This is a genomic window from Bradyrhizobium cajani (genome assembly GCF_009759665.1).
GTDB lineage: Bacteria > Pseudomonadota > Alphaproteobacteria > Rhizobiales > Xanthobacteraceae > Bradyrhizobium > Bradyrhizobium cajani.
Genome location: NZ_WQNE01000047.1, coordinates 1 through 46,625 on the forward strand (window position 1 = coordinate 1; position 46,625 = coordinate 46,625).

General features: G+C 58.0%; 30 protein-coding genes and 7 pseudogenes. 10 read left to right on the plus strand and 27 right to left on the minus strand.

Going from position 1 to position 46,625, the window contains the following annotated elements; translation table 11 throughout:
* Positions 1–157, minus strand: a 157-nt coding sequence (locus GPL20_RS34765) for a transposase (protein ID WP_157336627.1), incomplete at its 3' end; no start/stop codon positions are given.
* 425 nt (positions 158–582) lie between these two features.
* Here GPL20_RS34765 and GPL20_RS34770 point away from each other — a divergent pair.
* On the plus strand, positions 583–1,068 hold the full coding sequence (locus GPL20_RS34770; protein WP_157336629.1) for a hypothetical protein: 486 nt from the start codon (positions 583–585) through the stop codon (positions 1,066–1,068).
* A gap of 99 nt (positions 1,069–1,167) precedes the next feature.
* Here GPL20_RS34770 and pimD read toward each other — a convergent pair whose 3' ends face one another.
* The 9 genes from pimD to GPL20_RS34815 form a co-directional block, all read right to left on the minus strand.
* Entirely contained in the window at positions 1,168–2,310 is a 1,143-nt protein-coding gene (gene pimD, locus GPL20_RS34775) for a pimeloyl-CoA dehydrogenase small subunit (protein WP_157336631.1), read from the minus strand.
* Positions 2,311–2,503: 193 nt separating this feature from the next.
* A complete protein-coding gene (gene pimC / locus GPL20_RS34780) occupies positions 2,504–3,691 on the minus strand; it encodes a pimeloyl-CoA dehydrogenase large subunit (RefSeq protein ID WP_157336633.1) in 1,188 nt (395 codons plus the stop codon).
* Positions 3,692–4,958: 1,267 nt separating this feature from the next.
* Positions 4,959–5,807: an acyl-CoA thioesterase gene (locus GPL20_RS34785; RefSeq protein ID WP_157336635.1), complete on the minus strand. Its 849-nt coding sequence runs from the start codon at positions 5,805–5,807 to the stop codon at positions 4,959–4,961.
* Positions 5,808–6,572: 765 nt separating this feature from the next.
* Complete coding sequence (locus GPL20_RS34790; RefSeq protein WP_157336637.1) at positions 6,573–7,706, minus strand: mandelate racemase/muconate lactonizing enzyme family protein; 1,134 nt, start codon at positions 7,704–7,706, stop codon at positions 6,573–6,575.
* A gap of 645 nt (positions 7,707–8,351) precedes the next feature.
* On the minus strand, positions 8,352–9,272 hold the full coding sequence (locus tag GPL20_RS34795) for a TauD/TfdA dioxygenase family protein (protein ID WP_157336639.1): 921 nt from the start codon (positions 9,270–9,272) through the stop codon (positions 8,352–8,354).
* 785 nt (positions 9,273–10,057) lie between these two features.
* Positions 10,058–11,557, minus strand: a complete 1,500-nt coding sequence (locus GPL20_RS34800) for an aldehyde dehydrogenase family protein (RefSeq protein WP_157336641.1) — start codon at positions 11,555–11,557, stop codon at positions 10,058–10,060.
* A 646-nt stretch (positions 11,558–12,203) separates the two neighbouring features.
* The gene (locus GPL20_RS34805; RefSeq protein WP_157336643.1) at positions 12,204–13,367 is read right to left on the minus strand and encodes a M20 aminoacylase family protein; all 1,164 of its coding nucleotides are present in this window, start codon (positions 13,365–13,367) and stop codon (positions 12,204–12,206) included.
* Positions 13,364–14,539 (minus strand): M24 family metallopeptidase, encoded by a 1,176-nt coding sequence (locus GPL20_RS34810; protein ID WP_157336645.1) that lies wholly within the window; start codon positions 14,537–14,539, stop codon positions 13,364–13,366. Before GPL20_RS34810 ends, GPL20_RS34805 begins: the two co-directional genes overlap by 4 nt.
* Positions 14,540–15,226: 687 nt before the next feature.
* Positions 15,227–16,087: an acyl-CoA thioesterase gene (locus GPL20_RS34815; protein ID WP_157336647.1), complete on the minus strand. Its 861-nt coding sequence runs from the start codon at positions 16,085–16,087 to the stop codon at positions 15,227–15,229.
* Between the two features lie 892 nt (positions 16,088–16,979).
* Between GPL20_RS34815 and GPL20_RS40025 the strand changes: the two genes are divergently transcribed.
* Positions 16,980–17,111, plus strand: coding sequence for a hypothetical protein (locus tag GPL20_RS40025; RefSeq protein ID WP_256557471.1), 132 nt, complete (start codon positions 16,980–16,982; stop codon positions 17,109–17,111).
* Between the two features lie 795 nt (positions 17,112–17,906).
* Here the strand turns inward: GPL20_RS40025 and GPL20_RS34820 are convergent.
* The 13 genes and pseudogenes from GPL20_RS34820 to GPL20_RS34870 all read right to left on the minus strand — a co-directional run bounded on the left by GPL20_RS34820 (position 17,907) and on the right by GPL20_RS34870 (position 38,325).
* Positions 17,907–18,767, minus strand: coding sequence for a MaoC/PaaZ C-terminal domain-containing protein (locus GPL20_RS34820; RefSeq protein ID WP_157336649.1), 861 nt, complete (start codon positions 18,765–18,767; stop codon positions 17,907–17,909).
* A 125-nt stretch (positions 18,768–18,892) separates the two neighbouring features.
* Positions 18,893–19,987 (minus strand): KamA family radical SAM protein, encoded by a 1,095-nt coding sequence (locus GPL20_RS34825; protein WP_157336651.1) that lies wholly within the window; start codon positions 19,985–19,987, stop codon positions 18,893–18,895.
* Positions 19,988–20,394: 407 nt separating this feature from the next.
* A pseudogene (locus tag GPL20_RS34830) lies at positions 20,395–20,855 on the minus strand (IS5/IS1182 family transposase); the annotation flags it as partial.
* A gap of 333 nt (positions 20,856–21,188) precedes the next feature.
* Positions 21,189–22,124: pseudogene (locus GPL20_RS34835) on the minus strand (IS110 family RNA-guided transposase); the annotation flags it as partial.
* Positions 22,125–22,192: 68 nt separating this feature from the next.
* A pseudogene (locus GPL20_RS34840) lies at positions 22,193–23,045 on the minus strand (IS5 family transposase); the annotation flags it as partial.
* A gap of 949 nt (positions 23,046–23,994) precedes the next feature.
* The gene (locus GPL20_RS34845) at positions 23,995–24,882 is read right to left on the minus strand and encodes a TauD/TfdA dioxygenase family protein (RefSeq protein WP_246251183.1); all 888 of its coding nucleotides are present in this window, start codon (positions 24,880–24,882) and stop codon (positions 23,995–23,997) included.
* Positions 24,883–26,686: 1,804 nt separating this feature from the next.
* Entirely contained in the window at positions 26,687–27,451 is a 765-nt protein-coding gene (istB, locus tag GPL20_RS34850; protein WP_205751226.1) for an IS21-like element helper ATPase IstB, read from the minus strand.
* Between the two features lie 2 nt (positions 27,452–27,453).
* Positions 27,454–29,214 carry an IS21 family transposase gene (gene istA / locus GPL20_RS34855; protein WP_246251185.1) on the minus strand — a complete coding sequence of 587 codons (1,761 nt, stop codon included), beginning with the start codon at positions 29,212–29,214 and terminating at the stop codon, positions 27,454–27,456.
* Between the two features lie 2,113 nt (positions 29,215–31,327).
* Positions 31,328–33,574: a di-heme-cytochrome C peroxidase gene (locus GPL20_RS34860; RefSeq protein WP_246251188.1), complete on the minus strand. Its 2,247-nt coding sequence runs from the start codon at positions 33,572–33,574 to the stop codon at positions 31,328–31,330.
* A 65-nt stretch (positions 33,575–33,639) separates the two neighbouring features.
* Entirely contained in the window at positions 33,640–34,002 is a 363-nt protein-coding gene (locus GPL20_RS39750) for a hypothetical protein (RefSeq protein WP_246251190.1), read from the minus strand.
* A gap of 46 nt (positions 34,003–34,048) precedes the next feature.
* Positions 34,049–34,450: a hypothetical protein gene (locus GPL20_RS39755; RefSeq protein ID WP_246251192.1), complete on the minus strand. Its 402-nt coding sequence runs from the start codon at positions 34,448–34,450 to the stop codon at positions 34,049–34,051.
* Positions 34,395–35,000, minus strand: a complete 606-nt coding sequence (locus GPL20_RS39760; RefSeq protein ID WP_246251194.1) for a hypothetical protein — start codon at positions 34,998–35,000, stop codon at positions 34,395–34,397. Before GPL20_RS39760 ends, GPL20_RS39755 begins: the two co-directional genes overlap by 56 nt.
* A gap of 103 nt (positions 35,001–35,103) precedes the next feature.
* Complete coding sequence (locus GPL20_RS34870) at positions 35,104–38,325, minus strand: hypothetical protein (protein ID WP_246251196.1); 3,222 nt, start codon at positions 38,323–38,325, stop codon at positions 35,104–35,106.
* 189 nt (positions 38,326–38,514) lie between these two features.
* On the opposite strand from GPL20_RS34870, the gene GPL20_RS34875 reads away from it, so the two are divergent.
* Positions 38,515–38,727, plus strand: coding sequence for a hypothetical protein (locus GPL20_RS34875; protein WP_157336655.1), 213 nt, complete (start codon positions 38,515–38,517; stop codon positions 38,725–38,727).
* A gap of 462 nt (positions 38,728–39,189) precedes the next feature.
* On the opposite strand, the pseudogene GPL20_RS34880 reads toward GPL20_RS34875, so the two are convergent.
* A pseudogene (locus tag GPL20_RS34880) lies at positions 39,190–39,711 on the minus strand (IS5 family transposase); the annotation flags it as partial.
* Between the two features lie 181 nt (positions 39,712–39,892).
* Here GPL20_RS34880 and GPL20_RS34885 point away from each other — a divergent pair.
* The 4 genes and pseudogenes from GPL20_RS34885 to GPL20_RS34900 form a co-directional block, all read left to right on the plus strand.
* Entirely contained in the window at positions 39,893–40,195 is a 303-nt protein-coding gene (locus tag GPL20_RS34885) for an MCP four helix bundle domain-containing protein (RefSeq protein WP_157336657.1), read from the plus strand.
* A gap of 67 nt (positions 40,196–40,262) precedes the next feature.
* Positions 40,263–40,493 carry a hypothetical protein gene (locus tag GPL20_RS34890; protein WP_157336659.1) on the plus strand — a complete coding sequence of 77 codons (231 nt, stop codon included), beginning with the start codon at positions 40,263–40,265 and terminating at the stop codon, positions 40,491–40,493.
* Between the two features lie 49 nt (positions 40,494–40,542).
* A pseudogene (locus GPL20_RS34895) lies at positions 40,543–40,964 on the plus strand (transposase family protein); the annotation flags it as partial.
* Between the two features lie 63 nt (positions 40,965–41,027).
* Positions 41,028–41,279: pseudogene (locus tag GPL20_RS34900) on the plus strand (transposase); the annotation flags it as partial.
* Positions 41,280–41,371: 92 nt separating this feature from the next.
* On the opposite strand, the gene istB (GPL20_RS34905) reads toward GPL20_RS34900, so the two are convergent.
* From istB (GPL20_RS34905) to GPL20_RS34915, 3 genes are all read right to left on the minus strand, one after another.
* A complete protein-coding gene (gene istB / locus GPL20_RS34905) occupies positions 41,372–42,133 on the minus strand; it encodes an IS21-like element helper ATPase IstB (protein WP_167533344.1) in 762 nt (253 codons plus the stop codon).
* Between the two features lie 15 nt (positions 42,134–42,148).
* The gene (gene istA, locus GPL20_RS34910; RefSeq protein ID WP_157336661.1) at positions 42,149–43,693 is read right to left on the minus strand and encodes an IS21 family transposase; all 1,545 of its coding nucleotides are present in this window, start codon (positions 43,691–43,693) and stop codon (positions 42,149–42,151) included.
* A 438-nt stretch (positions 43,694–44,131) separates the two neighbouring features.
* A complete protein-coding gene (locus GPL20_RS34915) occupies positions 44,132–45,184 on the minus strand; it encodes an IS110 family RNA-guided transposase (RefSeq protein WP_157336663.1) in 1,053 nt (350 codons plus the stop codon).
* A gap of 68 nt (positions 45,185–45,252) precedes the next feature.
* Between GPL20_RS34915 and GPL20_RS34920 the strand changes: the two are divergent.
* The 3 genes and pseudogenes from GPL20_RS34920 to GPL20_RS34930 form a co-directional block, all read left to right on the plus strand.
* Positions 45,253–45,492: pseudogene (locus tag GPL20_RS34920) on the plus strand (IS3 family transposase); the annotation flags it as partial.
* A 66-nt stretch (positions 45,493–45,558) separates the two neighbouring features.
* Positions 45,559–46,413 (plus strand): IS110 family RNA-guided transposase, encoded by an 855-nt coding sequence (locus GPL20_RS34925; protein ID WP_157336665.1) that lies wholly within the window; start codon positions 45,559–45,561, stop codon positions 46,411–46,413.
* 55 nt (positions 46,414–46,468) lie between these two features.
* On the plus strand, positions 46,469–46,625 hold a 157-nt coding region (locus GPL20_RS34930), incomplete at its 3' end, for a transposase (RefSeq protein ID WP_157336667.1).

A 46,625-nucleotide genomic window follows, 5' to 3' on the forward strand; every position in this document is an offset into this window, starting at 1 on the left:
TCTCAGAGGGCATCAGCCCCGCATACTTCTTCTTCCAATTGAAATACGTCGCCTGACTAATCCCGGCCTTGCGGCAGACCTCCGCCACTGCCGCGCCATCTTCCGCCTGCTTCAAAACGAACGCGATATGCGCTTCCGAAAACTTCGATGCCTTCATGGAACTCTCCTCGTCCCGGTGGGATCTTAATTGGAAAATTCCAGTTCAGACTGGCCTGATTTGGCGGGAGCAGGTCACGAGCCCTCCGGAATGTACGATCTCGATATCGAGAGGGACAGCATCTAGTTTCGTAGTTCGGCCGCATCTAAATCGCTCTTCTCGATGATGGCTACCCGGGAGTGGTCTTCTCCGCTTAACTTTGAGCTCGCGGTTTCCAACCTGGCCCCTCCCCCTTAGCTGCCTCGCACGGAACGGGCTACTGCAGTCGAGGTCCTAACTATTAGGGTGACAAACCTTATGGCGCCGCTGGCATTGCTGCCAACTTGCGCAGCTGAAGCTAAGATTGCTGGCCTGAGCACGCAATTCTCAAGGGCGGCGGGCTTCGACCGACCGGGGATAAATTTGACGTGTGGAGATGCATTGCAATGATTTTGAGTACACACGCGGTTGTCGGTGGTGCAATCGCCAGCTTAGTTCCTTCCAATCCAGTTCTTGCAGCCGTGACCGGCTTTGCGAGCCACTTTGCGATCGACGCCATACCACACTGGGACTATCCACTTCCGCCAATCTCCATTAGCAAGGGTGCCGACAATCGTTCCTTAAGGTCCAACGGAGCCTTGATAATCGATCTAACAAGTATCGGAGTTGATGCGTGCGCTGGTGTGGCGCTTGCGATCTGGTTGTTTGCAACACCGGCTTCGGCGTCAGTTATCGCGCTTGGCGCCACGGCTGCAATAGTGCCTGATCCGCTACAGTTCGTGCACAGCGTCTATCCGCAAGAACCGCTCGTCAGGCTCCAGCGGTTCCATGAGTGGATCCACGCCAAGCGAAAATTGGCTTGGAAGTTGGGCGTCAGCTCTCAGGTCGCATTTGAGGCGGCAGTGACCGTCTTTGCAAGCGCCATGCGTTGAGCTATCCCACCGAGCTTTGGCAATTTGGTCTCAGCCGCGGCGGAAGTGCTAGTCAGCCATCACTCTAGCTACGCGCCTCGGCTCCTATCCCTGTTACAATCACACGAGCGGGCCGCTCTCACTGACGCGGCGAAGGTGGTAACCAGGATCGCCAAACGCCCGCTCCACCATCGTCAATCGTTTGAAATAATGACCGATCCTGGCGTCCATGGTCATGCCGATGCCCCCATGGAGCTGAATCGCTTCTTCGCCGATCAATTTGCCGCTTCGCGCTATCTGCACCTTTGCCGCCGCTACCAATTGCAATCGGTCTGCGGCATCGTCGCAATTGGTGGCCATGGTAGCGAGCATCGACATCGAGCGCGCTTGCTCGAGTGCGACAAACATATCGGCGGCGCGGTGCCGCAGACTCTGGAAACTTCCGATCAGCACGCCAAACTGCTTTCGTGTTTTAAGATATTCTACCGTGATCTTTAGAGATTCATCCATCGCGCCAACGGCTTCGGCGCAGAGCGCGGCGCGGGCCTCATCGACTACGCGCTCAATTAACGACAATGCATTTTCTGGATCGCCCACCACGGCCTCGGCGCCAACCTCAACACTTGTGAATGTGACGTCGGCGGCATGCAGGCCGTCCTGCGTTGCATAGATCTTCTTCGTGAGGCCCTTGGCGTCGGCAGGAACGAGGAAGACGCCGATGCCGCCTTTGTCACGCTGCGCGCCCCTGCTACGCGCCGTGACGACCAGCGTCTCGGCGCTCTGGCCGTTGATGACGACCAGTTTCTCACCGTCGATCACCCAACCCTTGCCCCTCTTCTTCGCCGACGTGGTGATGTCATAAAGATCATAGCGGGAGCTCTTCTCGAGTTGAGCGAACGCAAGCGTCCTCGATCCATCAATTATTGAGGGAAGGTGCGCGACTTTCTGCGCGACGGAACCGCCATGGCGCAGGAACCCACCGCAGATCACGACCGTCGGTAAATAGGGCTCCAATACCAGCGCGCGTCCGATCGCCTCCATGATGATCATCGTCTCCACGGCGCCGGCGCCGAAGCCTCCATCGCTTTCCGCAAAAGGCACGCCAAGCAAGCCCTGCCCGGCGAGCTTTTGCCAGATGAGCTTACTCCATCCGCCGTTCTCCTTGATGTACCTCTTGCGCTGCTCAAAATCATAGGTATTCGCGAGCAGCCCATCGACACTTTCCTTGAGCAGCCGCTGCTCCTCGGACAATTCGAAATCCATGTTATCTGACCCATGTTGCAAGAAGCTATAGGATTCCCTTTGAACCTCGGCAGCCGTCAGGTAGGCCGATGTGGAGGCGGCCGCTGAGCGGACATTCGCGCAAGCACCGTGCCGAGGGGGAGCTTTTCGCGCGGGTATGTGCAGAGCCTGCTCGCCCGCCATCCCTTAAGCCCACGCAAGACGAAGGACGTGACTACAGTCCCAGCACCGCCTTGCTAATAATATTGCGCTGAATTTCATTGGAGCCGCCGTAGATCGAGACCTTCCGGTTGTTGAAGTAGCTTGGCGCGATCTGCGCAATCCAGTTCATCGCTTCATTCGAAGAGTCGATGTTCCCACCGTAGGCTGCGGCGAGCGGCCCTATTACCTGCAGCAAGAGTTCGGTGGTCGTCTGCTGAATTTCTGAGCCTTTGATCTTCAGCACCGAGGAAGCCGGATTCGGCATGCCGCTGCTGTGCTTGTTTTCGTCAGCGATTACACGGAGCTGCGTCAGCTCCAGCGCCTTCAGCTCAATTTCGCAAGAAGTCAACTTTTCACGAAATACTGGATCTTCGATGATCGGACGGCCACTGGATTCAAATTTCGACCCTACCTCCTTAATGCGGCGTATGCGCTCTTTGGACACGCCGACGCGTGCAATGCCGGTGCGTTCCTGACCGAGTAGAAATTTCGCATAATGCCAACCGTTATTTTCCTCGCCGACCAGATTTTGGACGGGCACCTCAACCTCGTCGAAGAACACCTCGTTGATCTCATAACCACCGTCAATCGTTTGAATTGGGCGCACGGTGATGCCCTTGCTCTTCATGTCGACCAGGATAAAGGAGATGCCGCTCTGCTTCTTAGCGGCCGGATCGGTTCGGCACAGGCAGAAGATCATGTCGGCATATTGGGCCAGGGTTGTCCACGTCTTCTGGCCGTTGATGACATATTTGTCGCCCTTGCGTTCGGCCTTGGTCTTTAACGAAGCTAGGTCGGAGCCTGCTTCTGGCTCAGAAAACCCCTGGCACCACCAATCGTCCATGTTCGCGATCCGCGGCAGGTAATGTTTCCTCTGAGCCTCGTTTCCGAAAGTGTAGATGACTGGCCCGACCATCGCGACTCCGAAGGCAAGTGGTACTGGCGCCGGATACATCTGCAGCTCTTCTTTGAATATGTACTGTTGCACCGAGGTCCAGCCCGTCCCGCCATACTCCTTGGGCCATTGGTTCACGCACCAACCTTTCTTGTTCAGGATGCGCCACCAAGCCACCATCTCGTCTTTGGACAGCTGCGTCCCTTCAACCAGCTTGCGTCGCATCTCCCCCGGCACAGTTTCGCGCAGGAACTGCCGAACCTCTTCTCGGAACGTACGCTCCTCCTTGGTGAATGCGAGATCCATTAGGCTCCTCCTGTTGGCCGTTCACTAATGAGCGAGATCAATTCTGAAGAGCGGGAGCTCCGAAACGGCTAGCGCCCTCGTCATGAAAGTTGAAGCCGCCTCTCCCAAGGCAGCGTTTGGCTCACCGAGATATGCTCCGAATCAGTCAGCTGCTGATCACTCGCGCGCTTCCGCTAGCGCGTCTTGATACATCGATCTTTTCCGGAAGAACTAGTTGCCGATAGGCGCAGCAAACATTGTGCCAGCGATACTGATGCGGGTTGCGCATCGATCCTTTGAGCCCCGCGCGGCAAACGATCGTAATAGCCACGGCTCTCGTGACATTGTGAAGAACGAGACAAAGGCATAACGCACAACAGCGCTCGAATCCGACTTCCGATAAGGGCGATAGGAACATACGTTCTTCGAGGATCCGGGCCGACCTACGCCAGTGGGCCAGGACGAAAATGGCAGCATTGTCGAATTGGCTGCTCATGGCACTCTTCCCAAAGGGCACTCTACCACGCTCTTAAGTGTCACTGGAAGCAGCAGTGCTCTCGCGTCCTTGGCTGCAGCGCCGTCTTAGAGCAGAACGCATCTCACCGAAGGCGGGTGGAGTTGCTCATGATCATGAAGGAACGAGGATCTGCGGTGACCGCCAAAGATGACTCGCGAGTTCGTCGGATACGGTTTTTATTTGCGCATGCGCTATGTGCCGCTCGCCTATCTGGCGTACCAAGCGCGATCGAACTGGTCTGCCGGTCAATAAGCATCCAATAAGAGGTCATTCGTCACCGTAGCGCAGTCGCAACCAACATGGTCACGATGTCGTTTGACGCCGATTGGGAATAGCCTCGCCAATTCCGGTTCTATGGTAGTCTGTCGGGCCTATCCAGGACTGGCGGTCAGACGTACACGCCATCGCCATCACCCGCAGCTATACAGGCAGGGCTGATAACCCTTCAACGGCATCGTGACAATCTCTCCTAAAACGCGCTAGCTCGGGCGCGGCACAGCCACGTTTTCGCGCACACTACGCGTGGCCGCGCTCCAAGGCTGCCTCCGCCCTGAGCTGGGAACGCCTCGCGACGCTGGGGTCACGTCGGATGTGGGCAACCGCGCCGCTCGCGACACGTTTTTGCCGTAAGATTGTCCGCAAGCACTCGGACCCGGCGATCACGATTCCCCGTCTCGTTAGCAAGACCACATCCCACGTGCGGAGGGCACCTACCATGGTGATCATGCATCCGTTCGAAGCCGCCGATCATAAATTGATGTTACGTGAGTCTCACCATCGCTCGCGCACCGAGCCCTCCTGGGCGACGGACGCAACCAGCGCACCATCGGATCTAAACATAAGGCCTCGCGTGAGACCGCGGCCAGCTTGTGCGCTTGGTGAATCATGAGCATAAAGCAGCCAATCGTCGACGCGGAACTGCCGATGAAACCACATTGCGTGGTCGCGGCTCACGGCCGTTATCCGCCTATCGAAAGGCGCGCGGCCGTGGCGCGCGGTTACCGCATCGAGCAGCGAGTAATCGGAGGCATAGGCCAGCGCGCACATATGCAGCGCCGGCTCGTCCGGTAGCTTCTCGGCAATTCTAATCCACATATGAACGCGGCCGTCATCGACCTTCTGGCCCAGATAGCGGTCGGTCTCGACCGGACTCAGGTCGATCGCATAGTGCCGTCGGATGAACTCAGGCGTTTCGACAAATGTTGGCGGCTCGAATACTTCCTTGACTGTGCATTTTTCTCGCGGCGGAACCACGGGCATTTTGTCTTGGTAGTCGAAAGCGCCCTTCTCCTCGGCATGGAAGGACATCATGGTCGAAAAAATTGCATTGCCACGCTGCGCCGCGGTCACGCGCCGGATCGAATAGCTGTTGTCCTCGCTTAAATGCTCCACTTGAAAAATGATCGGCAAATGCGGGTCGCCAGCTTGGATAAAACAGCAGTGGAGCGAATGTGGCAGCCGGCGCTCCGCTGTTCGGCATGCCGCGACCATTGCCTGGCCGATCACTTGGCCGCCGAATAATACTCGGGCGCCGCTGCCCGCGGCATTGCCACGAAATAGGTTTCTCTCGATCGGTTCTAGATCGAGAAGGGCACGCAGGTCGAGCAGGATCTTGGACATTGACGTGCCTTCGGCTGTTCAGCGACTATTTCGGGCTCGACGCAGCTCTAATCTACAGCATGTCCACTGCTCATCGAGCTGTCATGGAATGCACGGCGCTTTGTCTCTCGGGCTCCGTTCCGCCGTTGCCCGCGTGCAGTCAAAAAGCGTCGCCCGGAAGGCGCTTGTATAGCGACGAGTTCATTTGAACTCTGCGGTATACCTAGCGTGCGAGCGACACCATCCGTGACAATCCCGAGCAATTGGCGTGCCGCCAGGATTGAGTGCATTGCTTGACGAGACAGAAAGCCCATAAGTCTTGCTCTCTCTCGCAACGGACTGCTCATTGTTTTAGTTCGGACATGTACGTCTCCAGCTCGACACTGCCAGAACGACAATAGCGCGCGAAGTCAAGACGGTTGCATCTCATACCGGAGTTGGCCGCAGTCGCTTCGAAAGAATCCTGCAGACGCTCACATCGAGCAAATCGACGCCTGCATTGATCGTATAGGTTGCTCAACGATTAGGACTTTCAGCCGTTTAGAATTGAGCCGCTGTTTGTTCGGGATAGGACTGTAGGAGAAGACCTGTTGTATGTCCCAGCCACGACTTCCCGCGAACAAATGAACTGAGGGGTCCGAAGAAGCTTCGCCAATAAAACTCGATTTGATTTCCGACTGCGCAAGCAGCTTGGACGTTCTCGGCAGGAGCGGGGCAGCCGCCTAACTGTGCGCACAGCATAGGTGATTCGGATACGCTCGGGTCAGATCGCAGATCCCTGTGGCACTATTGCGCGACAAACCTAGTCAGTGCCTTGCGGTCAATTTCAATGCCGAGGCCCGGTCCGTCTGGCACTTGGACGACGCCACGGACGTGCTCAAGCGGCTCGACAAGAATTGCCTGCCGAATTGGGTGCTCTGTGCAGTCGAATTCCAATATAGGCTCGACGGGCATCAGCGAAGGCGGTGTATGCGGCGGCAGAACTGCAAGCAGCTGTAGGGATGCGGCGATCGCGATCCCGGTGCCCCAGACATGGGGGTTATAGCGGATGCCGAATGCCTCCGCCATATCGGCGATTTTCTTGCATTCGGATAAACCACCCGCGGCGCAGGTATCTGGCTGCGCAATGTCCAGCGCATGCGTGACGAAGAGCTCTCGAAAACCAAATCGCGTAAACTCACATTCGCCGCCGGCAATTGGGATCGCCAGAGCCGACTTTACCGCACGATAACCCGCGACATCTTCAGGCGGTACCGGTTCCTCGAACCAGCCGATATCGTGCTGCTCAATCAATCGCCCGAGCCTGATGGCAGCGATGCTGTCATAGGCGTGATTTGCATCTACCATCAATGCCGCGTCCGGTCCGATCGCTTCGCGCACGGCGCGCGTTACCGCGGCATCTTCCTCCACGCCGAAGCCGACCCGAAGCTTTAGTGCAGGAAACCCTTGGGCGACGTAACCAGCGGCCTCTTCGGCAAGATAATTGACGGGATCCGCAGCTTGGCGCCGATATAGGCCGGTGGCATACGCAGAGATCCGGGTACGTTCGGCACCACCCAGTAGCTGATGCACGGGGGCGTCAAAATACTTGCCCTTTATGTCCCACAACGCGATATCGATGCCGCCTAAAGCCTGAATCACAACACCTTTCTGGCCGTGATCACGCATTCGCGCGTAGATCAAACGCCAAAGATAATCCGAGCGCACCGGATTCTCTCCGATGAGCCATGGCGCGACGTACTCGACGGCTGCGGCCGATATCCGCGCCGGGCCATAACATTCTCCCCAGCCCACGAGGCCTTGATCTGTCTCAATTTCGACCAACATAGCTGTGCGCGTCTTATACCACCCCCGTGAACACGCCAGCGCCTGCGAGAGATCTGCTTGAAGGATGTGCGTACGAACCGCCGTTATTTTCATAGACGTTCTCTCTTAGGCCCGGCTCTAGTATCATGACGCTCGAATGTCTGTGGACTATGATTCCGCCGGCGGCAGCAAACGAATGTGCAAGCGTGAGCATGTGCGTGCTGACAAGAACATCTTTACTCCCCCCGTGTTTGGCGCGAGCGCGTTCCGCCCCCACGTTTTCCTCCGATGTTGCAGCTGGCCTCGAACCGAGCCCTGAAGCGACGACTTGCTGCCTTCAAGCCTTAGCACACCTGAAATAGCCCTCTTGCCGCGGAGCTAACTGCTTCATGTGGAGCTCGCTTCTGTTCAGAAGCCTTTTGCCTAGAGTGCGTGGCGGCGACGCCGTGTTGCTTGGCGAGGCGCCCCTTCCGGACACACTCTCCTCTTCAACAACGGATGTACTCGCCCAGGGCATGGTCCCCCGTTTGAGCGCTCAATGCCGGCGGTTCGGCCGTTGCGGCATGCATCAGCTGCAATTGCACGCGACGCTTGGCGGAGAACACCGCAGATGCTGAAATATCGGAGGGATGCAAGATCGCGACGATATCATACCCCGCTCGATCTGAATGACACCGCAAACCGAGAGCAGTTCACCACAGATGCTACCGCCTATAGGCAGGCTCCCAGCAGTCAGGCAACTGTCGATTTGGAAGCGGCCTAGGAGGCCTGCGCTTGCTTGGCGGCCTTGATGCGAGTTACGCTGCGTCGGCCTTCCACACTCACCGGCACCTCTCCATCAACCACAGCACGCCGCACCACGCGTTTCTGATCGCCGTAGTCGTTGACCGCATAATGCTGGGTCGCGCGATTGTCCCACATGACTACGTCGCCTTGCCTCCAGTTCCAGCGCACGGTATTCTCGGGCGCTGTGATGTGAGACTGGAATAGATCAAACAATTTCTGACCATCGTACTTGGAAATTCCGACAAAGCCTCGTACTAAATCGCCAAGCACGAGTGTACGTTCGCCGCTTTCAGGGTGGACGCGCACGACTGGATGCTCAGTCTCATAAATCGTTCTGGTGTAGATCTCGTCGAAATGTTGTCTGTCCGCCTGGCTCGCATTCCCCATTACGGTATAGTCATAAGCATTGGTATGAACTGCCCATAGCTCGTCTGCAAGGCGTTGAAGCGACTTTGGCAATCCGAGATAAGCTGCCGCGGTGTTCGACCAAACTGTATCACCGCCAAATGGGGGGATCACCACTCCTCTCAGGACAGCAATCTTGGGATAGGCATCCACGAACGTCACATCGGTATGCCAGAAGTCGGCTCGACTACCAACGCGGGCCGAATCCAGCTCAATCATTGACGTGGTCCCCTTGGTAACCGCCATCGTCGGATGAGCCACAAGCCTACCAAAACGAAGAGCAAACCGCTCGTGCTCGGCGTCATCCAGATGACTCTGATCCCGGAAAAACAGAACCTTGTGCTCAAGCAGGGCATCATTGACCGCCCCGATCGTCTCGTCCGACAAATCTCCCGAGACCTTTATATTGGTCACTTCAGCGCCTATCCGCGCAGCGCGCTTGATGACCTTAACACCCGTGACATTGTTGTCCAACTTTGCCTTGCTCATCCTGGATGCTCCCGGTGTTGTGGCTCTTCGATAGACGACGCTTGTCAGCAGCAACGCAGTCCTGAAATATCGATCACTCCGCCTCGCACTACTAATGCCCTGCCCATCGGCTACACACACTCTTCCGCTTTATGGTTCTGCGCGGGCCGCGCTCGGGTCTCTGCTTTCGTTTCGGTTCGCAGAACGCGTTTGAGAGTTCCTAGCAGGACGCGCCCGGGTGCGAGCGGAGTAGCTTCATACAGACGTCTCTCTGCGGCATGCCCAGCAAGTGCTGTGCCAGCTGCTGAAGAGGCCAAGGACACGCCGTCCATGCAAAAGCCGCAGCATGTAGTCCGAAGTCGGACAACCTGAGCGGAAGCGGCCTTGTAGGTTTGTGCCGAATGCGACAGCGAAGATTAGAACACGTGAGCGGCGAAGCCCGACACAACCAGAGCAGGATCGCAAGCTACAGCCTAATCGACCTGATCCCGCGTAGCACTGGATAAGCGTTGTTCTCGCACGCAAGCTTGTCGATGGATTCGCAATGTGAAAAGGGGCACGTGCTACAAAAAACAGCCTAAGCCGGTTAGGTCCAGAGGACGCGGTTAGAGAAAGCGATAAATCATTGCTACGAGAACGTCTGGCAGGAACCGATGATCATGACCGGATCTGCTAGGATCATGTTAGCAGGTGGCGCCTGATATTGTGCGTGGAGCCCGAGCTTTACAATATGACCTACAAACGAACTCACACGATTTGGCTCAGGATAGCATCTGAAACCATACACCCGGGCCAGCCGCTTCGACTTATGGTGACGCGGATCGGGTGCTAAAGGGGCTATGCCATCCACCTGACATGATCACACTCGTCTTCACCTTCATATATTGTTCGGCCGCCTCCACTCCGTGCTCGATGCCAAGACCGCTCGCCTTGTGGCCACCAATTGGAGTTCCATTGGAGAGAGTATGGGCACAATTGATCCAAACAATACCACTTACCAGCGAGCGGCGGGCGCGTTCGGCACGACGGAGCGACGAGGTCCAGACCGAGGCGGCCAAACCATATTCCGTATCGTTCGCAAGCTGCCAAGCTTCTTCATCGGTATCAAAAGGACGCAGCGCCATTACTGGACCGAAAATTTCCTGTCGCGCAAAGTCACTGTCGAGCGCGTGCTTCGTCACGATCATAGGCGGAAAGAAATGTCCACCCTCCACGGGCCGATAATGCTTTTGGCAAGCATGCCACGCATCCACATCCGCGGTAAGCCGCCGAACACGCGTAAGCTGCTCAGCGGAAATGAGAGGGCCGACCTGAGTTTCCGGGTCGAACGGGTCGCCTATGCGCAACTCTGCTGCTATAGAGCCGCAGAGTCTGGCAAACTGATCCATTAATGGTCGTGCAACGAGAACGCGTGCGCAGCTCGTGCAGGTTTGGCCAGCATTCTTGAAAGTGCTAAAGACCGCAGCGGATGCTGCGCGTGGCAGATCAGCGTCATCGAACACGATCAGCGGCGATTTTCCGCCAAGCTCAAGGATGACACCCTTGAGCGCTTCGCCGGCGGCGGCCGCAACGCGTCGGCCGGTCAGCATGGATCCAGTAAAGCTGATCTTCGACACCATCGGATGCGTGACGAGCGGCGCGCCTGCTTCCGCTCCAAATCCAGTAATAATGTTAACGACACCGTCTGGCAGCCCCGCTTGCTGCATTAGCGCGCCCAAGAGAAGCGTAACCAGCGGACTCTGTTCCGCCGGCTTAAGAACAATCGTATTTCCACAGGCGATGATTGGCGCGATCTTCGTAGCTGCGTTTAACAACGGATAATTCCACGCCGAAATCGCGCCTATGACCCCGAATGGCTCTCGCTCGACGAGCGCCGTTGCGTCATTTCCCATGGGCACAGTGCTGCCGTGCAGCTTATCGGCTAGGCCTGCATAATAACCAAAAAGCTCGGCCGCATGCTGTACGGAATCGGTCGTGGTTTCGCTGATAGGTCTTCCGCTGTCGAGCGTCTCGATCGTGCCAAGCTCTTGGGCGTGTTTCCGGATCTCCTGTGCGATGCGCAACAACAGCCCGGTACGCTTGCCGCTATCGCTGGCCCACGACGCTGCGACGGCGTCAGCGGCCCGCACGGCCCGATCCGCATCTACGGCTTGCGCCCTCGATGCGACCATCAGATGCTGGCCATCAATCGGACTCGTGACCGCGAACGCACCACCATCGGTCGCGCAGCACCATTGCCCACCGATCCAAAGCGTGCCTCGGCGAAAGCATTCCACTGGAAGCAGATCTCGAATGTTTTGGCGCATCTCCTGCCTCTCTTCTCGAAACATGTGTTACTTACGCGTTAGCGAGGGACTGACGAGCTCAGCTTGATGCATCTGGTTTGCCACCGCGGAGTTCTGGCGAAGCTGGACTCTCTAGCAATAGCGTTATTTAGAGGCAGGCGCGGGGAGCTCAGTGCATGACGTTTCTTCCGCTACATCGTCCGCAGTTCGCTGTTCCATGAGCACTGGCATCGCAGCTCGTCTGCGAGTATTCGCACGTCGGTTCGAGCTCTCTCTCGGGCTCGGCGGAAGCCAGCAAAGTCGGCGCGTAACACGCTTGACCTCGCCAGTGAAGCCAAGCACTGAATTGTCCATCGAGGTCTGATTGCCGACACAAGGTATCGCGTTTGCCAATGTCGCCTGCTCGAGTAGACGACTGGGCACTCGTAACACTGATTGGCTCAAGCACAGGATCGGCGCGCACAAGTAGCGAAGGCATTTATTTGCTCGTGGCTTGTACTTTTCGTAGTTGTCGGAGGGAGGAGCGAGCGGCGATCGCAGCGACCTACAGTTCAAGATTTGCAAGGAGCCGAGGGCTATTGCTGCCATGGGAGACACCGAGGAATTCTATCGTAACTCTATCCCTGGCCTAGACGTGGACGGGTGGTGGTGCCGTAACCGCTACACATCAGAGTGCCAGCATCGTCTCGACGACGTTCGCCCAATAGCCGATGCCATAAGGCAAGGCGTCATCATTGAAGTCGTACCCCGGGTGGTGCAAGCTAGATGTCGATCCGTTGCCAAGAAAGATGATTGCGCCCGGCCTTGCTTCAAGCATGTAGGCGAAATCTTCCGAGCCCATTCGCGGGCTTATCTTTTCATCAACACAAGCCGGTCCAACCAGATCGCGTGCTGCCTTGACCGCCAGATTAGTTTCTTCCGGATGATTGATCGTGACCGGTGCGGATCTGCTGTAGTCAAATTCGACATCTGCGCCAAATCCCCGCGCTATGCCTCGCGCAGCCGCAAATATCTGCTCTTGCGCGAAGTCGCGCAGGCCGGGCACAAGAGTTCGGACACTACCCGCGAGCTCTACCTGATCCGGAATGACGTTGTAGGCCTGCGCCGCATTGAGTTTGGTCACAGATATCACGAGCGCCTCCATCGGGTTTGTGCTGCGGGAAACCAGGGTTTGCAGGCCGACGATGATCTGTGCGGCGATGACTACCGGATCGATGGCCTCATGAGGCTTGGCGGCATGGCCGCCCCTCCCCTTCACGATGAGGTCGAACTCGTCGAGAGCCGCCATGATTGGACCTGGGCAGATGCCGAAATGGCCAACTTCTATTCCTGGCACATTGTGCAGACCGAACACCTTGGTTATTGCGAAGCGGTCCATGATTCCTGCCTGAACCATCCTTTGGCCGCCTTCTCCACTCTCTTCTGCCGGCTGGAAGATCAAGGCGACCGATCCCTTAAACTGCCGAGTCGTGGCCAGGTATTTCGCGGCGCCTAATAATATGGCCGTGTGACCATCATGTCCGCAGGCGTGCATCTTGCCCGGCACTTTCGAGGACCAGAGCTTCTTGGAACGTTCGGGTATCGGAAGCGCGTCCATATCCGCGCGCAGTGCGATGGTCGGCCCTTCTGGACACTTGCCCCGGATCAAGGCGACGATACCAGTTTCAGCTATCCCGGTTTCGATATGATCAACGCCGAAAGAAACGAGCTTCTCGGCTACAAATCTAGCCGTGTTGTAAAGCCGATATTCCAGCTCGGGATTCTCGTGAAGATGGTGGCGCCAAGCAGTTGCCTCAGCCAATAGAGGTTGAAACGCTTCAATGCCGTTCATTTGGGACCCACAGCATGAAATAGGTTGTGATCTGTACGGCTGAGCACTTCCGCGCCAGACTCTGTAACGACCACGTGCTCGCTGCAGCCAAACAGATGACCGCCTTCCCCAAACAGAATAATGGGAAGATGAAAGGTCATCCCCGGCTGCAGAATCTCCTCTGCGGCAGGCTCCAGGCTGAGGTTCCCGCGTTCTGTCCAGTGGATACCAGTTTGGTACCCGGTACGATGGCGAAACGCGCCCGGGCGCGCAGATTGCTCAATCACCTTGCGCGCGGCGGCGTCCACGGTCTTCGCGTTTACCCCTGGCCTTATCGCCGAGACGGCGGATTCGAGCGCTTCAACTGAAAGAGCGTGCAACGATTCGGCCTCACGGTGGCGACCAAGCACCGCGCTGCGGACCAGCCCTGCGGCATATCCGTGCTTCACGCCGCCGACCTCAATCATGGCAGGTTCATTGTTTCGAATTGCGTGTGGGGTCGGGACACCGTGGGGCATCTTCGTCCGATCACCGAACACGAGAGTAACGGATCGCCATATTTCGCCGCCAGCTTTGTTGGCTTCTCCAACTATGGCTGCGTACGTTTCCGCTTCCCTCACGCCTTCGCTTAGCGAGTTCCGAAACACGCGCACGGCGAGATCGGTTGTCGTCATTGCTTGACGCATCACATCGAGCTCAAGCGAGCTTTTCACTGCAGCGACTGACGCAACTAAATGGGAGGCGTCGGCGGCCCTCATGTCTGGACACAGTGCCCGCAGTGCACTCACATCGGCCGGCGCCAGATTCCAACATCCGAGTTCGAGACCTACTCTCCGATCGTGCAGACGATGCTGGCGAAGAACCTCGGCACAGGTCTTCGCAACATCGCCCTGCTGCCTATAACAAACAACCTCATCGACGCATCCTTCGGCGCGTACAGCCTCGGCATCGTACTCTCGTGCAACGAGAACCGGCGCATGCCCAGGTGCTAGAATCAATGGGAACGGCGCGAAATACCCACCAAATCCATGATAGCCGGTTAGATATCTGAGGTGGCCGATAGCAGTAACGACGATTGCATCAAGTTCGGCGCGCGCTACCGCTTCAAGCACCTTCTGCTGCCGGCGATCGTACTCCGACTTTGGGAACGGAAGCCCAGCCCACGGAATTTCCGAACCTGTCGTTGTGAGCATAGAAACCTCCGTCTTCGGCCATACCGTGCCTGGGCCCTTTCCTCTCTCGAGCGCCTTCTCGTCGACACCCTGCGATCGGATAGACCGCGGTCTACTTCGTAGCCGGCGGCCCAGCATTAAACACTGAAGCGCTCAGAGACCGACGTCACAACTGCCGGGTTTAGTAGTTTCAGAGCTGACGAGCTAAGCGTTGGGCGATAGCCCAGCCTAGCTAAGATCATGTTCCAACCAAGCAAGCACCTGAACCAGTCACGACAAGGTAACGATCGGCCAGTCTTGTTTACGGCGTATTCAAAGCGACAAGCATTGTGAGGCACCGCAAGCGAGCCAGTATGCGGCCTGAGTTGGCGCGATGTACACTGCGGTCTATACCGGGTCTCCGACCGATGGTTGCGCAGACGCATGGTCAAGCTTTGGCCTGCCGAACGCGGACCGGCCAAGGGCACGACGAATGTGTTTATGGATGGAGTAAGGTCCTGACACCGTAGACCTCATCGCCGAATGAAAGGTCCTTAGCGTCAGGAGGGCCCGTACCGACAGTCGCGTGCCAAGAGGCGACGTGATTTGCGTGGCGTCAAATGATCATTGATTCCCTCCTTTATCTCTCGGGAAGGCACGCTTGCAAGCGGCATGGACGGCCCCTTGTGCTCGCTCGTTCAAGCCAGACTTTCCCCGCCGTGCGCAAGCTCAGCGTCGCTCGCGCACCGAGCCTTCTTGGGCGACCGAAGCCACCAGCGTGCCGTCGCGCCTAAAAATCAGCCCACGAGCGAGCCCACGTCCGCTCTGCGCGCTTGGCGAATCCTTCGCATAGAGCAGCCAATCGTCGGCACGGAAAGGGCGATGAAACCACATTGCGTGATCAAGGCTTCCGGACAGAATGCGTCCATCGAACAACGTACGCCCATAGCGTGCCATCACGGCATCCAGCAGCGACAAATCCGAGGCATAGGCCAGTGCGCAAATGTGCAGCGCTGGATCCTCAGGCAGCTTTGCCGCGGCCTTCATCCACATGTGAACTCTTCCGTCCACGATCTTCTGGCCAACATACCGGCCGATCTCGACGGGACGAAGCTCGACCGGACGATCGGGTTCATAGTAGCGGCGAACAATTTCCGGTAGGTCCGGATATAGTGAATGCTTCGACAACTCTTCGGCTGCGAAATGCTCAGGCCCTGGCACCTCCGGCATTATTTCCTGGTGTTCGAAGGCGCCTTCCTCACCCCTATGAAAGGAGATGATCATCGAAACGATTGCGGTACCGCGCTGCAATGCCGTGACGCGCCGGGTCGAATAGCTTTTGCCGTCCCGCAGGCGCTCGACCTTGTAGACCAAGGGTACCTGAGGATCGCCGCTGTGGATGAAGTAGCAATGTAGTGAATGCGGCAGTCGGGCTTTGACTGTGCGACACGCTGCAAACATCGCCTGTCCAACGACTAGTCCACCGAATACCCGTTGCTCGCTGGCGTTCGGGCTGTTGCCCCGAAATTGGTCGATCCCGATCGGGTCAACATCGAGAATGGCTGCAAGGTCGATCCCACTTTTTTGCATTCAAGAGCTCTTAGCGTGTTCAGTGTCAGGGCTGGAGCGGTACGACGAAGAGCCCAGCGTCTTCAGAGATGAACCATCCTCGGCGAAACGCCGCATTTGGGCCCGGTATTCGAGCTGCCCATCCACTACCAGAACTCCACACGTGTGACAGTTCACGCCGCCGCATTTTTCGATAGGCCAGCGTCTGACAGTCGTTCAAGTCTAAAAGCAATCGGCATGCCGGTCCGCACATCAGCTGCCCCCAGCAAAGAACACAATCGCGAGCTTCTTGTACGTCGGCGCGGGTCGCACTGTCAGCGTTTTGTTCCGGACATGTCGCGAACCATACAACTGGCATGCGATTGTTGTATGTAAGGTATAGCGCGACAGCTTATTTGAGCCGCTTGCAAAACTCTGAGGCCGTACACGCTGCGACGGAACGCGACGCTTCACCGCAGGCACAGCCGGTACGCTGACGACGACCATTTCGCCGACCGAATGGCTCCAAACTGAAGGCGTTCAGCCTTATCAGCATGGATGGTAGATCTTCGAGCTTCCACCAGACGCCGTCGTCTACTGCTACGCACACGGATTGGAGGGCATGATGAGCAAGCCGCTTCGAGCATAGTTGTCGCGCAAGAGAGCAGAAGGCATTGTTCGCTCGATGCTGATAAAGGGGACCGCACTTCTTCACCATTGGTATGATGCGTAGATTCGTACCAGCCTTCAATGTGAGGTGGACGAATTGGTGCTGTCACCGAACTACAGGAACGCCGCGGCTCCAAGACAAGCGAAAAAGGCGATTATCAATTCAACCGACCTGGATTGCACAATGGTGCCTCGCGAGATGGCCGACGTCTATCCTGTCAAGACGAACTGTCCCTGCTGCAGTGTCCACAGCGATACGTCTGTCATGTCCGCCTATCTGAAAACGTGCGCCGTGGTCGTCGAAGGCGGCTGCTTACATGTCGCTAACGGCCCTAAAGGCATCTTCGCGCGCACGACATTCTTCATCCCCCCAGGTGGCGGCGATACGATTCCGTGATCAGCAGTGCAACTGCCGTCTTCATCGTTGATTCTTGGATAGGTCGGGACCCGACGCAGGCCACGCGCGCGTGCATCGCCTTTGCGCAGTGCCCACATTTCACTCCCTTTTTTCGGCACGTGCCGCGGCCTATCTAACGCGCTAGTCCCACACCCCAAAATCCACCCGAGGGCTCATCACAAGGACGCCATTCTAATGTTCGCAACACTCCTGCCGCAGTCAACCGGAAGTCTCGCCTCATGGCGAACTCGCCGCTCCAGCAGCCAAGGGCCGAATTTTTCGAATTGTTCAGTTTAACTGCTGTACCCTGGACAAGGCGGGTCTTCGGCCCGCGAATACTGCTCAAAAATTCAACTGCTCCAGGCGCACGATCCAGAAGCCCTGGGCTGACAAGTGGTACAACATTCGGCAGACTGCTCAAGGAGATCGTCTAGTTCTTCATCGCTCGTCGACTGTTTCTCGTTGAGGGGCGCATTCGAGATCGCATGCTCTTGCCGTTCGGCAAGCTTGCCCCACTTCTAAAGATTTCAAAGCGGCTTCGGTGTGGCCTCACGCGTTTACCGGGCTTGGAGGACGACGAAATGGCGGACCGCCCTCGGTTGAGGTCCACGGGCGCGATCAGCCGAAACGCTGGAGCCTTGAGGGTAGCAGTTGAGTGCTCCGAACGCCTCAGGTTCGTTGCCCAGCCATCTATGCAGGCGTTGCCGCGGACGTTTCATGCATATCGGCAAGAACCGCTAAAAGAGCGCGACAAACTCGCATCCGAATAGGTAAAAGGAGCTCTCCGAACGCTGCTCAGCGCAGCACCGTCTGCCCATTCCTGACCACTGTAACCCGACGCTCTCTTACGCAAGCTTCGAATGAGACCGAATTGCCGTCCTTCCAAAGATTGACGGTAACAACTTCTCCCGGAAACACGGGCGCCGAAAAGCGGGCGCGATGACGATGAAAAGCAGACGGGTCGTAGTCGGCATAGCTCTGCAGGACGGCTCTGCAGGTCAGCCCATACGTGCACATTCCGTGCAGAATGGGTCTTGGAAAACCGGCTCGAGAGGCGAACTCCGAATCGCTGTGCAAAGGGTTTCGGTCGCCAGAAAGACGATAGATTAGGGCTTGGTCAGGCCGGGTCGGGATATCGAGTGATCTATCTGGTGCTCGGCGGGGCACCTGGTGAGGCTCCGGCATCCCCTCCGATGGTCCACCAAAGCCGCCGTCGCCTCTGGCGAATGTCGACGAAAGGATTGTGACGATCTTGTCGCCCCCCCCCTCTCTGACCACCACCTCATTCTGAATGATCGCGCCTTTCTCCTTACCCTTGTCATATATTCCTCTCACACGGGCGTCTGCCGTCACGTTCGCTGCGGCGGGTAACGGCTTGTGAAACGTAATGTCACGTTCGCCGTCAACAACCATGACGCGATTGAGGTCAATGACTCCGGGACGTGCGCCCCAAACGCACACGGAAGCAAACGTCGGGATCACCTTTAATGGCTTCGACGTTGCAAACGCTTCGTTGACGAATTGTAGCTCCTCCTCCTTCAGAGGATCTGAGCCCATGCCCACCCCAAGTGCATAGAGCATTACCTCCCTGTCAGTCCAGGAATAGCGAGCTCCACAGGTCCTTAAGTTCAGTGCATCGGGATAGTCGAGCGGCATCCGAGCCTTTCTACGCTTGTGACCGGCGCACGCCGCCGGCGGCTGAACTTGAATTCGCTTCCTGGGGCGGCCGGCCTACCGCACTCACTCCGAGCCCGTAGGCTAGCGCGCGCGCGCGTTAGACTTCATTGTTCGGGCATATCATCAAGCCAGCAGGCTGTCGCGACGAGCGGTCGGGAAAAGATCCTCCCGATCTTCTCGGCAACTTTATTCTGATGGTAGCGCATATACAGCCGGCCATCCTGGCCCAAGTCCAGAATCTCTATTTTTCCAGTGTAATGGGACATGATGTATTTAAATGTCTTCTCGATCCCGCTCAGACGTTGATTGATGCCGCGTACAATCTCTACTCCCCGCCGCAGTGGGACTTGGAAGTGCGACGCGCCCTTCACCGGCCTCGCCTGGAATAAGTAGTAAGGTCGCACTCCGATTTCGTGACATTTGGCGAAGGTCGCGGCCAATATCTCCGGATCGTCATTGACTTTGGCGAGAAGCACGGACTGATTAAGGAGTTGCACGCCCTGTGCTCGCAAGGCGCGCACTTTGTCCTCCGCCTCGCATGAGATCTCGCCTATGTGATCGAAATGCGCGACGATGATTGGGGTTTTACCCGCCTTGTGGATACGCTTGAACAAGGCCGGTAGAGCGGAATCCGCAAACCGTCTTGGCTCATAGGCCAGCATTCTTGTGCCAAATCTGATCGAATTCAAATGGTTTATTGGCAGCAGGTGGTCAACGATCTTGTTCAGTTTGGCGGTGCTGAGCACGAACGGGTCACCTCCTGAAAGAAGTACGTTCGTCATCTCAGGATGGCGCGCAATATATTGCGCGGCCTGATCGAAATCCGGTGCGATTTCATCCGAAACCTTGCCCACAATGCGCTTGCGAAAACAGTAACGGCAATATGAGCCGCAGCGCTCCGTCACCAGCAATAAACCGGTCTGGGCGTACTTGTGCTGGAGTCCCGGTACGACTGTGTTGTCGTGCTCGCCGCTCGTATCCAAAGTGCCCGGACTCTCGAACTCCTCGACTGAGGGCTCGACAACATACTTCAGCTGATCGTAGTGCCCGCTTTTGACAATTTGTTCGCCGTAAAATTTTGTGACATGATAAGGTGTGATGTTGTTGGCTTGCAGTTCATTGTCGCTAAGCACGCGCGTTTCTTCAATGAACTTCAGCTCGTGTGCTCTGCAATCCAGCGGATTAGCTGTGGTTTCCATTGCCGCACCTCGTGTGCCCTTATCATCGCGGTTTGGTTCAATGCGATCTATACAGCATCAGCAATGGATCGATACCTACCTAGTGTGGTGAGGACTATCGGGGCTCGAGAGTTGAGGAAGGCGCACTGATACTCGCCTGGTGTCGGCGCGCTGAGGTTAGCGGCGCGATCGCGAACCTAAGTCGCAGCCGAGAGAGCGTGTGAGATCGACTTCCACTAGCCAACTCAGGCGAACCGTGATTCATCCTCGAGCCCGGAAGAGGCTGACGGGGGTGGCGCATCGGCGGCCCTTCCGATTTGGGTGAGCAAGGCCGTGGTTCAGGGCGATCTTTCAGGCGGCACGGACTTTCCGGGCAGCGAGTCGTTTGTGAAGAACTGATGCGGCTCAAAACATCGCTTGAGCCGAGGACGCCGGGAGGTCTCGATGAAGGCTCGGATGATGACACGCAAAAGCTCTGCGAGCCATCGCAGGAGCAGGCCGAAGTTGTAGCCGGCGCTGGCGAGGACGGCGTTGATGCGGTCGCCGACGCGGCCTTTGAGATAGTTGCGCTCCATGCGGTGCTCGGCCTTGACGTGGCCGATGACGGGCTCGACAGCCGCACGACGCTTCATCTCGCGTCGGATCGAAGCCGTGACGCGACGGACCTGGCCCGAGATCCAGGCCCTGAACCGATGCGGGTAGTTGTGACCACGATACCCCTTGTCGACGTGAATGCGACGAGCCTCCACGCCGGTGAGCTTCTCCAGGTCGGCGATCACAGGGCCGAGCGTATGCCCATCAAAGGGATTGCCATGTAGGGCCTTGGCATGCAGCACGAACTGGCCGCCCTTCGGAGACGTCACGGGGTGGCGATACTGACCTTGCAGCCAATCGCCTTGGCCGCAAAACTCGCGCGCATGGCCTGGAGCATGCGGTCTGGCCTAAGAAATTGGCGTCGTAGTCGCGGCCCTTTGCAAGTGTAGCGGTCTGCGCCAATCTATCCGGCTTCAATTTGAGGCTGTCGCGCCTCGAGCCAATATGGATATCCGCCCACTCCTGTCCTCAATAACTCGACGGCCTCGACAAGGGGCCCATGGCTGCGAACCAGGCTTCAGAAGTGTCGGTGGAACCGTTTCTCCATTTGTCTTTTCCGTCTCGCAGACCTCGGCGGGATATTGTCCCCTTCCGATTGAGATCGTGAATCCTTCTTCCCTTCCCGGTCGTGTGTCTCAGGCGTCGCTGCTTCCAACCAGGCTCCAAACCCGTGCCTGCACCAAGTCTGGCGCCTAAGAAGCACGGCTCGGGCCCCTTGAATGAAGAGCGTTCGCAGGTACCGATTGCCGCGCCTCGATATGCGGCCGAGAATGGTTCGATCGCCGGTCGAGAATTGTTTCGGTACCAGACCAAGCCATGCCGCAAAGTCGCGGCCCTTGCGAAAAGCATCGCCAGTCCCGATCGCGGCGAGCATCGCGCTTGAGATGATCGGTCCGACGCCCGGAGCAGTCATCAGCCGATGACAGTGTGCATCCTGCTCGGCGAGCTCGTTGATTTCTTTCGTAATTGATGTAACCCGTCGGTCGAGATAGCGCCAGTCCTCGACCAAGTCCTGAACGAGCTGAACTACTCGAGGCGACAGGTTATCTGAGAGCATCGAGAGAAGCTGAGGAAGCGCCAATCGGAGTGCTGCCGCTCCCTGCCGAACCGGCAGCCCTCGCTCGAGTAGAAAGCCCCGGATTTGATTGATGACCGCTGTTCGCTGCGTCACCAATCGACTACGAACTCTGTGGAGCGCCTGCAAATCGAGCTGCTCGGTCGATTTCAATGGGACGAATCGCATTGTCGGGCGCTGAACGGCTTCGGCAATTGCTTCAGCGTCACGGAAGTCATTCTTGTGACCCTTGAGGTACGGCTTCACATATTGTGCTGGCAAGAGCCGGACTTGATGACCTAATTTTTCGAGCCTCCGACCGATGTGGTGTGCTCCTGCACAAGCCTCCATTCCGATCAGGCAGGACGGAACATTGGCCAGCGACTGCTCCAGCTGATTTCTCGATCGCTTCTTGCGTAGGACGATTGCTCCCATAGCGTCGAGCCCCACCACATGGAATGTGTTTTTCCCTAGATCGATGCCGATCGTAACAATGTTTGTAGCGGACATGGCTTGTGCTCCTTCTCTTGCCGGGGCTTCATGTTGCCGCTGAGAGCGGGCGTGGTCCATGCCATTAACTCGTAGGGCGCGCGGGCTTTCACCTTGCCGATGCACTCGATCTCCGGCGCATATAACGCATAGACCTTGGGCCGCGCTGATGCTGATCCTGGCTGCGCACCTGTTGCGCTAAACCGAGCAGCGGGCCGAAGCGAGCCTCCAGCACCGTATCGCCATCAATCTTGCGGCGGATGTCGCGGATGATCCGGCCAAGCCGCGTCCGCAGGAACTTGAGCTGGCGCCGGGCGCGTTTGAACTGGTGGGCGTGGCTATAGCGGCCAACCATGATGGCGGCGCGCTTGGCAGGCGCAGATAGCTCTGGCGCAGCGGCACACGGTTGCGCTTGGCGAGCCCGACGAGCTTGACGATGGCCCCATGCATCAGCCGCGCATCGGTCGGATGGGCAACGGCCTTGGGCTGCACCGTGGTATCGACCACCACCCGCTCCAGGTCCTTGGGGCCGATCGCGCCAGTCTTGTGTGCCACCGAAAGACTTTCCTGGATCAGCGCGACGAGCTGTTCCTCGCCGAGCCGCTGGCGCCAACGGGTCATCGACGATCGATCGAACGGCAGACGGTGGCAGAAGCTCAATTCGCCGCAGAAGTATTGGTAGTAGGGATTCTCGATCCAGCGGGCGCACAGCACCTCATCCGACAGGTTGTGCATGTGCTTCAAAATGAACAGGCCTGCGACAAGCCGCGTCGGCAAGCCGGGCTGCCCCGACCCTGTTGGGCATACCGAACTAAAGCGCTCATCCAGAAGCGTCCAGTCGATCAGCGCCGCCAACCGTACCAGCGGGTGGCCCATGTCGATGATTTGATCAAGGGCCGGAAGCAACAGGTCTTTCTGGCGATCATCCCGCGGTTTGCTCATCGCATTCCCCAATGTCGACGACCACGTCAGGGAATCACGAATCGCCAAAAAGCAAAATCCCAAAACGCAAGAAAGCGAGGTCCGACACCTCGCTTTCCTGCAAAATCGAATATTATATCAAGACCAATTCTGCTTATTTCTCAGACCGATCCGTATTCTTCACGGACGACTAGCGAGCGCGATCCAATTGGGTGTGGGATTCGAGGGAAACGCGCCGTACAGCAGCTTTGCCGACCGGCGCGGATCGACGTTCCGCGCTGAAGCGACACCGGGACTGGCTCGATGGAACTGCGGCGTAGCTGATGGCGCGTCGTTACGCCTGGACCATGCCAGCCCACGCGCCATCGGCGATGGGCCGAACGGCCATTGAAGACGACCACATTCGTTTGCGGACATCACCTGCAAAGAGCCGATTGCATCTTTCGTGGGCGACGGCCCGATCAAGGCCGGGTACTTCCTGGCCTGTGTCGAGCAAATTCTCCTCGCCGTACTGCGCCAGACCGACGCGGTGATCTCACAATCTGTCGAGCCAGAAGAACGAAGAGGGTCTGCCTCATCGCAGACGCGGGTCTACTCTTGCTGCCGCCCTACAGCCCCGATCTCAAGCCGATCGAGATGGCATTGGCCAACCCAAAGAACTGTTGCAGCAGACCCGGGCAGAACCGCGGCGCCCTCTGGATATCATCGGGCACCCTGAACATGTCCACTCCTGAAGAATGTGCCAGCTACGTCCGTCATTGCGGATACATTCCCCTTTGATCGCGACAGGCTCCAGCGAACCGCGCAGCATGCCCAAGCTATGCGACCAGCGCGCCCAAAAGAGGCAGATTGCCCGCACCGGTTCGCCGGTCCTGCCGGGATAAGAAGGCTCGGCTCCGCTCGACATTGTAGGGCCGCAACTTAGCCTTGGACCGCCACCGTCTTACGAAAACCGGACGTGCGCACACCGCTAGGCAGCCTCAGCGGTCCGTGATTTCAGCCTCTTGAAGTGCGGTACGCCGGCGTCAATTGCAAGCCGGTCCATGGCCCAATGGGGACAGCCCATCTTGTTGACGGGATACGTCTCAATCGCGCGATCGTCCAAGATTGCGACGTCGCCTGATTTCCAGTTCCAGCACAAGGTATTCTGCGGGGCAGTGAGATAGGATTGCAGAAGTTCGAACAACCTTTGGCTCGGATAGCGCTGCAGGCCGACAAAGTTCTGCACGGAACGGCCGAGCGAGAGCATGCGTTCGCCAGTCTCGGGATGAACACGAACGATCGGATGTGCCGTTTCGTAGATCGTTCCGGTGGATACGTCCTCCAATGCCTGCCGGCCGGCTTCGGTGGTCCCCTCCATCGCTGTGTGATCGAATGCGGCGAAGCGCACAGCCCAGAGGTTATCGGCAAGCATCCGCAGCGGATCGGGAAGGTCAAGGTAAGCGGCCACCGAGCTTGACAAAGCGATCTCCCCGCCAAACGGCGGGATCGCTGCACCTCGCAGCACTGAAATTGCTGGTCGGGCGGCACTGAAGAGATCATCACCGTTCATCTGATCAACATGATCGCAGGCGCCATCGGGGAGCGTCTTCCGGATTGTTAAGCCTCCCCTTGTGTCCAGCATTGTGGGATTGCGTATCAGCGAGCCAAGCCGGAGCACAAAACGCTGTTGCTGGGCATCGGCCAGATGTCCCTGATCACGGAAGAAGATGACCTTATGCTCAAGCAGCAGCCGGTTAATGGCTATGATGGCCTCGTCAGACAAATCGTCTGAGAGCGTAATATTCTTGATTTCGATCCCAAGGCGGTCCGCGTGCTTGACGATGTCTGCTCGCGGAATGACGTTATCAACGGTCATTGTGCCACTCATGACGGCGCCTTTCTCTGTGATGTCTAAACAAACTCCGTGTTTGGTGGTCACGCTGGCGCGCGACAAAGCCGCACGCCGAACAACTAGTCGGCTGACTCTTGTTACAGACCACCATCATCTTAGGATCTGACTCCCTCTGCGTGCGGACACAGCCAGTAACGCTCCATGAAAGGGTACTCGCATATAACGCCACCAGATCGATTTGCAGCCACGTCAACGGTACAAATCATAGATGCGATCCATGTCCAGTCCATGAAACGAAACCAGCTTTCTTTTCGATCTTGAGTAACGTTCGCCTCGTCTCCGAACTCATCCTTGGAAAATCTTCGAATAACGAATGGGTCGTCACCTGACGCGACCGGCATGGCCTCATCCGCACGACAAGAATCGAACTCGTTCGCGGCCGGCGCCTGGCGAGCGGATATGACAGGACGCCCGCTTCAGCGAAGCCAACTCTATCTTAGAGAGTATATCTTATATATGGCTACTTGCGCGAGTTGCAATCACTTCCTCGCGACTTGGAGTTGTCGAATGCGCGTCGTCTTTCGTCGGCTGGTTTATGGGTTGCTCTTCTTGCCGAGCAGGAAAGCCGGTTAAAAATGTAAACGCTGCAACTCCCATTGCAGCTATACAACGGACTCAATCCCTCGATTTGCGAAATCTGCGCGCGTCCCGGAATGCAGGTCGTCCTGCCTGTGGCGCAGATTTGCACGAAACGCAGATTGCTTTGGTGTCCTGGCAGTTGACCGCAATAGAGACAGAGCGCGGGACCGCGCAGAAATACCGTGCGGCCCCGAGACAATGCAGCGACTTTGCGCTCTCATTGGCAGCACGACGCCTACGGCAGCATCAGCGGGGAATCCATCTTTCTAATGATCGCCGCTGTCTTCATGGCAACCATGAGGCACGCAAAGATGATCAGACACGCATCCAAACTGCGCGATTTCAGAGGGGACGATGAAAGAATGCACCAGCTGCGTAACAACGCGCCCACGCGGCCGAGCCGTTGCGTAAGATCCGCACCATCGCAACAAGCCGCCTTTAAAGAGCTGGGGTTCGTCACAGGCCGCAGGAGACTCTGTTCAGGCTTACTTGCATGTGCAGAAAAAGCTGCTTGTAAGCAGCTCCGCCGTGCGAAATTGTGCTTGGGGTCTTTGGTCCGGCAGGCAGATCGGTCTCACTGCCCGCTTAAGATAACGGGTTCTAGCAGGCGTTCCTGTTTGCACCTTGGCTCTGCGCGATGAAGAAAGGCGCGGGCCAAAGCAGCGTCCGATTGGGCGCTCTCATAAATTTGAACGACGCCCGTAATCTGCGATGGCTGGCTCCTGCTGAGCTCGGCGGAGTTGACGATGTCGCAGGAGGCTTGGAATGATCCGGTGGATGCTTCAGAGTAGGACTAGTGACTTCGGTAAAGCCGCAACCTATCTGGGATCTGGACCAACCAATATGGCTCAACACTGAGCAGCAACACCTTTGACCAGAATACAGGCGCGATCTGCAGCACATATATACGAACAAAATGCGAGCTGCTGCCGTGACGCGAGCGTGCCTCAACCGGCAAGCGGCCGGCTTACTCAGACCAATCAAGGTAGCCATCAGGTTGACCGTGAACTTTGTCGGATGCGGGACCGACAACCGTTTGGACGGACAGCTCAATAGCGCGACGGGCTTTCAGGGCCTATGGCTGCCCTCGCGCGCGGAGCCGGTTGTAGGGGCTCCCGGACGGTCACTTCAAATTCCCCCACCTGTGGTCGCGCAAACTCCCCCACCTGTGGAGCAGGACGAGAGGGTATTAGGTTGACTCGGTTTTGCGCGCAAGGGCTTCAGCGGCTTCCTTGAGGCGGTAGCTGCGGCCGTCGAACTCGAGCAGATGGCAATGGTGCATCAGGCGGTCAAGGATCGTCGTGCTCATGGTGTTGTCTCCGAGATAAGCGCCCCAGTCCTGCACGACGCGATTGGACGTGACGATGACGCTGCGGTGCAATTTGTAGCGTTGATGGATCAGGGTCTGCAGTAAAGCGCCAGCTTCGTCGGGGATGGTGCGAGCGAGGAACAGGTCGTCGAGCACGAGCAGATCGCAGTCAAAGATGCTCCGCAGTCGAGCTTCGCGCTGAGCGGCGGGGCTGAGGGCATATCGATTGAAGAACCCGTCGGCCTCGAGATATTGGACCTTGTGGCCTTGCATGATGGCCTGGTAGGCGACCGCCTTGGCCACGTGCGATTTTCCAGTACCGGGCTTGCCAATGAGCAGAGCGTTTTCGCCGGCGGCGACAAACTTCAGCGCGTGCAGCTGGAAGCAGGCCTGACGCGGCAGTTTGGGATTGAAGGACCAGTCGAACTCCGCGAGCGTGAGCTTCTCGTCAAGCCCGGATTGCTGGTAGCGGCGAGCGATGAGGCGGGACTGACGACGATCGAGTTCGTCCTGCAGGAGCAGGCAGAAGGTCTCGAGGAACGGTTGGCTGGCGCCCTGGGCCTGCAGGACACGGGTCTCGAGCGTGTCGCGCATGCCCGACAGCCGCAATTGTCGTAGGCAGCGATCGATGTCTGGCAAGGTCATGGTCATTCCGAATGATCTCCTGTGGAGGTTGAAAGGCTGAGCTGATCGGCAATCAAGGTCTGGGTGGGAGCGCTCGCGTCGTCGGAGCTGGCCGGGGTTGCGGAGATGACGCGAGCGCGGTTTGGTGCACGCTGACCGTCGCCGTTGTTGAAGGGCCGGCTCTCGTTGCTGGCACGGTTCTGGGAACAGAGGCGAAAGAGTTCGCCGTATTCGTCCGCGGGACGGATCAGGGGATGGTCCTGCGTCAGCGGCAGCGTCGATTGGGGAGCTTGATCGAGGCGCTCGAGAGCCTGCTCGAACAGCCGCTCGACGATTGCGCGCACCTGTTTGTAGCGGTGGATGTGGTTGCGCACTGCGTGATCGCAGGCCTGCTCGACGAGCCGGGCGGGATACTTCTTCGCAAGTCCGACAATGCCCCACATCGCGCGTTGTCCGACGCGGCCTTCGGTGTCGAACAGGTGCTGACAGAGCGCCTTCGCTTGCGGTCCGATGTCGCCGGCGCTTGCCAGCAGGAAGGCGGTCTGACGGGATGGATTGAACGGGCGCTCGTTGTGCGGCAGTTTGAGCGAACCCGGCCGTGCGGCGCGGGCATGAACGCGCAGCAGCGCCTGGGTGCTGCGGTCGCGGATCTCGATCGTGGTCTCGTAGAGGCGTACCACGACCTGGCTGCCGATCGACGCGGGCCGCGCGGCATAGTCGCTGTGATCCACCCGCACGGTGGTGTCGTCGTAGACCGTGCGCACGAGCTCGGTGAAGTAACGGAAGCCGGTCGCGGGCAATGGCCGCAGATGTGGCTTCTCTTCCTGGAACATGGCCTCGACCTGACGCTTTGTGCTGCCATGGATGCGTTTGGAAGCCCAGTTCGTCTCCCAGTGCTCCAGAAACCTGTTCTGAGCCTCGAGTGACTCGAAGCGTCGCCCGGCGAGCGCGGTGCCCTGGGTGTGCTGAATCGCATTCTCCACGGTCCCCTTGCGATTTGGGTCCCGCACCCGTGCCGGATCGGCGACGACGCCGTAATGCGCGAGCGCCGCGCCGTAGAGTCGGTTGAGTTCGGGCTCATACAGGTCGGGCGTGATGACGCCTTCCTTGAGATTGTCGAGCACGACATAACTGACGACACCGCCGAAATACCGAAAGGCCTCTTCGTGGAGCTGTGCCCAGACCTGCTGGCTCGACTTCCAGACCACCCGCCGGAAGCTGCGCCGCGAGTAGCGCAGGGTCATCACGAACAGGCGCGGCCGGCGGTAACGACCGCTCTTCGGATCACGGGTCAGCGCGCCTTCGCCATAATCAACCTGGGCTTCCTCGCCGGGGGCAAACTCGAGACGGTCAAACTGTTTGGGATCGATGTGGCGCAAGGCACGCACGAAACGCTTGACGCTCTCGTAGCTGGCAGTAAAGCCGAACTGGTCAACCAGATCCTGATAGATCGCCTGGGCGTTGCGTTTCAGACGGGCCTGCTGCTCGATCCATTCCCGATGCGGTTCACAGGCTGAGCGGGCGAAATCAAACGTCTTGGCGGCGACCTGCGCTCCGATAGCCGGCGGTCGCGGAGGTGGGGGAGTTTGGCCATCGGCAGCCTCGGAGCCGGTGGTCACCCCGGGGGAGTTTGCCTCCGACGCTCGCTCGGACGCGAAAATCGCCTGGTAGCGCCGGATCGTCTTGCGGTCGACCCCCGTCAGCCGCTGGATCTCTCGTTGGCTCGTCTGGCGCTCAAGTAACGTAAATACAGTGCTTTGCAGGTGCGGCTTCAAGACGTTCAACTCCCCGTCCCCTCTTCCCTAAAAGGGGACGAAAATAAACGTCCTGCTGCGCGCTTTGCGGCCGATCAGCCGCCCAGCCAGGCGGAATCAGGTGGAGGAGTTTGAGGTGACCTCACCCGGGGGATTTTGACCGACCGTCGGGGGGATGGTATCAGCGCCGGCGCCGATACCTTCACATTCAAGGCTGGCGACAAGGCAAATTACGTTCCAGTGGTGGCGTCGTGACCGAGAGTAGCGCAGTCGAGAAGCTCTCGAACACGAGGAAGAGCCCGATGTGACATCAAAGTCGAGTCGGTTAGCTTCGATACCGAAACCGACAGCCACCTATGATTCACAAGTAATCATGCCGGCGACGGGAACGATCCGCCCGGTGTATACGCGCGAACTGGCTTCTGATCGTTTGTCAGTTGCGCTCCTCCAGGCTTGGTGACGCCATGCACGCCCCGCCGACGCAACCGTCTTGCCACACTTGTTCGTGAGAGCTGCGGATGGCGAGGGTGTGCGCGAACAAACCGGATGAGAGCGAAATCTCACCCTGATCGGCGCCACCTAGCATGCTGTACGATGAACAGCCGAGGCCGGACTTGCCGTCCCTTCCGTACGCCCTGCTGCGGGTTGTCTCGCTGCTCAAGTCGGCCGCAGCGCATGTATCACGTCGCTCCTTCGCGCTCGATCACCACGAGCCTACGTGCACGGCCCGTTCCGGAAGATCTTCGGCGACCCTCCAGCACTCTCCGCGCGGCGCGATCCGAAGTCACTCCCCCGCGGCATGTAGCAGTCGGAGGATCTCGAGGAGCCGCAGTGACAGTTCGGTTAGGTTGCTCAATGGTTCAAATCCGTGGACGCGACATCGCAAGGCGTGATATTTTTCCCTTGAGCCTCCTCCGTGCCATCTTATTCAGCTGGACTAGCTTACTCGAACTTGCGGCGCTCGCCGTCTCTGCGCACCGATCGCCTAGCTTCCTTGCGGGTTGTTTGGTGAGTCACCGGAGACATATGATCACGCTTCGCGAGACCGCTGGCCAGTCCCTGAACTGATTCCATTTTCGGCAAATGCCGTCTCGCGCGCTTAGCCGCTCCGGATCAGCTTCCACGGGGGCACGCTCCCCGAATGGTTCCAGTTCGCGGGCGCTGTGCTGATGGATTCGGATCGGTCTGCTTTAATCCTGTTTGGTTGACCCGATAGGTTCGCCGGCGCCGCTATTTTCGGATGAAGATCGACGAGAACTTTGCTGAGGCCACATGGAGGGAGCGCTGCTCAAGGCGGTTTGCGCAACTTGCCTGAGAACTTCGACGGACGTCTCGCCGCGAGAGGCGGCTTCTAGAATTTTGGAAGCGACGTGGGCTCGGATGCCGGTCTCGTGCCGCGACAAGTCCTTGCACACGTCATCCAGAATTCGACGGAGGCAGGCGGCGGTTTCGGAGTTGAGCATAGAAAGTCTCCTCCAATGGAGCGGGGCACTGGCTGCACTGCACGGCGAATTTCACGAAATAACTATTAGCAACTGCGGATGTGAACGGCGATGGGAATGGTCTTAAGCCTCTTCACTTAAGGTTGCATGAACATATAACGAAGAACATCGCGCGTCATCAACTCTATTTCTTTAGCGAAGATTACCGACATAGTCTGGCTAGTCGTTCGAGGATGGTCTTGTCCGCGCCAAACTGGGTCTCAGGGTTGAACATGCCCGCTCGTGGCACATCATCAATGATTGATTTATTCGATGTCGTGAACCCGGCAAGCTCTGTTGATGACGCAGAGGGCCCGCGGGCACGATCCAGTTCACGTTCTGCGTAGATGTCTGCCCAATCCGCATACGCAGCTCGAGTGCGGGAGCACCTCCTGAGTTAGCGGCTCTACTCCTGATCAAGCCTCCAATCCTGGCCAGAGTTCAGCCTTCTGATCGAATTGATCAGCCAAGCGCGGGGCGCCAATCGAATCAATGAGCGCCGCCATCATCTTTTCCTCGGAACGAACTCCGGCGCTCCCTTTCAGACAATGAGTGATATGTCCAATACGCGGATGCGTTTTCGTGTGTGGTGTGGCTCCCAAAACGATCGGCTTGATCTGCCGTCGGGCGACGCGCGCCCAGCTTCGAGGGTAACGGCTTCCTTACAGCGTCTTCAAATACTCCAGAAGCGCCCGCCGTTCGGCGTCGGTTAATTCTGGCCCGATGACCCCAGGCGGCAGCTTCGTTATATCGGTTTCCTTGCCCTCAAAGGAATGCCCGCGATTGCTATTCCCAAGCAGCGATACGTCGAAGTCCGTCAGGCCGGCCGCGCAGGCGTCGTTCGCTCGCACTTTCGCAACGAGCCCAACGTCAACAGGATCGAATTTACGGCTGCCCACGCAGAAAGAGCTCGGCCGCCGGCCCTGCGGTAATAACATGTCCTTTAGCGTCGGCACGGACCCGTTGTGTAGATACGGAGCTATTGCCCAAACACCGTCCAGCGGACGCGCGCGGTACTGAGGTTCAAGAGCAAGGACATCTTGGTCCTTGCCGTTACGTCGCGCCCGCGCTCCAATGTATGCTCGCGGGTTTTGGCAATTCTTCCTCGGCCCCCACATCTGCTGCTTGGAATTTTCGGAAGAGTTGTTCGCGAGGTTCCATTGATCGATCGTCTTGCCCACGACGTCCATCAGCGCGAGCACAAATAAGGGATTTGGCGCCGGATCGGCCGGAAGGCCGCACCCCCAGGCTTTGTTCAGGTCATCGATCGGATCGAGGCCGAGTGACGCGGGTAAGTGAACGCGCCGGGTCATCAGGACATTGGATTGTTGACGATCGGTGCCGATCACGTTCACTGGCAGCTGAGCGACGTTGAAATAATGGCGTCCGCCGATCTCCACCCAATTCTTCTCGCCCTTGGCAGAGCGATCTGGGTTCTCCGGCTTCCAGAACGAATCGTCCGGCCACTTGGCGTCGAATGCGGGATCATTGACCGGCCCTCGGTGGCATTCAAAGCAGTGCGAGCGATAAAGATCGCGACCTTTCTCAACGAGTTTTTCGTCGATGGCCCAGGCCGGGTCGCCTCGGAACCGGTCCTGCGCATCCTTCCATCGTGGCGCGACAAGCCCGTTGAATTTCCTGCTGCTTGCCTCCGCCGACGAAAACGGATCGGTACCGCGCAAAAGCTCCTCGAAACGCGCAATGTCCGAAAGATGGATGGATGATTCAAAAAGCGGCCTTCCAGGCGCGGGTGCCCTCATGTTGATTTTCGCGCTGACGCCGAGCGCTTCGCCAGAATTGCGGACAAGCTCGTTGAGAACAGAGGCGTCATACTGCGCCCAGAGGAAGTACGGCGTGTCCCAGATCGGCGGAAAACTCACGGGAGCGTCGTTGCGCGCGAAGTTGCCCTTGAGGAGCGGATCTGGGAGTTCCCCGGTCGCCGGATCCAGGAAATTGGTATAGAAGACCTGGTTGCCGATCCGGTTCAAGGCATCAAGTCGGCCGAACCCTTCGTCGAGATTCGTCACGCCCTGCTTCGTCAACAGGCTATCATTTGCGGCCTTTTGCTTCTTGATCTTTTGAAGTGCGAGCTCCAGATCACGTCGAAGCTTCCCGCGGTCGACGCTTCGACCTTCAATGCTTTCCAGCCGGTCGGCGAAACGATCAAACCGCCACGGCAAGATCAGCGTATAGCCGATCGATAACCCAATGACCCGTTCAACCTCGCCAAGGTTGACCATCGCTGGCCCACCATCGTAGCGAATGCTGACATTCTTGTACTCGAGATGCCCGGTATGACAGGCGGCGCAAGTTAGTCCGATCTGATCTTCGTAGAAAGCTCCCGTTGTCGGGTCGACGCCCCCTTTCAGGATCGCGAAACCCACAGGCAAACCATTGGCATTCTCGGGCGTGGTCGCTGTCCAAGTGGAGCTAACGCCCTTGGCATCGTCCTGATAGCCGTACGCAGGTGAGCTAGCGTCAAAGTCCTTTGTGCTCGGACTTGGGATGAAACCAAGGCGTCGCAGATACTCGTTGTCCGTCAGGCTCGTGTAACCGACCGACAACTCAGGACGTTCCAGAGCCAGGAACCACTTATAGGGCACGGGAATAGTGGCCGTGCCTTGGGACGTGTGGTGGAACCAGTAACGCTGCCGCGCACTCCAGTTCTGGGGCAGCCAGTATGCGCTATCGATTTTTGAGGGCGCGGGCAGTGTCGCCGGCAGCAATTGCGCCACCAGGTTTGCGTCATTCTTGACCTTAAGCGCCGCATCGCGAAGCTTCTCGGGTGCGAAATACGCCATCCCTATTAACGCCGCCACGACGAACACAATCGCGAACAAGAGAGCGAGGACATGAGGCCACCGCCTCACCACGCCACCCACCCAAGAGCTGAACGAACGTGCCCCCATCCTAAACTCTCCTTCCATCTCAAATGCCCCGCTGCGCGCGAGCGCGCCAGCCAGCAATGCGCTTATTACTTGTTCAGCAATTGGCTATTGATGAAGGTGACGACGTCAGCGGTCTCGGCTGCCGCGCGCCGCGTTATGGTCGCGGCCGCTGGGCCACCATGCAAGAACGAGGGAAACCAACCGAAATTGCGAACATTCCAGACTTCTTTCGGTAGAACGGCTCGGTTCACCCCACGCACCGCGAAGCCTTGCACTTTCCTGGACAGCGGCTGCGCGGTTTCGGTGTGACAGCTCACGCAGTCCGTATTGAAGAAATGACTCTTCTTCGTATCGGCAATGACATTGACGATCTCGAGTACGCGGCTATTTGGCACGTTGGCATCGATGAAATCGGCTGTCGAAACACCCTTCCGGTTGGCAAGGGCCAAGGGAGGATTCTGCAGCGCCGCGTGGCGACACGTCGTTGGATTCTGGTTATTCGTGACAGGCCGCGGGGACCACGTGCGTCTGGCCTACGATGCTGAACATCTGCGCGGCATGAAGGCCGTCGAGCGTCGGGCCAGGCACTGGTATCAACCCGGCCTGCGGGACTCTCAGCATCGAGACGAAAACCCAGGGTTCGGGCGGTGAAATCCCCATAACAGCCATGGTGTTGAGGCGCTGCGGCGAGAGATGCTTTTCAAGGAAAGCTTTAACCGCATCACGAAACGGCTTTGCGGATGCACCGACAAGGCCCGGGTGCACGTTCATGTCACCGGCAGTCGAGACCTTGACATTGCCGAACTTTCCCGCCGCAAGTTGATCACGCAAAGATGCAACGTCACGAACGATTGCCTTCGTCAGGTTTGAATCGCGGGAATGGCGCACAACCATCAAGAGATGGATCGGGCTCAAGGTTGAAACTGAAGATAAGATGACCGGCAGTGTCATGGACCTTGAAGCCTTGAGGGTCATTCGTCACCGGCTGAATGATCAGGCGGATTTGCGGTTGCCGGCCAAACTGGGCGATGACATCAGCAGATAATCCCGGGGCACCCGGATCGATCCGGATGCCCGCAACGAACCAGGCATCGATCTTCTTCACGACATCAGGAAGCTGAATGCGGCGCACGCCCGACTCCGGCACGCCTCCCCTTTCTGGATTTTCGGCGTTTGCGATAAAACGCGCGAAATCCTCATCGGAGAAAAGCCGCTGCGGAGCCCGAGTGGGGCCGCTGAGATCGGAAGCCGCGATCAGATTAACGAGGTCTGCCGGAGCCTTGGGTGGAGGAAACAGAATAGACACATCATTGGCCGAAAGCGGCTTCGATGGCGTCTCGGCTCGGGCCGTTCCTGCTCCTGAGGTAAGTGCGACGATCAGCCCCGCTGCGGACAGAGTTGTAAACAACCGACCAAGCTTTGACCGGCCGATTTCACCTTTTGCCATCGTCGGCAATTCCTCTGTAAGATTGAAAAACTCGAAGGTCCGATGTAGACCGGTTTCAGCCAAATAATCCCCGCACGCGGGCCGCGGCCGGTGATCAGGATGTTTACTCGCTGCCATAAAATTTGCTCTGGAACGACTTGAGTTGCGTCGGATGTAACGCCTCTTCAATGCAGCCGAGAAACATCTGGCTTCTTGCATTGACACGCTCCCTATCGGCTGGGCCATGCTCCATGTCGGTTTGCAACGCACGCACGGCGATCCAGTCCTTCGACGGATCCTTGAGCAGCTCAAACAGCGTTCGGTTCTGATAGGGATGAAGCCGAAAGTGGGCAAAAGCGACCTTGGCTGAGATCTTCGCATCACGCAGTGCGTCGGGAAACGTGAGGAGATCAAGCCCCGCCAGTTCTCCGATCTCCTGCACTTGATTCTGCGCTTCCTGATATTGCTCCCGTCCCACCAGTTGATACATTCCTCGTGGACGAAACAGCCAACCGTCGTCCGTTCCGGCCTGGTTTCCGAACGGGTTGCCCGCGTAACCAAGAACAAAGTTGGCCAATTCCTTGGGATGGTTGAGCAATGCGTCCATGCCGACGAGCGGTTTGTTCTTGGCCGCTAGGTCGGCATTGTTCTTTTCTATCCGATCGCGCCATTTGCGCGGCAGTTGCGAGATCGCGCTGTATGAAAAGTCTTCGCTGCTGCGTGTAAAGTCAGCGCTGTCGTAGGAGATTGCCCCTAGGATATAGGCCAGGATCCGCGGATCCGTCTCCTTGATGCGGTCCCATTCCTGCAGCAAGGCTTTGACCTGCTCGGCCTGGAAATAAGCCATATAGCTCTTTCGATATGGCGGCACGGGCGCAGGAGCCGGCGAATGGTCCTTAATCGACTGCGCCAGCTGATGCTCGTACGCGGAAACTTTATCCTGGTATTTTTGATAGCCGCGCTCCTGCAACCACTTGCTCTCATAGCAGGCAAGTAACGGCTGCGGCTTGATCTTTGGAGCGGGCTTGTATTCTTTGTCTAACTCGTCAGCGTAAGCCGCCTGGGCCAGCTTGGCTTCTTTGAGCGTTTCAAAGGCGGATGCGACGGATCCATTCAAGAGATGAAACAACTTCACTTGCAGGCAATCGGCATTGCTCTGCTTCTTGCGGGATTGATCGAAGTCATCCTTCGGCACACAATCCCAGAATCGGCCGCTGCTTAGCGAGATGATATCTTCAGTTTTCTGAGATAGCGTCCAACCAAGCGGCAGGTTGTAAAACGAACCTGTTATGTCTATTCGACCGAACGTTGGAAAGCGTTGCACGCTGGACGTTACATCGCTCGTAGGCCGACGATCGATATTGTTCGCATGGTTGAGTGCAATATAGGTTCGAGAGCTTCGCGTGCTCAAGAGCGCTCGCACCGGCTCCATGAGCTCACCGAACATGAAAGAACCGTGATCTCCGAATTGTCCGCTCACCAGCGACAGCAGATAGATCCGGAATTTTGGCGCGTCAGAGGTGCCCTTGATGCTGTTGAGCCGCTCAATCAAATCGAGCGCGGTCTCTATTCCGGAATTCTCGACATATCCCCCATCCACCAGGCGCGCCTGCGGATTGGCGGTAATACAATCATTCCGTAAGGAGACCGTCGCTGCCGGCGTCACCCATGGAAATCGCGCACTGATAAAGGCCGCCGTGCTAAGCGGGATCGGCAGCGAGTGGCTCTTGACAGTTTGATCGGCTCCGGTTCCGGCACGATCAAGCATCGAGAGAATACAGAGGTCTTTGTCTTTGGCGTGGAGCGGGTCGATATCGAAGGGAGAGATGACAACGCGCTTGCCACTACCGGTATCTGTCGTGTTCAACAACAGCGCGGGCATATTGTTGGAAGGTGTCCAATGTGACTGAAAATCGGCCTTTAGCAGATTGGATTGGTGCCCGGCGCCTTTTTGGCTCTTGAGCATTCTGTCTACAGCATTCTCCAGCGTGTACTCCAGAAAGCGCGCACGATCAAAACTTGGGATAGCGAGCGGAGAAAACAGCTGGGTGAAGTCGGTAAATAGAAAACCCGCAACCAAGGGCGAGAGAAAATCCGTCTCCAAGACGCTTGCAACGCGCTGTTCTACCTGCCCAGGGGCATCGATATCCTCGGCCCGGCCGACGCCGGCCAGAAAATCGGCGATCTTCGGGCATGTCTTTGCGTCGGGAGCGATCGTATCAAGTGGCCCATTGTCGGCATGCAGCGCAGCTGCGAAGATCGCCGAGCCGACGCTCCCTCCGGAGACGCCGCTTATCGCAAACAGATGCTGCCGAAATGCCGGACAAAGATCCTGCATCCTGGCAAGAAAGCGCGCCGCATTGTTGGCTGCGTAGATGCCTCCGCCCTGGGCAGCCACAATGAAAACCGGATATTCTCCGAGCCTCTCGGCCTCGGCCAGGCGCGGTTTTTGCCGAAGCCAATCCCGAAATGCTTCGACTGCAGAAATGCGCATCTCTCCTGATGGGCCGGCTGCTCCGGCCACGCTGCGCAGCCCGTGGTCATCGCTTCCAAACAGTGAGGCAACCAGGAACAAGCCGCCAAACACAACCGGTATAAAAGGAAAATTGAACCTGATCGTCAGTAGCGCAAAGTAGGTGATGAGACCGGCCACGCACATCGCAAAGAGAGCGATTACACCGAACGATCCGACGAATTGTGCAAGCCTGTCTGGAAACAAAACGAACCCGGTCGTCAACAGGGCGATGCCGCCGATCGTGAGCGCGAGAAATCTATAGCGGATGAAATAGGCGATGTTCGCCCGATCCGCGAGTGCGGCCGAGCGATGTTTTGACCCCATCCGCCAAGCGAATACGACAAACGAGGCGAGCAGGATCAACATGGCAAGCGCAAGTATGAGCAGCATGTTCCGCTCGAAGGCGAGCGCTTGGTCCTGAATGCGGAAGATGCTTCCGACCTCCTCGACCTCACCGATCTTTTCAGCCGGCCGCGAGGCGAGTTGACCTGCCGTCGCGGCGATGATCGGCAACGCGCCGAGGACAATGGGTGCAACTTTGATATAAAACGCCACGCGCCCCCTCGCGGGCGGGATATGAGGCAGGGTTGCAGCGCTAAGCTGAAAAGCGGCCGCCCAGATCGTTAGTGCAATCACGCCCACGGCGACAAACTCCTTGAGCGTTACGCACCCAATGTCGTCAGCAGCTATCCGGTAGAGCTCCTGAATCTGATCTGGCAAGTACAACAAAATTGAAATGAATACCGAAAAGACAGCGATCCACCGGAGGTTGCGCGACAATGCAAAGAGCTGCTCGCGCACAGTCATCGCCTCAATTTCCATACTGTCCATCGGAGATAGTCCTGAGCGAGAAATAGGCCTGAATTCTGCAAAATCGTACAAGCCCTCGTCGAAGGCATTCGGCGGCCCGCTACAAACTGACGGGAGATTCCTATCGGGTCCGCCCTGAAAATTGAGAACATAACCTACAGTAGTAGCGCGATTTATCGAATATGATCTTGAACCGTCAAGAGATTTTCGATGCTGATGATCAAGACCCGTGATGTCGGTGTTTTTCGCTCTCAATCCGCCACCGTGCGCACTTTTTCTTCATTCATTCGAATAGAGCGCAACAATCCCGCATGGCCGGCTCAATCTCATCATCAGCCCGAATTGATCTCGGATCATCATCACTCGCTAGAGCCTTTAACAGTTGGCACTCGCGGCGCGTCAGGCGGTCTGCTGCTTTATTGAGGTCTCGCGACCTCACGCCGCTTGAGCTCAACGATCGGCAACTTGCTTATCCAGCCATTGGGACACGGGACGTCGGCTCGTCCTGGTTCGTTCCGGCGCGCCACCAGCACATCCGCAGTGCTAGACGTCGGACATGTCCCTCCCACTGCTCGACGGAACGTTCGAAACTGTTCCTGACGTGCCTGTAGTAGACTGCGGAATCCTTGATGCGGCAGTTCCGCCTGACGAGCACGGCTCGCAGTCGGACGGGGTTGGGGCGGAGTCCGGCTCCACGCCTTGTACTAGCCGGTCGCAAATCTGAAGGACCGCGCTACCTTTCTCCGGCGCGAGCTGGTGTCAGGCACTCCAAACGACAGATACGCCGTGGGATAGATCTTTCGCCCCGACGGGCGTCGGCGCGTCGTTCAACTTCCTACCTGTAGTGCGCCCGCATCGCCGCGCTTCATGGATGCGGGCGCAACCTCAGTTTCCTCGGTTCAGACCAGATGGATAACCTCCTGGGAGACCACAGCTAGGCGTGGGCTCATAACGCGCCGCTAGCCACAGCCGGACAGATGCGAGTTGGACGAAGGCAAGGTAGTTTCCGGCAAGCCTGCCGTAGCGGTTCGCCCACACGACGACGTTGTCTGATCCCGTTGAAGAACCGTTCGACCTGGTTGCGAGCACGATAGAGGTACGGACTGAAGCAGATCGGATCGCTGCGATTGCTTTTCGGCCGGACGTTTGCCCAAGCGCTTTTCTTCACCGCAATCTCTCTGATTCGACCGGCATCGTCGCCACGGTCGGCAAGCAACATTGACCCAGACTTCAGACGAGAGAGCAGTTTTTCGGGAAGCCGAACGTCATGCGCCTCGCCCAGGCTCTACGCAAGCCGTAGGGGCCGACCATTGCTATCGACCACCGCGTGGATTTCCGTCAAGCCGCCGCGTGACCTTCCCATCAATTGGCGCTGGTTCTGCATGATGCAGGCCCATGCTGATGCACAGCTTAAATCCTAGCCCACCTTGCGCAAAAGTTGTGCAATCAATGATTGCTGTAACAAATATTTCAACTAAGTCTTGGTAAAAAATTCATTTGGATGGCCTGCAGCATGACGACGTTTAGGAAACGTCGTCTTCCAATACTTTCGATTTGTGCTGTCGCTCATTTCCCAGGAGTCATTGCCATGCTTTCGCGCTATTCGATCAGGAGCAAACTCGTCGCCGTTATTTCTTTGCTTCTTCTCGTGTTCGGCGGCACGGGCATGCTCGCCATCAGCAACATGCGGCTGATCCAGGGCGACGTCGCTGATTTCCAATCCCGTTGGCTGCCCGCGGTCCGCCTGCTCGGTAACCTCAGAGCCTACACCATCCGATATGGCAGAGTCGTGCGGGATCACATTCTGGAATCCGACTCCGCGAAGAAAGCCTCAGCCGAGAAGCTTCTTGCTGACCTGACGCGCGACATCGAAAGGGAGGGCGCCGCCTAGGAGCTGCTGCTCTCCTCTTCGGAAGAGCACAAGCTTTACACGAACTTCCAACAACTCTGGAGCGCGTATGTCGCGCAAGTTCCAGACGTGCTCTCTGCGTACCCGCCGGAATGATATTGCCACCGCCAGCGATCTGCTTGTTCATCAAATGCAGCCGCTGCGTCAGGACAGCGGACAGGCCCTGCTGAAGGCAATGGACATCAACAACAAGCGTGCCGCGGCCGCCGGTCAGAGTGCTGAGCAGACCTATGCCTTCACATTTTCTCTCATTGTTGGGACTCTTGTCCTCACTGTTTAGTCCCAGACTTTGATGGTGCATCCTTGTCGCACGATTCGAAGGAAGCGCTATGGGACAGATTTTACACGGCTGCGCCACCACGACGGAGGCAGTCCGTCGAGCATACAAAATAGTCAAGAGAGCCTGAGAGGTCTCGCCAAGCGCTACGGGATCAACCAGAAGATTGTCGCGAAGTGGAAGCAGCGCGAGACCGTCACCGATCGTTCGACTGGCCCCAAGGAAGCCAAGTCGACTGTCCTTTCCATCGAGGAGGAGGCGATCATCGTTGCTTTCCGGCAGCATACGCTGCTGCCATTCGACGATTGCCTCTATGCGCTGCAGCCGACCATCCAGCATCTGACGCGGTCATCCCTGCATCGCTGCCTCCAGCATCACGGCATCAGCCGATTGCCGGAAGTCGGCTGTGGCAAGCCCTCGAAGAAGAAGTTCAAGGCTTATCCGATCGGCTACTTCCACATCGGCATCGCCGATGACCTTGCCCCGCGGGTTTAATCCAGTTTGAAGTTCGTTCTGGCCCACGACAAGGACCAGAGCATGAAGCGCAGCCGCTTTTCGGAAGAGCAGATCATCGGGATCTTGAAGGAGCATGAGGCCGGCGTGTCGGTCGCCGATCTGTGCCGCAAGCATGGCGTCAGCGACGCCAGCATTTACAAATGGAAGGCCAAGTTCGGCGGGCTGGAGGTCTCGGAGGCCAAGCGGCTGAAGACGCTGGAGGATGAGAACACGCGGCTGAAACGGTTGCTGGCCGACGCCATGCTGGACAACGCAGCCTTGAAGGACTGCATATTTCACTGATGGTGAGCAGCGATTTCGGACGATCATGAGCGCCGAATTCAGACGATCGTGAGCAGCCCGCTCCGGCCGAGACGGTGATAGAGTCAGCGTTCTGGCTGCTGGTCAAGGGTGATGGTTTTGGCGTTGCGTTTTCGCATGCTTTCGCCGGCAAGCTGGAGGCGGTGAGCGTTATGGACGAGGCGATCCAGGACGGCGTCGGCGTAGGTTGGGTCTCCGATAACTTCGTGCCATGTGTCCACAGGGAGTTGGCTGGTTACGATGGTGGAGGCGCGGCCATGGCGGTCCTCGAGGACTTCCAGTAGATCGCGCCGCTCGGCGGCGGTGAGCACTGACAATCCCCAATCGTCCAAAATCAACAGCTGGGCGCGGCCAATGGTTTTGAGCAAGCGGGCATAACGTCCATCGCCCCGCGCGAGCGCCAACGCCTCGAACAATCTTGGGACGCGATGATAGAGAACCGAGCGATTGTCGCGGCAGGCCTTGTGGCCGAGGGCACAGGCTAACCAACTTTTGCCCAATCCGGTCGCTCCGGTTATGAGCAAATTCTCGTGGCGATCGATCCAGTCGCCGCTGACGAGCTTGGCGAACACGACCCGGTCGATACCCCGCGGCGTGCGCAAATCGACGTCCTCCACGCAGGCATTCTGGCGAAGGGCGGCCAGCTTGAGGCGCGTGGTGAGCCGCCTGGTGTCGCGTTCCGCGGCCTCCCGGTCGACCAGCAGGCCGATGCGATCTTCGAACGGCAAGGCTTCCAGATCGGGCGATCGTCGCTGCTCCTCGAAGGCCTTGGCCATGCCGCTCAAGCCGAGCTCGATCAGGCGTTCGTGGGTGGGATGGTTGAGCATACAGGTCTCCTTGGCTCAGTGGAAATAATCCCGGCCGCGGATGTTGCCGTGGCGCAGGGGTTGGTGTTCGGAGGGTTCGTCGAGAAAGGTGCGATCCAGGCCGTTCTGGAGGATGGAGCGGATCGAGGCGACGGATCGCGCCTTGATCAGAAGGCCGCGCCGGCAGGCCGCGTCGACGCGCTCGGCGCTGTAGCTTTTAACCAGCGACAGAACGCCGAGGCAGGTACGAAAGCCTTGCTCGGGATGCGGCCGGGCCGCGATCACGGCCTGGAAGAAGGCGGCAGTTGACGGACCGATCCGCTCGCCGGCGGCGATTACTCCGGCGGGCGTCCATTGGCCGTAGCGCCGATGGGCGCTGGGCATATGGTCGGCGATGGTGGTGTGGCCCCGCCGGTTGGGCGCGCGGGCGTGGCTGGCGATCCTGCGGCCGTTGTGGAAGATCTCGACCGTCCTGTCGTCGATGCGCGCATCGACAAGCTCACGGATGAGCCGGTACGGCGCGGAATACCAGTGTCCGTCGATCTCGATATGATAGTCGGGGCCGACCCGGCATCGCTTCCAGCATGCGAAAGCGTAAGCCTGGTCCGGCAGCTGTGTGAGCTTGGGCTTGTCGAGCTCGGCGAACAGTTCGGCGCGGCTGGCGCCAAAGTCGCGCATCTGCCGGGCATTGAGTTCGACGACGAGGATCTTGATAGCTGCGTTCAACTCCGCCAACGAAAAGAAGCGTTGGTTGCGCAGCCGCGCCAGAATCCATCGCTGGGCGACTTGCACCGCAACTTCGACCTTTGCCTTGTCTTTTGGCCGCCGCGGCCGGGCGGCGAGAATGGCCGTGCCGTAGTGGCTCGCCATCTCGGCATAGGTTCGGTTGAGGCCGGGATCGTGGCGGTCGGGATTGGTGACGGCGGCCTTGAGATTGTCGCAGACCACGAATGTCGGCGCGCCCCCGAGGAAGGCGAAAAGGTTGATGTGGACCCGGATCCAGTCGGCGAGCCCCTCGCTTGGGCAGGCCTCGGCGTAGGTATAGTTGGACGCGCCCATCGCCGCGACAAACAGCTTCATCGACTGCACTTCCCCGTTTGAGGGGTCGATGACGTCGATGGTGTCGCCGGCGAAATCCACAAAAACCTTCTCGCCGCCCAGATGGGTCTGCCGCATCGAAGGCCGGGCACGCCCCTTCCAGGCCTCGTAGGTCGTGCAGAACCATGTATAGCCGAATCCATCGGGATGGGTGGCGCGATACTCGTCCCACAGCAACCGGCGGGTCACGTTGCGCCGGCGCAGCTCCTTGTCGACATAGCCCCAGTCGGGAACGGGCCGCTGGGGGCTCTGCGACGCCGGCTTCGGCGCAGGGAAAAGCAGCAGCTCCAGGTCTTCGTCGGTCATTCCCGCCGGCAACGGCCAGTTCTTCAGCCCGGCAGCCCCGGCTCGGCGCAGATAGCTGTGCACGGCGCCGTTGCTGATGCCCAGGGTGCGCGCGATGGCTCGCTCCGGCAAGCCTTGAACATGTTTTAAGCGGAGAACCTCTTTGATCCGGCGCATCGACAATCTCTGGGTGGGCATCGGCCTTCCTCGTTCACTGACGAGGCAGTTCCTAAGCCGGTTGAGTTGTCGGCCGAAGCGGGCTGAGCCGCGGAAAAGTTGCTCACGATCCCACGAAATCCGTGCTCACGATCGTCTGAAATCTCTGCTCACGATCCCGTGAAATCCCTGCTCACGATCCCGCGAAACATGCATGAAGGACCTCGTGGGAAAGAATGTATGGTCCGCCCCGTCCGTGCAAGGGTTCGTAACAGCAAAAATGACGCTTCCAGTTGCATAAATGTATCCGGCCTCTCGCGAGTGGACTGCTGTTGCAGCCAGGCCATGATGAGATCCGCGCACGCCGTTCCCAATAAATGGTTCGGGCACGAAGCCCGCTTTTTTGCACAGGGCTTACGGCATGTTGATCCACTGTTTCGTCATCACTGTTCCCGAGCCTTGCAATCGAAGCCAGAAGCGTCAGGCGAAGGCAGGATCTCTGCGTTCGTAGAGTGCTCCGGGCTTGTTCAAGACCACCCAGACAATGCGGGCCATCTTGGCGGCTAGAGCGACAACGGCCTTGTTCGGATGCATCCGAGCCTGGAGCCCGTCGAGCCAGCTTCCTAGGCGATCGCGCGTCCGGTCCAAATGCCGGAAGCAGGATCGCGCGCCATGCACCAAAAGCTTTCTCACATAACGGTTGCCGCGTTTGCTGACGCCAAGCAACGTCTGTTTTCCGCCGGTCGAGTATTGCCTGGGCACTAACCCCAGCCAGGCAGCAAGGTCGCGGGCCTTGCGAAACTGCAGCCCATCACCGACCGCGGCAAGTACGGCGGTCGCACCCAATGCGCCGATGCCAGGAATTGTCATCAGCCGGCGTGTGACGTCCTCTCGATCGGCGACCGCTTCGATCTCCTGTGTCACTTCGCGGATCCGTTCTTCGAGGCGGCGGAGATCGGCGAAGAGATCGCCCACCAGGCGACGCATCACTGGTGACAAATCGTTTCCTTCGTCATTCAAAGCGCGCGGCAACTCGAGTTTGAATATTCCGGCACCCTGACGCAAAGGTACACCGTACTCGAGGCAGAAAGCCCGCATCTGATTGATCAGGCGTGTCCTCGCGCCGACCATCTGGTCACGGATTCGATGCAGCGCTTGAAGATCGACTTGGTCCTCCTCCTTCACGGCGACGAAGCGCATTGTCGGTCGCGTCGTGGCCTCAGCGATCGCCTCGGCGTCGATGATGTCGTTCTTGTTTGACTTCACGTAGGGCTTCACGAATTGCGCGGGGATCAGGCGCACCTTGTGACCAAGTGCCTGTATCTTCCGGGCGAGCCACTGTGAACCGGCGCAGGATTCCATGCCAACTATGCTTGGTTGTGCGCGAGCAAAGAACTGAAGAAGAGTGTCCCGTCGAAAGCGAACTTTCTGATCAGGTGTGCAGTCGCAGCTCAGGCCAACGACGTGGAACAGGTTCTTGCCAATGTCGATCCCATAGACAGGCGCAGGTCGCGGCAAATTGCAATGGGCCATGATACTCTCCTCTATTGATCTGACCTCCCCCATGATGAGGGAGGAGGACGGTGCGGACCATCCCATTAATGGTGACGCCCGCGGGGAAGCGGAAAGCTGTCGCGCATCTCGTGGAGGCCCACGGGATGAGTGAACGGCGGGCGTGTAAAGCCATCGGCTGTTGCCGCATGACCATGAGATACCGAACGACCCGGGCGGCCGAAGCCGGCCTTCGCCAGCGCATGAGGGCGATCGCCCAGGAGCGCCGTCGCTTCGGCTATCGGCGCCTGCACGTTCTGCTCAAGCGGGAGGGCTATGTGATCAACCACATGGCCTAATCGCACGCGCGAGACTGAGGCAGAATATTCTCCTCAGTGCAAAACGAGGAGCATGTGATGACTCTTTATGTTGGTTTGGACGTATCGCAAAAGGAAACGGAGATTTGTGTCATCGACGGTGACGGTCGGCGCACTTGGCGGGGCAAATGCTCCTCGGAACCGGAGTGCATCGCAATGGTGCTGCGCGAGCACGCTCCAGACGCAGTTCGGGTCGGCATGGAAACCGGGCCGTTGGCGATCTGGCTTTGGCATGGGCTGCGCGCTCTCGACGTTCCAATCGACTGCATCCACGCGCGCCATGTCGCGGCGGCGCTCTCGCTGCAAGTTAACAAGACGGATGTGAACGATGCATTTGGGATCGCGCAAGTGGTGCGCTCCGGTTGGTACCGGCCCGTCGCCATCAAGAGCCTGCAGAGCTGTCGTATCCGAGCCCTGCTCTCAGCCAGAAGCGAACTCGTCGCGATTCGTACGACGCTTTACAATCAAATTCGTGGTCTACTGAAGACCTTCGGCGTGGTGCTCGCAGCCGGTAAGGGTGGAACGTTCGAGCGCGCAGTGCTCACGCGATGTCCGGCGGACCCCTTGATCCGAAGCGCCATTGACGCGCTGCTTGAGGCTTGGCGTGTTGCGGGAGAGCGTAGGCAGAGGCTCGATTCGCAGCTTCTACGTCTCGCGCGCTCCCATGAGGCCTGCCAGCGCATGATAACGATCCCCGGTGTAGGCGCGATTACTGCATTGACGTTCACGACGGCCATAGACGATCCTAACCGCTTCTCCCGATCCACCGATGTCGGAGCGTTTCTCGGCCTGACACCTCGGCGCTATCAATCCGGCGAGGTCGATATCTCTGGCCGGATATCCAAGTCAGGCGACCGCATGGCCCGAAGCCTTCTGTTCGAGGCGCCAAATTAGGCCAGTCTGAACTGGAATTTTCCAATTATGATCCCACCGGGACGAGGAGAGTTCCATGAAGGCATCGAAGTTTTCGGAAGCGCAGATCGCGTTCGTTTTGAAGCAGGCGGAAGATGGCGCGGCAGTGGCGGAGGTCTGCCGCAAGGCCGGGATTAGTCAGGCGACGTATTTCAATTGGAAGAAGAAGTATGCGGGGCTGATGCCCTCTGAGA

Excerpts from the sequence above, each read along its gene's own strand:
- GPL20_RS34770 (WP_157336629.1), top strand. The coding sequence starts at position 583 with ATGATTTTGAGTACACACGCGGTTGTCGGTGGTGCAATCGCCAGCTTA.
- pimD (WP_157336631.1), bottom strand. The coding sequence starts at position 2,310 with ATGGATTTCGAATTGTCCGAGGAGCAGCGGCTGCTCAAGGAAAGTGTC.
- pimC (WP_157336633.1), bottom strand. The coding sequence starts at position 3,691 with ATGGATCTCGCATTCACCAAGGAGGAGCGTACGTTCCGAGAAGAGGTT.
- GPL20_RS34785 (WP_157336635.1), bottom strand. The coding sequence starts at position 5,807 with ATGTCCAAGATCCTGCTCGACCTGCGTGCCCTTCTCGATCTAGAACCG.
- GPL20_RS34790 (WP_157336637.1), bottom strand. The coding sequence starts at position 7,706 with ATGAAAATAACGGCGGTTCGTACGCACATCCTTCAAGCAGATCTCTCG.
- GPL20_RS34795 (WP_157336639.1), bottom strand. The coding sequence starts at position 9,272 with ATGAGCAAGGCAAAGTTGGACAACAATGTCACGGGTGTTAAGGTCATC.
- GPL20_RS34800 (WP_157336641.1), bottom strand. The coding sequence starts at position 11,557 with ATGCGCCAAAACATTCGAGATCTGCTTCCAGTGGAATGCTTTCGCCGA.
- GPL20_RS34805 (WP_157336643.1), bottom strand. The coding sequence starts at position 13,367 with ATGAACGGCATTGAAGCGTTTCAACCTCTATTGGCTGAGGCAACTGCT.
- GPL20_RS34810 (WP_157336645.1), bottom strand. The coding sequence starts at position 14,539 with ATGCTCACAACGACAGGTTCGGAAATTCCGTGGGCTGGGCTTCCGTTC.
- GPL20_RS34815 (WP_157336647.1), bottom strand. The coding sequence starts at position 16,087 with ATGCAAAAAAGTGGGATCGACCTTGCAGCCATTCTCGATGTTGACCCG.
- GPL20_RS40025 (WP_256557471.1), top strand. The coding sequence starts at position 16,980 with ATGTCCGCCTATCTGAAAACGTGCGCCGTGGTCGTCGAAGGCGGCTGC.
- GPL20_RS34820 (WP_157336649.1), bottom strand. The coding sequence starts at position 18,767 with ATGCCGCTCGACTATCCCGATGCACTGAACTTAAGGACCTGTGGAGCT.
- GPL20_RS34825 (WP_157336651.1), bottom strand. The coding sequence starts at position 19,987 with ATGGAAACCACAGCTAATCCGCTGGATTGCAGAGCACACGAGCTGAAG.
- GPL20_RS34845 (WP_246251183.1), bottom strand. The coding sequence starts at position 24,882 with ATGACCGTTGATAACGTCATTCCGCGAGCAGACATCGTCAAGCACGCG.
- istB (WP_205751226.1), bottom strand. The coding sequence starts at position 27,451 with ATGACCTTGCCAGACATCGATCGCTGCCTACGACAATTGCGGCTGTCG.
- GPL20_RS34860 (WP_246251188.1), bottom strand. The coding sequence starts at position 33,574 with ATGGGGGCACGTTCGTTCAGCTCTTGGGTGGGTGGCGTGGTGAGGCGG.
- GPL20_RS39760 (WP_246251194.1), bottom strand. The coding sequence starts at position 35,000 with ATGGCAAAAGGTGAAATCGGCCGGTCAAAGCTTGGTCGGTTGTTTACA.
- GPL20_RS34870 (WP_246251196.1), bottom strand. The coding sequence starts at position 38,325 with ATGGACAGTATGGAAATTGAGGCGATGACTGTGCGCGAGCAGCTCTTT.
- GPL20_RS34875 (WP_157336655.1), top strand. The coding sequence starts at position 38,515 with ATGCTGATGATCAAGACCCGTGATGTCGGTGTTTTTCGCTCTCAATCC.
- GPL20_RS34885 (WP_157336657.1), top strand. The coding sequence starts at position 39,893 with ATGCTTTCGCGCTATTCGATCAGGAGCAAACTCGTCGCCGTTATTTCT.
- GPL20_RS34890 (WP_157336659.1), top strand. The coding sequence starts at position 40,263 with ATGTCGCGCAAGTTCCAGACGTGCTCTCTGCGTACCCGCCGGAATGAT.
- istB (WP_167533344.1), bottom strand. The coding sequence starts at position 42,133 with ATGCTCAACCATCCCACCCACGAACGCCTGATCGAGCTCGGCTTGAGC.
- istA (WP_157336661.1), bottom strand. The coding sequence starts at position 43,693 with ATGCCCACCCAGAGATTGTCGATGCGCCGGATCAAAGAGGTTCTCCGC.
- GPL20_RS34915 (WP_157336663.1), bottom strand. The coding sequence starts at position 45,184 with ATGGCCCATTGCAATTTGCCGCGACCTGCGCCTGTCTATGGGATCGAC.
- GPL20_RS34925 (WP_157336665.1), top strand. The coding sequence starts at position 45,559 with ATGACTCTTTATGTTGGTTTGGACGTATCGCAAAAGGAAACGGAGATT.